This window comes from Ensifer sp. GW821-FHT05G01, assembly GCF_059419585.1.
In genome coordinates, this window is the sequence record NZ_JBWKSC010000019.1 from 57672 (window position 1) to 115342 (window position 57671).

The following is a 57671-nucleotide window of genomic DNA, read 5'->3' on the forward strand; positions in this document are numbered from 1 at the left end:
GCTGGTCGCCAAGCGCACCAACGGCCGCATCAAGATCGACGTCACCAACAACGCAGCGCTTGGCAGCGAGAAGGACACGATCGAGCAGACCCGCTTCGGCGTTATCGACATGAACCGCGTCAACGCGGCACCTTTCAACAACCTGGTACCGCAGACCGTGGTGCTCGGACTTCCCTTCCTGTTCCGCTCGACCGAACACATGCACAAGACCGTCGACGGCCCGATCGGCGACGAAGTGCTGGCCGCCTTCGAACCGCATGGACTGATCGGACTTGCCTTCTACGATTCCGGCGCGCGTTCGTTCTATTCGACCAAGAAGCCCATCGAGAAACTCGCCGATCTCAAGGGCATGAAGGTTCGCGTCCAGCAGTCGGATCTCTGGATCGCCATGATGGAAGCCTTCGGCGCCAATGCCACGCCGATGCCTTTCGGCGAGGTCTATTCCTCGCTTGAGACAGGCGTCGTCGATGCGGCTGAAAACAACTGGCCGTCCTACGAATCCTCCAGGCATTTCGAGGTTGCCAAGAACTACACACTCACCGAACACTCCCTCAATCCGGAAATCCTGGTGATCTCAAAGCTGAGCTGGGACAAGCTTTCGCCCGACGATCAGAAGGTCTTGAAGGAAGCGGCGAAGGAATCGGTCGTCAAGATGCGCGAGCTCTGGACCGCGCGCGAAAAGGCCTCGGAGGAAAAGGTTCGCGCAGCCGGCGCCAATGTCGTCACTGTCGACAAGGCAGAGTTCTCCGCGGCGATGAAGCCCGTCTACGACCGCTTCGTCACCGATCCTCAGATGAAGGATCTGCTCGAGCGGATCCGCGCCATCAACTAGCCCACCCACAACGGAGTGTCCGGTCTCATCGGCCGGGCCCTCCTCTCGTCTGCAGCCTATGGAGGATACGGCAATGTGGCGTTTTTTGCAGGCCGTCAGGCCTGCGCTTACCCGGCTCAGCCGGCTCTCGCTCTACATCTCGGGTGTGGGACTGGTCTCCATGACGGCCATCGTCGGCTGGCAGGTCTTTGCCCGCTACGTGCTCAACGACACGCCCAGTTGGTCCGAACCTCTGTCGCTGCATCTGATGTCCTGGTTCATCCTGCTCGGCGCCGCCGTCGGCGTGCGCGAGAGCGTGCATCTGGGGCTCGACTTCGTCCGCCACTCGGCATCGCCAGCCGTTCAGCGCCTGATGGATCTCGTCAGCCTTTCCCTGATCGTGCTCTTTGGCCTTTCGATGAGCTTCTATTCGACCCTGCTTTCCGTCGGCACCTGGGCCGCGACGATCCCCGTGCTCGGCTGGCCGGGTGGCGTCGACTTCTTTCCGATGATCGCCGGCGGCCTGCTGATCGCGCTGTTTGCGGCAGAGCGGCTCGCCGATGTTGTGCTCGGTGAGGCCCCGGTCGCCGATATCGTTATTCAGGAGGCGGCATAGTGGCCTACAGCATTCTCTTCGGCACCTTCACCATCCTGATGATGATCGGCATGCCGATCGCGTTCTGCCTCGGCATCGCGTCGCTCGCCACCGTCATCTACATGGGCCTGCCGCCGATCGTCGTCTTCCAGCAGATGAATTCCGGCATGAACGTTTTTGCCATGATGGCGATCCCGTTCTTCATCTTTGCCGGCGACCTGATGGTGCGCGGCGGCATCGCCGACCGGCTGATCCGATTTGCCGCCGGCATCGTCGGCCATCTGCGCGGCGGCCTCGGCCAGGTCAATATCGTCGCCTCGACGCTGTTCGGCGGCATTTCAGGCTCCGCCGTCGCCGACGCATCCGCCGTCGGCGGGCTGATGATCCCGCAGATGGCGGCGCGCGGTTACGACCGCAGCTACGCCGTCAATGTCACGGTCAATGCGGCGATCATCGCGCTGATGATCCCGCCCTCGCACAACATGATCCTCTATTCAATCGCCGCCGGCGGCAATGTCTCCGTCGCCGATCTCTTCACCGCCGGCATCCTGCCCGGCCTTCTGCTCGCCGCAGCCCTGATGGTCACGGCCTATGTGGTGGCGCGGAAAAAAGGATACCCATCGGAGCCCTTCCCGGGGCTTCGCCGCCTCGGTTTCTATCTGCTCGCCTCGCTGCCGGGGCTGCTGCTGATCGGCATCATCTTCGGCGGCGTGCGCTCGGGCATCTTCACGGCAACGGAAAGCTCTTGCATCGCGGTGTTCTATGCCCTGCTCGTAGCACTTCTCGTCTACCGCGAACTCGATTGGAAAGGCTTCGTCGAGGCGGTGCTTCAGGCGGTGCGCACCACCGCGATGGTGCTGCTGGTGATCGGCACCGCCGCCTCCTTCGGCTGGCTGATGGCATTCCTGCAGGTCCAACAGGGCATGGTCGCCGCCATCAGCGCGATCTCCGACAATCCCATCATCGTGCTTTTGCTGATCAACATCATCCTGCTCTTGCTCGGCACCTTCATGGACATGGCGCCGCTGGTGATCATCAGCACGCCCGTGCTTTTGCCGGTGGTCAAGGCGTTCGGCATCGACCCGGTGCATTTCGGCGTGGTGATGATCCTGAACGCCGGCATCGGCCTCAACACGCCGCCGGTCGGCACCGTGCTCTTCGTCGGCTGCGCCGTTGGCGGCATTTCGATCCGCGAGGCGATGCGCACCATCTGGCCGTTCTTCGGCGCCAGCATCGCCGTCCTGATGCTCGTCACCTACATCCCCGGCCTGTCCCTCTGGCTGCCGAGCCTCTTCCGATAGCCGTCAGGCCGAGCGTTCAGGTTCGGGCCGATCCACAATTCGACCGCATTGCCCCGGCATCGCACCTGCGACACCGGGATGGAGGCGAATCGCGTGGCGCAGCGATCGGATGACAGACGTTTCACATCACTGGAAGCGCGCATCGATGCGGCCGCGCACCGGCTGCTCGACAGGCTTCCACGCGATGGCATCCCTGGCGGTCTGACGGAATTTCTCGTCTTCGGCATCAAACAGGCTTTCGCATGTCTCTTCGGCGGCGCCCTGCTCGCGCTGATGATTGCAACCAAGCTGTTCTGGCCGGACGAGATCGGCCTTGCCCGCTACGATTTCCTGTTCCTCGCCGCGCTCGGCATCCAGCTTCTCATGCTGGCCTTCAAGCTCGAGACCATTGCCGAAGCCAAGGTCATCCTGATCTTCCATATCGTCGGCACGCTGATGGAGATCTTCAAGACGTCCGTCGGTTCCTGGATCTATCCGGAACCCAGCGTCTTTCGCATCGGCGGCGTGCCGCTGTTTTCAGGGTTCATGTATGCCGCCGTCGGCTCCTACCTTGCTCGCGTGACCCGCATTCTCGATTTGCACTACACCCATTATCCTCCGCGCTGGGCAACAGTGCTCCTGGCTCTCGCCATCTATGCCAACTTCTTCACCCACCACTTCGTCGTGGATCTGCGCTATCTGCTGTTTGCCATCATCGCGATCCTGTTCTTTCGCACGACCGTGCACTACCGCGTCTTCCGGTTCCGGCATCGCATGCCGCTGCTGATCGGCTTTCTGCTCATTGCCCTGTTCATCTGGTTTGCCGAGAATATCGGAACGTGGTCGCGCGCCTGGATCTATCCCTCGCAACACGCCGGCTGGACGCTGGTGTCGCTGCAGAAGCTGGGTGCGTGGTATCTGCTGATGATCCTGTCCTTCGTGCTGGTCACGCTCGTCCACCGACCGCGCCCGCTGCAAGCGATGCATCAACTTCGGCAGGCGGGTGACCTGCCCATCGCGACGGCTGACCGAGGCGCCATCATCGGCGAGGCACCGCAGATCAGCCGGTGATATCAGGGGAAATATCCGTTGGGGGTGGTTCTGGCGTTGTCATCTCAGCACAGCTCTGAGCCGGGGAGCCGCGAAATCGACGAAGGCTCGCAGTTTCATCGGCACGTGACCCTGCGGCAGGTAGACCAGCTGAACCGGCAGCGCCGGATGTTCGAACGTCTCCAGCACCGGCACAAGCAGACGATCGGCAACCGCGCGTGCCGCCTGATAGGACAGAACGCGTGTCAGGCCGAGCCCGAAAATGGCAGCGTCGACTGCGGCCTCGGCCGTGTTGACCGCGAGGCGTGACCGGATCGGGGCAGCGATCTCGTCCTTCCCGTCGACAAAGCTCCAGGTCCGGTTCGACATCAAGCCTTCGAACGTGATGCAATCGTGGTCGGCAAGCTCGCTCGGATGACCCGGCTGTCCATTCCGACCCAAATAGCTTGGGCTCGCGTAGACGACCCGCCTTATCGTGCCGAGTTTCGTGGCGATCAGGTTGCTGTCCGGCAGGTTGCCGATCCTGAGCGCGACATCGATGTGATCGTCGACGAGATTGACGAGCCGGTCGCCCAAAGACAGGCGCATGTTGACGTCAGGGTTGGCTTTGAGGAAATCGACGACGACGGGCAGCACGTGCAGCCGTCCGAAGACGATCGGTGCCGTCATGGTCAGATCGCCCTTGATCGTCGTGTATTCCCCAGCCGCCACCCGTTCCGCCTCGTCGACACGCGCGAGGATTTCTCGCGCCGCGTCGACATAGGTTCGCCCGGCCTCCGTCAGCTGGATCCGGCGATTGGTTCGGGTGAGCAATTGCGCACCGAGATGGGTTTCCAGTTCCGAAACCTTGCGACTGACCGTCGCCAGCGGCATGCGAAGCCGCCGCGATGCGGCAGACAGGCTCCCGCCCTCGACGACGCCGAGAAGCACGGTCATTGCATCCAGTCGATCCATTTGCCTTCCAGTTTACGAGAATCCATCTACCAGAATGACATTCTACAACCAAATTCCGGAAGGGCATAGATTGTTGAGGAAGGCGGTTCATTCCGAAGCGCCCGTAGACGCTGAGCTCGCTCCGAGAAAACCGGTTCTCGCTGCCGAATGATTGCACATGGTGCTTCCGGCGGCTGATCCGTCGGCGGGCTGCGATACAAGAGGACACGCAAGATGAAACTTTACCGCCATCCACTCTCGGGCCACTCGCACCGCGCCCAGCTCTTTTTGGCTCTGCTGGGCGTGCCGCATGAGCTTGTCGACGTCGACCTCCTGGCAAAGGCCCACAAGGCGCCCGATTTCCTAAAGCTCAATTCCTTCGGACAGGTTCCGGTGCTTGACGATGACGGCACTATCGTGAGCGACTCTAACGCCATCCTCGTGTATCTCGCCAAGAAGCTCGGTCGCTCCGACTGGCTGCCGGAAGATCCCGCCGGCGCGGCGAAAGTGCAGAAATGGCTATCGGTCGCCGCCGGCGAAATCGCGTATGGCCCGGCCGCTGCAAGGCTCGTGACTGTCTTCGGCGCGGGTCTTCGGCCGGAGGAAGTGATCGCCAGGGCGCACCGCATCCTGCAACTGATCGAAGACGAACTCACCGACCGCGACTTCCTGCTCGGCAGCCGGCCGACGATCGCCGACGTCGCGCTCTACAGCTATGTCTCCAGTGCGCCCGAAGGCAACGTCGACCTCAGCGGCTACGCCAACGTCAAGGCCTGGCTTGGACGCATCGAGGCCCTGCCCGGTTTCGTGGGCTTCCAGAAAACGGCGGCGGGCCTCGCCGCCTGATTGCGCTGCCGGTGCGGAACGCTCCGCCCCGGCCTTTCCCGTCAGCAAGGAGAAAGCCGATGCCGGACACACTTGCACCGACCACCGCCGCGTCACCCTGGCACGAGGGCGAACTTGCCATTCAACGGAGTCTCGGGGTCGTCGAACGCATGGACGCGCCGGGCCGCAACTTCGTTCGCGCCTTCATGCCCGAGCAGCACCGGCAGTTCTTTCCGATGCTGCCCTTCATCGTCCTTGGCGCCGTCGATCCCGCCGGTGATGCCTGGGCAAGCCTGCGGGCGGGCGAACCGGGTTTTATACAGGCACCGGACGCACACGCCCTCGAACTTCAGCTCCCCCGCGACGGGAACGACCCCGCAGACAATGGCATGGAGGACGGCGACGCTATCGCCTTGCTGGGCATTCAGCTTGAAACCCGGCGCCGCAACCGGCTGAACGGCACCATCCGCCGGCCGGCGGACGATCGCTTTGCCGTCTCCGTCGGCCAGAGCTTCGGCAACTGTCCGCAATATATCCAGCTGCGGGATTTCTCGTTCGTGCGTGAACCAGCCGCTCCACCGCGGACGCGCGCCGTTCACCTCGGCGGTCTCGATGCGCGCACGAAAGAAATCATCGCTAACGCCGACACATTTTTCGTCGCCTCCTATGTCGACCGCGACGACGGTGAGCGGCAGGTCGATGTTTCCCATCGCGGCGGCAAGGCCGGTTTCGTGCGTATCGGCGAGGATGCCGTGCTGACGATCCCCGATTTCGCCGGCAACCTGTTTTTCAACACGCTGGGCAATTTCATGCTCAACCCCAAGGCAGGGCTGCTTTTTGTCGATTTTGCCACCGGAGACATGCTGCAAATGACCGGCGAGGCGGAAGTCGTCCTCGCCTCGCCGGAAATCGACGCATTCCAGGGCGCGGAACGCCTCTGGCGCTTTCGACCGCGGCAAGTGGTCTACCGTCCGGATGGTTTGCCACTTCGCTGGTCTGATCGCGAGGCTGGTCAGTCGCCCAATTCGCTGATGACCGGCGATTGGCAGCAGACGGAGGATCGGCAGCGCGCCGCCGCCCGCGCCGGGGAATGGCGCCCGTTTCGGATCGTGCGGACACAATCGGAGAGCACCACCATCCGCTCGCTCTACCTCGAACCGGCTGATGATGCCGGTCTGGCGCCGTTCCGCGCCGGCCAGCATCTGTCGATCCGGCTGCAGATGGACGGCAAATCCGTGGTTCGAAGCTACACGCTCTCAGCCGCCCCTTCGGACGGGCCCTATCGCCTCAGCATCAAGCGCCAAGGCGCGGCTTCGTCCTTCCTGCACGATCTCGGACCGGGCGACATTGTCGAAGCGCGGGCGCCGGCCGGCAGCTTCGTCATCGACGCTACGGAGCGCCGTCCGGCGGTGCTGCTTGCCGCCGGTGTCGGCATCACTCCTGTCATCGCGATGTTGCACGACGTCCTCTATGAGGGCTTGCGCAAGCGGAGAATCCGTCCGACGTGGCTGTTCCAATCGGCCCGCAGTCTGGACGAACGCGCATTCGGTGAGGAGATTGCCTCCCTCGTCGATGCCGGCCAGGGCAAGATCCACCTGACCCGCGTGCTCAGCCAGGCGGATGGCGCACGCAAGGGCGAGGACTACGACGCCGCCGGACGCATTGATATGCCGTTGCTGCAATCCGTCCTGCCGTTCGACGATTACGACTTCTACCTCTGTGGCCCGCGGGCTTTTATGCAATCGCTCTATGACGGGTTGCGTGGGCTCAACGTCGCCGACGCCCGTATCCACGCGGAGACCTTCGGCCTGTCCTCGCTGACGCGCAGCGCTGATCCCGGAGTGCCGGCATCGGCAATGCCACCGTCGAGTACGCCTGTGCGCATCATCTTTGCCACCTCGGCCAAGGAAGCACGCTGGCAGCCGGGCGAAGGCACGTTGCTCGACCTGGCCGAGGCGCGCGGCCTTTCGCCCGAATACGGCTGTCGCAACGGCAGCTGCGGCAGTTGCAGTACCCGCGTCCTCGAGGGCGAAGTCGCCTATCCCCAGCAGCCCTCGTTCGAGGTCAGGCAGGGGGAGGCTTTGATCTGCTGCGCCGTGCCGGCGGAAAATGACGGGCAAGCCCTCCAATTGGCCGTCTAACTCAGCTGCACCATGGCCTGCGACACGCCGAGCAGCGTCGGCGCTAAGCTTTCGGAGAATCGTGCAAGGATGCCGGAGCGCTGTTCTACCGCTCGATCGAGCGGATAGAGCAAGGTGACTTTCAGAGCCGGGGACGTTCTCGGCCCATCTAGAAAGGAACCAGCCATGTCCAACGTTCAAGGAAAAGTCGTCGCCATCACCGGGGCCAGCAGTGGCATCGGCGAAGCGACTGCGCGCCATCTGGCTGCAGCAGGTGCCCACGTCGTCCTTGGCGCCCGCCGCGCCGACCGGCTGGCGACCCTTGCCGGCGAAATCCGCGCGGCCGGCGGCACCGCCAGCTTCCAGGCGCTCGATGTTACCGACCTTACCGACATGCAGGCCTTCGTCGCCCATGCGGTTTCAGAATTCGGCCGGCTCGACGTCATCGTCAACAATGCCGGCGTCATGCCGCTGTCGCCGCTGTCCGCCCTCAAGGTCGACGAGTGGAACCGGATGATCGATGTCAACATCCGCGGTGTACTGAACGGCATCGCTGCCAGTCTGCCCCTCATGAACGAACAAGGCCGCGGACAGATCGTCAACCTCTCGTCGATCGGCGGTCATGCGGTGTCGCCGACCGCAGCCGTCTATTGCGCGACCAAGTTTGCCGTCCGGGCGATCTCCGATGGCCTTCGACAAGAGACAGATCGCATCCGCGTCAGCGTCGTCTCGCCGGGCGTCACCGAATCGGAACTGGCGGACAGCATCTCCGACGAAAGCGCCCGCAGCGCAATGCGCGACTTCCGGCGCATTGCCATCCCGGCCACCGCCATCGCTCGGGCCATCGCCTATGCCATCGAGCAGCCTGACGATGTCGATGTCAGCGAGATCATCGTTCGCCCGACGGCAAGCCCGCACTGATCCGGTTCAAGCGGAGCGCACGCAGATGAAGCACACTTTTCCAACAGCAATGGCAGCGGGAGCCTGGACGACGTTCGGCCTTGTCCTTTCCGCCATCTCGCCAGATCCGTCATCGGCACGGGAGAAAATCATGCAGCAGGCGCCGCACCCCTATGTCGGCATGTGGGTGACCGAAGACGGGCATGTCCGCCACAACCTGCAGCCCAATGGCCGTTACGACGAAGCGCGCGGCAAGCGACAGAGCGCCTATCGGGGACGTTATTGGGTGACCGGCGATCATATCGACTATGTCGACGATACCGGCTTTACCGCCGACGGCAATTTTGTCGACGGCGTGCTCCACCACGGCGGCATGACCCTGCGCCGGAAAGACGAGTGACAGAGGGAGCGGCGGCCGACGACATCTGCCGCTCCCTCGATATCCCGTTGAACTTGCCCTCGAAAAAGACCAACCTTTTCGGGGCGCCATTCCCCAGCGAAGGAAAACGGCCTTGGGCGATCTCGAAGAATTCCAGCAACTGATGGAGCGCAACAGCGGCATCGACGGCGTGCTGTCGACAAGGATACCGCACCTCATCCTGATCCGGTCGTCGAACCCGACCGAACCGATCCACACGTTGCATCAACCCGCCGTCTGTTTCATTGCGCAGGGATCCAAGCAGGTGATGCTGGGTGATACGGTGCAAACCTACGATCCCAACCGGTATCTCACCGTTTCGGTCGACCTGCCGGTCATCGGTCAAGTCATCGACGCATCGACGGAAAAGCCCTATCTCTGCCTGCGCCTCGATCTGGACCCGGCCATGTTGAGCGCACTGGTGATCGAGATGGGGTCATCGCCGTCCGATGCCGGCGCCCCGGGACCCGGCCTGTTTCTCAGCGATACGACGCCCGAAATGCTTGACGCCATCGTCCGGCTGCTGCGCCTGCTCGACCGGCCGGATGAAATCGCCGTGCTGGCGCCGCTGGCAGAGCGCGAGATCCTTTTCCGGCTCCTGATGGGCGAACAGGGCCATCGCCTGCGCCAGATTGCCCGCGCCGAAAGCAAGCTGACCCAGGTCAACCGCGCGATCGACCTCATCAAACGCGACTTCCGCAAGCCGCTGCGCATCGAGGATCTGGCGGCAAGAGCCAATATGGGCCTGTCGTCCTTTCACCAGCACTTCAAGGCGGTGACGGCGATGAGCCCGCTGCAATACCAAAAGCAGCTTCGGCTACAGGAAGCCCGCCGGCTGATCCTCGGTCAATCCATCGATGCGGCGACGGCGGGCCACCATGTCGGCTATGACAGCCCGTCGCAATTCTCACGCGAATATGCCCGCCTTTTCGGTGCGCCACCGCTGCGCGACATTGCGCGGTTGCGGGCAGCGCCTTCCTACCTGCTCGAGGCCTGAAATGCGGGAACGCATCGGAACCTTGCCGAGGCCCGAAGGGTTGCTTGTTCTCATGCCGGACTGGGCTATTGATAGTGTGCCCGGCTGGCCCCAGCGCAAACCACCGGCACCTCAAGGGCGGGACCCGCAATGAACAACGAACAGATCCGCGACATCGTTCTCTGGCTGTCCGAAGAAGGACTGAAAGGCCTGGAAGAACCCGAAATGCTTGCCGGTTTCTGTGAGAAATGTCGCGCCGCAGGCATCGACCTTGCGCGGGCGCAAGGGCTGATCGACACGCTGCATCCGGAGTTCGAAGGACGCGCGTTCCAATGGAACAGCGAAAGCGATGTGACGCCGGAGGTCGTGCAATACTCCGCGACCACGGGAGGAGAAGCGCAGGCGAACTGGCATCGCTCGATCTTCTACCACATGCTGACGGCACGCGAACCGGAGCGGCGCGTGCGCCTCGCCCACGAGCCTTCGGTCCCCTACCAGGTCCTCGACCGCCTGAAGGAAGAGGGACATACCGATTGCCTCAACATGATCCACCATTTCACCGACCGGGGTCGCGTCGGCGAAATGGACTGTTTCTATTCCTATTGGACCACGCGCCGGCAAACCGGTTTTACCGACGAGGAGATCGCGGCCCTTCGCATTCTGCTGCCGACCCTGGCGCTTGCGGTGAAGACCACGTCCTGCGTCCGCATTATCGGCACGCTTGCCGACGTCTATCTCGGCGCCGACGCGGGCAGGCGCGTGGTCGAAGGCAGCATCGTGCGCGGCGAGGCCGAACGCATCGAAACCGTCATGTGGTTTTCCGACCTTCGCAACTACACCCGGATTTCCGACACGGCCGCGCCGGAGGACATCATCCCGTTCCTCAACGACTATTCGGGCATGGTCATTTCGGCCATCCACGATCACGGCGGCAGTGTCCTGAAATTGATCGGCGATGGCGTGCTTGCCATCTTCAGTGCGGAAGAGCCGACCACCGCCTGCACCAATGCCATCGCCGCCGAGCGGCAATTGCGGCGCATGCTGGTGGCGTTGAACGCCCGCCGGGAAGAGGAGGGAAAGCCGACAACCGATGTCTATCTCGGCCTGCACATCGGCGAGGTATTCTACGGCAATATCGGCAGCCAAAACCGACTCGATTTCACCGTCGTCGGCCCTGCCGTCAACGAAGTCAGCCGCATCGCCTCGATGTGCCGCTCGATCGAGCGGCAGGTGATCATGTCGGCGGATTTCGTCGAGGCCTGCCCGCAGCAGCTGCAGGCGGACGCTGTCTCGCTCGGGCGTTTCGCGCTGCGCGGGATTGCCCGCGCCAAGGAACTGTTCACCTGGGATCCGGAACTGTTGACGGACTGATGCCCCGGATCAAACGCCGCCCTTGGCAAAAACACCGGCCAGCCAGTCGATGAAGACGCGCACGCGCGGCGAAAGCTGGCGGTTGCGCGGATAGAGCAGGAAAACCGGTGTCGGCGTCGGGCGGCAGCTTTCAAGCACCTCGACCAACCTGCCCTCATGCAGGTCGCGCTCGACATGGTATCGCGGCACCTGAATGAGCCCGAGCCCCAGCCGAGCGGCGGCAACGAAGCTTTCGGCGGCATTGACTGCGACCGTCACCGGCAGCGCGACGTGTTCGACCTTGTCACCAACCTTGAACTCGAGCGGTATCGGAGCGCCTGAAGTCGACGAACGGAAACCGACCATGTGGTGCCCTTCCATGGCATCGAACCTTTCGGGCCTGCCGTGGAGAGCAATATAGCCGGGTGCCGCGCAGGTGATCTCGTCCAGCATCGTCATGCGTCGCCCGATCATGTCGCTGTCCTGCGGCTCGCCGACCCGCAGCACGCAGTCGATGCCCTCCCGCACAAGATCGACCAGCCGGTCGCCCTCGCTCATGTAAAGCTCGATCTCCGGGTAGGCCGCAAGAAAGGCGGGCAAGCTCGGCAACACGAAGTGTCGCGCGAGCGTGCCGTGCACGTCGATGCGCAGCAGGCCCTTGGGTTTGGCACCGGCAAAGGCCCCTTCCGCATCCTCGATATCAGCGAGAATGGAGAGACAGCGCTGATGGTAGGCGGCGCCATCCAATGTCGGGCTGACATGTCGTGTCGTTCGCTTCAGCAGGCGAACGCCCAGTCGCGCTTCCAGTTGCTTGACCGCATCCGTCACCGTCGAGCGAGGCAGGCCGAGATCATCAGCGGCCTGCGTGAAACTGCGCCTCTCGACGACACGTGAAAACACGCGCATGGCGTCGAACCTGTCCATTTGTTCGGCATCTCCGGATTATGTTGCCAGATTATGCATGATTATCCGGGGCGAGGAAGACGTCATCTTCTCCTCATCAACGAAGCAAATCCGCTTCGCGACCAAGGAGAAGCATGATGCAGGACCAAACAGACAGGGTTGCCATCGTGACCGGCGCCTCGCGCGGTATCGGCGCGGCGATTGCCGAACGCCTGGCCGCTGACGGCTTCACGGTCGTCATCAACTATGCCGGCGACGCAGCTTCCGCCGAAAACCTGGCCTGCAGGATCGAAGCAAACGGCGGCCGCGCCTTGACCGCCAAGGCCGATGTCGCCGATCCCGAAGCGGTCAAGCGCATGTTCGACGCAACCGAGGCCGCCTTCGGCGGCATCGACGTACTCATCAACAATGCAGGGATCCTGAAGACTGCGGCGCTTGCCGAAACCAGCGATGACGAGTTCGATCGCCACTTCGCCATCAACACCAAGGGCACCTTCAACACGCTTCGCGAAGCGGCAAGGCGCATGCGCAGCGGCGGCCGGATCGTCAACTTCTCCTCGACGACGCTTGCCCTCAACCTGCCGGGCTATGCCGTCTACAACGCCACCAAGGCGGCCGTCGAAGCACTGACGCACGTCTTTGCCAAGGAGCTTCGTGGACGCGATATCACCGTCAACGCCGTGGCGCCGGGCCCTGTTGCGACGGACCTGTTCCTGTCGGGCAAAAGTGAGGATCTTGTCGCACAATTTGCCAAGATGCCGCCGCTGGAGCGGCTTGGCCAGCCGGGGGATATCGCCAGCGTCGTGGCGTTCCTGGTGGGGCCTGCCGCCGGCTGGGTCAACGGCCAGATCCTGCGCGCCAATGGCGGCCTTGCCTGATACGTTCGACCCACCGACCAATGATGTGGGGTGCGGACTGTCGCTTTACTGGCTGACCGCGCCGGTGGAAGCCCGCGACTGGTGGCGCTGCCAGAGTTCGGCCTGCACCTCAGCCTGAAATGCCATGACCTGCTCACGCATGTCTTCTTCGGAGCAACCGAGCGCAAGCAATTCGTCGGCAAGCTTCCGGCATTCGCGCCTCCAATATTTTACGGCGTCGTCACCATGGAGATCTTCGAGGTCGGCAGCGCAGATGCGAATGGTGCTCAGTCTTCTCGCCATCGGAAACGGAACGACCTCGCGTCCGCCAAACACCGCTGCTTCATCTGATCTATCGCCTGCCATTGCTTCAATTTCTCCCCTGGTGATTCCCTCTTCTACGAAGCTTATGGTTAACGTTTTCTTCCTCTCGCCCCGCGTTCCGTCTCATCGGGGGATCACACGCTCGGGTTGGTGTCATTTGTGACGGCGTCTCTTCGCTTTTCCGTCGCATATCTGTTGGCTTCCGGCTAAAAACATGACATTTGAGCTCAGATTTTAAGGCCGTTCCCGAGCGGCTGCCCATGTGAGTGCGGTTGTCATGCTGAAGCGCTTCTTCGCGTTCTACCGGCCCTATCGCGGCCTCTTCATTCTCGATTTCACCTGCGCGGTGCTGTCCGGCCTCTTGGAGCTCGGTTTCCCGGTCGCGGTCAAGCTGTTCGTCGACCAGCTGCTGCCCAGCCAGGAATGGACGCTGATCCTGCTGGCCTCCGTCGGCCTTCTCGTCGTCTATCTCGTCAATACCGGCCTGATGGCGACGGTCACCTATTGGGGACACATGCTCGGCATCAACATCGAGACCGACATGCGCCGCCTGGCGTTCGACCATTTGCAGAAGCTCTCCTTCAGCTTCTTCGACAATCAGAAGACCGGCCATCTCGTCGGCCGGCTGACGAAGGACCTTGAAGAGATCGGCGAAGTTGCCCACCACGGTCCCGAGGACCTGTTCATCGCGATCATGACCTTCATCGGCGCGCTGCTGTTGATGATGACGGTGCACTGGCAACTGGCGCTGATCACGGCGGCCGTCGTGCCGATCACCGCCTGGGTCACCAGCCGCTATGGCGGACGCATGGCCAACAATTTCCGCAACCTCTATGGCCGTGTCGGCGACTTCAACGCCCGCATCGAGGAAAATGTCGGCGGCATCCGCGTGGTCCAGGCCTTTGCCAACGAAGAACACGAACGCAGCCTGTTCGAGACCGACAACCAGAATTACCGCCAGACGAAGCTCGAGGCCTATCGCATCATGGCCGCCAGCACGTCGCTCAGCTACATGAGCATGCGGCTGACGCAATTGATCGTCATGATCACCGGCAGCTATTTCGTGTTGACCGGGCAATTGACCAATGGCGGCTTCATCGGCTTCCTGCTTCTCGTCGGCGTGTTCTTCCGTCCTGTCGAGAAGATCAACTCCGTCATCGAGACCTATCCGAAGGGCATCGCCGGCTTCCGGCGCTTCATCGAACTGATGGAAACCGAGCCCGATATCGAGGATCGCCCTGACGCGGTCGACGTCAAGGGCCTGCGCGGCGACATCACCTATCGCAACGTCTCCTTCGGCTACAGCGCCGACAAGCCGACCATTGCCAACATCGACCTGACGATCAAGGCCGGCGAGACCGTGGCCTTCGTCGGCCCGTCGGGCGCCGGCAAGACGACGATCTGCTCGCTGCTGCCACGCTTTTACGAAGTCGCCGAAGGCAGCATCACCGTCGACGGGATCGACATCCGCGACATCAAGCTCGCCTCGCTTCGCGGACAGATCGGCATCGTGCAGCAGGACGTCTTCCTGTTCGCCGGCACGATCCGCGACAACATTGCCTATGGACGCCTCGGCGCAAACGAAGCGGATATCCTCGATGCCGCCCGCCGGGCAAAGCTCGACGGCATGATCGCCGCACTGCCCGACGGCATGGACACGGTTATCGGAGAGCGCGGCGTCAAGCTTTCCGGCGGTCAGAAGCAGCGTTTGGCGATCGCGCGGATGTTCCTGAAGAACCCCTCGATCCTGATCCTCGACGAAGCCACTTCGGCGCTCGACACGGAAACCGAAACGGCGATCCAGCAATCGCTGGCCGAGCTTTCCAAGGGTCGCACCACCCTGGTCATCGCTCATCGCCTGGCGACGATCCGCGATGCCGACCGCATTATCGTCGTCGATACGAACGGCATCAGCGAGCAGGGCCCGCACGACACTCTGCTCGCCGCCAAGGGCACCTATAGCCGGCTGTATCACGCCCAGGCCGGATTGCGCTGAGGAGACGCGGGAGCGCGGTTGCAACTGCGTTGACGGAGCGGTAGGTACGAAACCGATCCGCCCGTCCGGGCGGCAGATTTCCCTCCCGACCGACTGGCATTGCACACCATGACGACCCTGGATCTTCCCGCCCTCGAACGAGCCGTCCACGCCTTGCCACAGCAGTACCGGGGGCCGGGCGGCGTCGTCGGCGTGGTCAAGGATGGCCAGGTCATCCTGAAGCACGTCTGGGGCTATGCCGATCTCGCCGCGCGTAAGCCGATGTCACCCGACACGCTGCTGCCGATCTGTTCCATCAGCAAACACTTCACCTGCGCGGTGCTGCTCGACACGGTGGGCGATCCCGCCAGGCTCGATGGCGCACTTGACGCCTACCTGCCGCTGATCGAAGGCAAGCGCCCCACCGGTGCGCAACTCTGCCACAACCAGTCGGGCCTGCGTGACTACTGGGCTCTGACCGTACTGCAGGGCGCCGTAGCCGATGGCGTCTTTCGTCGCGAGGACGCCCGGCCGCTGCTGTCGCGCGCCCGTTCGACCCATTTCGAGCCGGGCACGCGCTATTCCTATTCGAACGGCAACTACCGGATCCTCGCCGACCTCATCGAGGACTATACGGGCCGGTCGCTGTCCGAACTCTACGATCGCTCCGCTTTCGGTCCGGCCGGCATGACGACGGCCGCCCTCACCCCCGACACCAGCGTGTCGCCGAACGGCGTGATCGGTTACGAAGGCAACGAGGCCACGGGGTACTTCGAGGCCACAAACCGGATCTATTGGGCGGGCGATGCCGGCATTTCGGCAACGCTCGACGACATGCTGGCCTGGGAGTGCTTCATCGACCGCACGCGCGACGATGACGACGGCCTTTACCGCCGGCTTTCCGCACCACAGACCTATGCGGATGGAGGGGCCGCGACCTATGGCTTCGGCCTTGCCCACGAGACGATCGGTGACGTCGCGATCACCGGCCATGGCGGCGCCTTGCGCGGCTTTCGCTGCCGCCGGCTGCATGCGGCCAGCGAACGCCTATCGATCGTCGTGATGTTCAACCACGAGGCCGACGCCCACGCCGCAGCCACCGCCCTGATGAAGATCGCGCTCGGCCACCGCGATGCCGAGACGGAGGTCGGCGCCTGGGAAAGCCAGCAGTTCGGAACCTTCCTTGAGCCGGAGACCGGTCTTGCGCTGTCGACCCGGCCCCTCGCGACCGGGCGGCTTGAACTGCGTTTTGCGACCGCGGGCGACGTTCTGCAGATCGGAACGGATGGTACCGCCCGCTCCGGCGCGGTCTCGCTTTCGGCAAACGACACCGGCCTGCAGATGGGGCGCGAGCGCGAGAACCTCGTAACGACGGCCCAGAGGGTCGCCGGCAAGGCAAAGCCCGACATCGCCGGGCGCTACCACTCCGCCGAACTCGACGCCGATATCGAAATCGTGTCGACCAACGGCGTCTTCTTTGCCGGCTTCGAGGGCTTGCTCGGCAAGGGCGCGATGCATGCGATGCAGCCGGTTGCGGACGATATGTGGCTTGTCAGCTGCAAGCGTTCGATGGATGCGCCGGCGCCAGGGGACTGGACCGTCAGAATCCATCGCGATGGTGAGGGCGCCGTGTCCGGTCTGACGATCGGATGCTGGCTTGCCCGGCAGATCGGCTATATCAAGGTCGGCTGAACGACAGGTCCTGGGTGTGACGAGACGCGCCGACAACAGAGATGGACGGAGACGACCCGAAGTGAGGCAGAAGCGGCCGATTGCAGGACGAGGTGAAGGCACCGGCCGCATGGCCGGCGATGTCGGCAAACGCGTGACGGTTGCCCGCGCGCTTTCCAAGCTCGGCTACTGCTCGCGGACGCAGGCGGAAAAGCTGGTGCTCGAGGGGCGCGTCAGCATCGGTGGGCGCAAGACGACCGATCTTTCGCAATGGGTCGATATCGACAAGGATCGCATCACCGTCGACAGCAAGCCGGTTCTGGCGGAAGACAAGATCTACCTGATGCTCAACAAGCCGCGCGGGCTGGTGACAACCCGTCACGACCCGGAGGGCCGGCCGACTGTCTTTGATTGCCTTGGGGACAGCGACGCGCAGTTCCTCTCCCCGGTCGGGCGGCTGGACAAAGCGAGCGAGGGGCTGCTCCTCTTCACCAACGACACGGTTCTCGCCCAGCGCCTGCTCGACCCGGAAACCCATCTCGGCAAGGTCTACCACGTGCAGGTTTCAGGCGAGATCGGCGATGCCAAACTCAGGGCGATGGTCGATGGCGTCGAAGAGAGTGGCGAACACTTGCGTGCCGCGCGCGCCGAACACTTGCGAGGCGGCGAAAGGAACAGCTGGATCGAGGTGGAGCTCAAGGAAGGTCGCAACCGTCAGATCCGCCGCATGCTCGATGTCCTCGGCTTCGAGGTCTTGCGGCTCGTGCGCGTCTCGATCGGCGAGATCGTGCTTGGGTCCCTTGCCAAGGGCGCCAGCCGTCCACTGACGTCGGATGAAGTCCAGTATTTACGGCATCGGACGGGACAAAAATAGCGGCCCGAATGCCCGGCCGGACGCGATACCGCAACACCCCGTCGGGCGACTCGACCCATGATGGGTGGAAATCCACCCACTGAACGAGCCTGTTGTTTCAGATTCTACCCAAACTCGGACAACCGGCGGCGGAAATGCGCGAAGGCGCACAGCAAGGCCGTTGTCTACGCTCGGATTGCGTCTGCAAATGGATCAACCAGAATCGGCATGGGAGGAGCCTTGCCGGCTGGTCGATAATTCATCCGGGAGGAAAAGATGAAAACCCTGAATGCGCTTCTTGGCGCCGTTGCCGCCCTGTCGCTTTCTGCCGCTTCCGCCAATGCGCAGACCTATCCCGACCGCTCGATCACCATGGTCGTTCCGTTCTCGGCCGGCGGCCCGACGGATACCGTCGCACGGCTCGTCGCCGAATCCATGTCGAAGGATCTCGGCCAACAGATCATCGTCGAGAACGTCGGCGGCGCCGGCGGCACGCTCGGCGCCGGTCGTGTCGCCCAGGCTGATCCGGATGGCTATACCGTTCTGCTCCACCACATCGGCATGGCGACCAGTGCTACGCTCTACCGCAAGCTCGCCTACGACACGCTCAACGCCTTCGAATATGTCGGTCTCGTCACCGAAGTGCCGATGACGATCGTCGCGCGCAAGGATCTTGAGCCGACGGACCTCAAGGGCCTCGTCGAATACGCCAAGGCCAACAAGGACACAGTCACAGTTGCCAATGCCGGCATCGGCGCCGCGTCGCACCTTTGCGGCATGATGTTCATGAGCGCCATCGAAACACCGCTGACGACCGTTCCCTACAAGGGCACCGGCCCGGCGATGACCGATCTGCTCGGCGGCCAGGTCGACATCATGTGCGACCAGACCACCAACACCACCAAGCAGATCCAGGGCGGTACCATCAAGGCCTATGCCGTGACCTCGCCCGAGCGTCTCAAGGTCTTCCCGGACCTGCCGACGACGACGGAAGGCGGCCTTTCCGGCCTGCAGGTCGGCATCTGGCACGGCGTCTATACGCCGAAGGGCACGCCGGCCGACGTCAACGAGCGCCTCTCGAAGTCTCTGCAGGTGGCACTGAAGGACCCGAACGTTGTCGCCCGCTTCGGCGAGCTCGGCACGATACCGTCGAGCGATGCCGACGCAACCCCGGCAGCGCTGAAGGCGAAGCTTGAAGCTGAAATCACCCGCTGGAAGCCGGTGATCGAAGCCGCCGGCCAGTACGCCGACTAATTCGAAGTCATACCCGCCACGATCTGGCGCCTTTGGGGGACGAGGATCGTGGCGGGTTTGCCGCCTTATGTAGCGCATTCGCGTGAGGTGGATGCGCATTCGTGCCGGAAATTGGCGCCCGCGATACCCAAGAGGTGTTGCCCGACCATAGCCATCGCACCACACCCCGGCAACTGGCAGTCCGAGCTTGCGTTTGGCCCTTTCCTGCCCACGCATAGCCAAAAAAACCAAATGGGGACACGATGAAATCAATCTCCTTCGACACCACCAATGCGCTCTGCGGCGGTATCCTGACAGCCGTCGGGATGTTCTTCGCCTGGCAGGCCTTCAACCTCGAACTCGGCACCGCATTCCGCATGGGGCCTGGTTACTTCCCGCTGGTTCTGGCCGTCATCCTGACGCTTCTCGGTATCGTGATCCTCGTTCAGTCGACCCGGGTCGAGGGCGAGCCGATCGGGCCGATCGCGGTGCGTGGGATGTTGTTCATCCTGCCGGCGCCGGTCTTTTTCGGCCTGACGGTGCGTGGCCTCGGTTTCGTCCCCTCGCTGTTCTTCACGGCTCTGATCGCCTGCTTTGCGTCCGGCCGGATGAAGCCTTTGACCGCCATCGCGCTGTCGCTGGCGCTCACGGCCTTTTCCGTCGCGGTCTTCAGTTACGGCCTCGGCTTGCCCTTCCAGCGCTTCGGCCCCTGGACCCAGTTCTAGGAGACGGATGATGGAACTTTTCAGCAATCTCGCCCTCGGCTTCACCACCGCCGCCTCGCCGGAAAATCTGCTCTTCTGCCTGATCGGCGTCCTGCTCGGCACGCTGATCGGCGTGCTTCCCGGCATCGGCGCCACGGCGACCATCGCCATGCTGCTGCCGATCACCTTTCAGCTGGAGCCGGTGTCCTCGCTGATCATGCTCGCCGGCATCTATTATGGCGCGCAGTATGGCGGCTCGACCACCGCCATCCTCATCAACATGCCGGGCGAATCCTCGTCTGCCGTGACCGCGATCGACGGCTACCAGATGGCCCGCAAGGGCCGCGCCGGTGCAGCACTCGCCATCGCCGCACTCGGCTCGTTCTTCGCCGGCACGGTCTCGACCTTCCTCGTCGCCGTCTTCGCGCCGCCGCTCACCGAGATCGCACTGAAGTTCGGCGCGGCCGAATATTTCTCGCTGATGATCGTCGGCCTCGTATCCTCGATCGCGCTGGCGCACGGATCGATCGTCAAGGCGCTGGCGATGGTGGCGCTCGGCCTCCTGCTCGGCCTCGTCGGCACCGACATCTACACCGGCACGCCGCGCTTTACGCTGGGCATCCGGGAGTATTCGGACGGCCTGAACTTCGTTGCGCTCGCAGTCGGGGTCTTCGGCATTGCCGAAATCCTGCGCAATCTCGAAAACGAGCGCACGCGCGACGTGCTGATGGCCAAGGTCACCGACCTGATGCCGACGCGCGACGACTTCAAGCGCATGGTCGGCCCGGTCCTGCGCGGCACGGCGATCGGCTCGGCGCTCGGCATTCTGCCCGGCGGCGGCGCCATCCTTGCGGCCTTCGCCTCCTATACCGTCGAAAAGCGCGTCTCCGACAAGCCCGAGGAATTCGGCCACGGCGCCATTGCCGGCGTCGCCGGTCCGGAAAGCGCCAACAATGCCGGCGCCCAGACTTCGTTCATCCCGCTGTTGACCCTCGGCATTCCGGCAAACCCGGTGATGGCGCTGATGATTGGCGCGATGATCATCCAGGGCATCGTGCCCGGCCCGAATGTCGCGTCCGAGCAACCGGCCCTCTTCTGGGGCATCATCGCCTCAATGTGGATCGGCAACCTGATGCTGGTGGTCTTGAATCTGCCGCTGATCGGGCTGTGGGTGCGGCTGTTGAAGATCCCGTACTACGTGCTCTTCCCGATCATCATGGCGTTCTGCTCGATCGGCGTCTACAGCGTCAACTCCAACGTCTACGACCTCTATGCCGTCGCCTTCTTCGGCCTCGTCGGTTACCTGCTGTTGAAGCTGCGCTGCGAACCCGCTCCGCTTCTGCTCGGTTTCGTGCTCGGTCCGCTGCTCGAAGAAAACCTGCGGCGGGCGATGATCCTGTCGCGCGGCGACCCGACCACCTTCGTCACGCGGCCCATCAGCGCGATCCTGCTGTTCATCGCCGCCATGGTGCTGGTGGTGGTGTTTCTGCCGAGCGTCAAGGCCAAGCGCGAACAGGTCTTCGTCGAGGAAGATTGATCCAGGAGGGATGGGGGATGGGGGGATGCGGCATTCTGCCCCTGCGCAGTTTGCCACATTGAGCTTTGTCAATAACGTAGCCTATCCCTGAGCCGACAGATCGGCATAGGGATAGGCAGACAGCAATGAAGCCTCGCACGAGGATCAGAATGCAGCAGGCCATGCGCATGTTTTGCGCATTGGCCGTGCTGCTTCTCGGCTTCGCGCACCAGGCGCCCGCAGCCGCCGCGGCTTTGTCGCCCGCGGAGCGGGCACAGTTCGTGCTCCCCGACGGGTCCCTGCCCGACCTCTGCCTGCCCGGATCCGGCGACGACGGCAGCGGCAAGCAAATCTCCCACAGCCACTTCTGCGGCGCCTGTCGCATCTTCTGGGCCCTCCTGCCCGCACCGGCCAACGCCACGGACACGATCGTTCGCAAGACCGGAAAGGTCCTGCCACCGGCACATCCGGTGGCATCCGCCCGATCGCAGCGTCCACCCAATGCGAGCCCGCGCGGGCCGCCAGCGTCAGGATCTCACGCCTGAGCCCCTCGTCACGGCAGATCGTGACGGAACGCTGATGCCTGATCTGCGGCGCGTCGCATAGCGACGATCCCGACGAGATCGCAATACGGATCGCCCACCCATGCCCGATACCATCACTTTTGCGGAAACAACGCTTCCGCCCCCACCTTCCGCCGCCTTCGCGACGGCCAAACCCTCGCCCAACCGGCAGCGCCTTGTCGGCGAGCATGCGACCCTGCTCTTCCAGGGCGGGCGAAACCGTCATCTTTACCGGGTCGTCGACGGCTGTGTCGCGCTGTCGCAACTGCTCGACGACGGACGCCGGCAGATCACCGACGTGCTTGGCCCCGGTCGCCTGTTCGGCTTCACCCATGACGGCCGCAACATCGCCACCGCCGAAACACTGACCTTCGCGCGGATAGAGACGCTCGCCGGCGGTCAGGTCGAAGACGGCGACCACGGGCCCGATGTCGCTGCCGAACTGAAGGCGACGCTGCACCGGATGCAGGCCCACGCAACCCTGCTCGGCCGCAAGACCGCGACGGAAAAGGTTGCAACGGGGCTCATCGATCTTGCCGATCAATTCGCCTGGCGCGGCCGCGCCGCCAGCCGGAACCTGTTCAGCTTCAACCTCTATCTCTCGCGCGCCGATCTCGCCGATTGGCTGGGCCTGACGGTCGAGACCGTCAGCCGCTGTCTCAACCGTTTCAAGCGCGATGGCCTGATCGACTTCAACCACCCGAAGACGGTGCGCATCCTCGACGAACAGCAATTGCGGGCACTGGCTGGCCTTGCGCGCAGGGACTGATCTCTTCGCACCAGGCCAGCTAACCCGACAGATCATGGTGGGCTCAGGACCCCCCCAGAAGAAAGGCTTGAAAACAATGATTGCGAAAATGGTCTATCACGTGCCGGTGTTCGGCTGGATGCTCAAGGAAGCGGTGCGGGGCTCCGGCACCGCCAAGGTGCTGTTTCTCGTCAACTGCGTGCTGATGTGGCTGCTGGCGATCGTGACCTTCGGCTACCCGGCCATCATCCTTCCCGCGCTCGCCATGGTGCTGGTGGTCTTCGTTCTCCTGATCCTGATCACAACGGGCTAGCCGGCACGGGTCGCTCAGAAATCGAGAGCGGCGTTGTCGACGACTTCCTTCATGACGAAAAACGTCCTCGTCTGGCGGACACCCGGCAGCGCGATCAGCTGCGTTCCGTGGATGCGGTTGAAGTCGGCCATGTCGCCGACGCGGATTTTCAGGAAGTAGTCGAAGTCACCGGCGACGAGATGGCAGTCGAGGATGAACTTCAGCTTTTCGACCGCCTTTTCGAAATCGCGAAAACTCTCGGGCGTCGACCGGTCGAGCACCACGCCGACCATGACCAGCGCGCCGCGATCGACCTTCTGCGGCGCCACCAGTGCACGGACGTTTGTGATGTAGCCTTCCTCGAACAGCCTCTGCGTCCGGCGGTGGCAGGTCGCGGCGCTGACATCGACCATCTGCGCCAGTTCGGCATTGGTCAGCCGGCCATTCTTCTGCAAGAGGCGCAGCATCTTGAGATCGATACGATCGAGTTCACCCTGCATGGAAGAATTTTCCTTATTTCATGCCAAAGCCGGAAGTAACGTATTATCAAGCGCAGCCAGTTCGGAGAACTGCGAAATTTGAACGGCACATTAGAGAGCACCTTTCACTTGAGCAGTGGTAGCGTTTCCTAGCTTTCAACACAAAAGGAAGGGAACGCCATGCTGGAAAAATTCGAACGCTACCCGCTAACCTTCGGGCCGACGCATATCGAGAAGCTCGACCGGCTCTCTGGCCATCTGGGCGGCAAGGTCGAGATCTACGCCAAGCGGGACGATTGCAATTCGGGCCTTGCCTATGGCGGCAACAAGCTGCGCAAGCTGGAATACATCATTCCCGACGCGCTTCGCTCCGGCGCCGATACGCTGGTGTCCATCGGCGGCGTGCAATCCAACCACACCCGCATGGTCGCCGCCGTTGCAGCCAAAATCGGCTTCAAGTGCCGGCTGGTGCAGGAGAGCTGGGTACCCCACGAGGACGCCGTCTACGACCGCGTCGGCAACATCATGCTCAGCCGCATCATGGGCGCCGACGTGCAGATGGTCGACGAAGGTTTCGACATCGGCATTCGCCAAAGCTGGGAGGCTGCGATCGAGGACGTCGAGGCGCGTGGCGGCAAGCCCTATGCCATCCCGGCTGGCGCCTCCGTGCACAAGTATGGCGGGCTCGGCTATGTCGGCTTTGCCGAAGAGGTGCGGGCGCAGGAAGAAGAGCTCGGATTCAAGTTCGACTATATCGTCGTGTGCACGGTCACCGGCTCGACCCACGCCGGGATGCTTGTTGGTTTTGCCAGGGACGGGCGCCAGCGGCGGGTCATCGGCATCGACGCCTCCTTCACCCCGGCGCAAACGAAAGCGCAGGTGCTCGACATCGCCCGCAGAACCGCCGACCTCGTCGAACTCGGCACCGATCTGACAGAAGAGGACGTCGTGCTGATCGAGGATTATGCCTATCCCGTCTACGGCGTCCCCTCCGACGAGACCAAGGCGGCCATCCGCCTTTGCGCCCGCCTCGAAGGCATGATCACCGACCCCGTCTACGAGGGCAAGTCGATGCAAGGCATGATCGATCTGGTGCGAAAGGGCTATTTCCCCGAGGGATCAAAGGTACTCTACGCCCATCTCGGCGGCGCCCCGGCACTCAACGGCTATGGCTACACCTTCCGCAATGGCTGACGTTTCCGGCCATTGAACCTGTCGACGAGCCACGGCCGGATGACCGGTCGTGGCGAGCCCACCCTGCCCCCGGGCAACACACAGTGGCCGCCATTTTCGCCGGCCTCAGGCGAGCGCGAGATCAACTGCCGCAAGTGCGTGAAGCTCGGTCGTATCGAAGACCGGAACCGGGCTGTCGCCTTGAGAGATCAGCAGCATGATCTCTGTGCAGCCCATGATGATCGCCTGGGCACCGCGGTCCACAAGCCGCTGAATGACCTGCCTGTAGGCGTCCCGCGACGCATCTTCGACACGGCCAACCACCAACTCCTTGTAGATGATATCGTGCACGGTCTTCCGATCCGCCTCGTCGGGGACGACTACATCCAGCCCATGCCGTTCGATCAGCCGCCCCTTGTAGAAATCCTGCTCCATCGTGAAGGCCGTGCCCAAGAGGCCAACGCGGCTGAGGCCGAGCGCCTTGATCTTCTCCGCCGTCGGATCGGCAATATGCAAGAGCGGAATGCCGACTGCGGCCGACACCGCATCGGCCATCCGGTGCATGGTGTTGGTACAGATCACCAGAAAATCCGCACCGCCGGCCTCGAGGCGCCGGGCCGCCGCGGTCATTTCCCCTGTCAGGGCCGACCAGTCGCCAATATGCTGCAGCCGCTCGATCTCGCCGAAATCCATCGACCACATCAGGCTCTTGGCCGAGTGCACGCCGCCCAGCCGTGCCCGCACTTCCTGATTGACGATCCGGTAGTATTGGGCAGAGCTTTCCCAGCTCATGCCGCCGATCAGTCCCATGACCTTCAACGCGTCATCCCTCCCGCGTGCGCAAATCTCAGCTTGTCGTGCCCAAATCTCTGCCACATCCCCGTGCGCAGACCAAGCGGCTTCGGTGGCAGGCCGCAACCCGCACCGCAAATGCCGACTTAGCGGATCTCATGCCAAACCGGCGCTGCGCAGCGCGGGCATGGCGGCATTGTCTGCCCAGGCGAAAGTTCGAGAACCTCGGCACACTGCACGCAGGCCAGACGGCGCTTTTCCGCAACCGCTGTGCCCGAGCGAAACTCCGCCGGCTTGCTGACATCCCAGGGCGGTTCGATCGCAAGCCCCGGCCTCGCCGCTGGATCGTCGAACGTGAAAACTGACAGAAGCCCGTTGGTTTCGAAATAGGCGGCCCGCACCTGCCCCAGATGCCGCACCTGCTTGAGACGGAGCTGTTCGAACAGCTCATCGTGACCGACATTCAGCTGCTTCAGCGCCTTCCACAGGATGCCGCCATCGCGCACCACCTCGACGCTGATACCCTCGATCACGTCCTCAAGCTTGCGATTGCGAGCGACGATGTAACTCAACGATTTGTCGAGCAGAACGACCACGGTGATGACGGCCATGCAGTGAATCAGCGGAACGTCGGGATAGAACATCGCATCGCCGACGGCCGAACCGAGCGCGATCACCAGCAAGAATTCCACCAAGGACAGCTGGCCGATCGACCGGCTGCCGATCCAACGGATCAGGAACAGCGTGTAGGCGTAGATGATCACCGTCCTCAGCGCGATTTCGAGCAGGAAAAGCGGCGGTTCGTCTCCGATCAGCATCCGGCCGAGATCGAAAGCCACGACGGGCTCGTTCATGATGAGCACTCCTCCAGAGAGCGCCGCCGGGTTCGGGCGGCGGCTCGCTGCTTATCTGTGGCGATCGAGCGGAAAAACGAGAGGAGGGCCGCACGCCGACCAAAACGATCCGCCGTGCATGCGAACTTTTTGCAGTGTTGAATGAACCAAAGCCGATGCGAGGCGTTTGTCTACCAGTGCAACCACAACGTCAGGAGATCCACAGATGGATTGGAATCGTGTTGAAGGCAACTGGAAGCAGTTCAAGGGCAAGGTCAAGGAACAGTGGGGCAAACTCACCGATGACGACCTCGACCAGATTGCCGGCAAGCGGGATCAGCTCGAAGGCAAGATCCAGGAACGCTACGGCATCGAAAAGGACCGCGCTCGCCGCGACATCGACGATTGGTACGGCCGCCAGCACTAACGGTCAAATGGCTCGAAAACCCCGCTCCGGCGGGGTTTTTTTGGCGTGGTGGAACTTTATGCACCGCGGGGCGTTGTTGCCAGGCTCAGAACCAAGGGAGACGTCGATAACGATGGCAAGATCCGTGCAAGACAAGAGACCGGCAGAACAAAGCGATGTCGTCTACGGCTGGAGCAACATCTACGATCTGGCCGAATTCATCCGCGCCCATGATCTGCCGCCGCTTGAAGCGCGACCCCTGTTTCAGCAGTACGGCCCCTCGCGACAGGCCCTCGATGCCGCCGTAAAAGCACGCAATAGTTGTATTTGATACACGACTTCGAAGCTCGGAAAATCCGTGAGGAGAAAAAGATGCGGCTCTTCGAGTGCGGCGTCTGCGACCAGACGATCCACTTTGAAAACCGCAGCTGCGTACGCTGCGGGGCTCAACTGGGGTTCGATCCCGTTGGGGTCGGGATGTGCGCCCTCGTGCCACTCGACAACGGGCTTTTCCAGATCCATGGCAACGCGTCGCGGACTTTTCGTTTCTGCGACAATGCCGCCATCGACGTCTGCCATTGGCTGGTGCCGGCCGATCAGTCCGAGCGCTACTGCGTTGCCTGCCGGCACAATACGATTGTACCGATGAGCGACGACGACGGTCTGGAGCGCTGGCGCAGGATAGGCGTGGCGCAGCGTCATCTGTTTTACTCGCTCCTGCGCTGGGGCCTGCCGCATCCGACGCGAAAGCAAGATCCCGAAGGCGGACTTGCGTTCGAATTCCTCGCCGACACCGTCGATGCGAACGGCAATGTCATTCCGGCGATGACCGGCCACGAAAACGGACTGATCAGCCTGCGAGCCTCCGAGGCTGACGACGTGGTGCGGGAAGGTGTGCGCGTTTCCATGAACGAGCCCTATCGCTCGCTGCTCGGTCATTTTCGCCATGAGATCGGTCACTTCTATTGGCAGCAACTGATCGTCGACGAGCCGACGAGATCCGCGGCCCGCGCGCTGTTCGGCGATGAAAGCGAGGACTATGGGGCGGCACTGGACCGCCATTATGAACAGGGGCCGCCCGAGGACTGGCAGGAGCGGTTTATCAGTCCCTATGCGAGCGCCCATCCAGCGGAGGATTTCGCCGAGTGCTTCGCGCATCTCTTTCATATCGTCGACACGCTGGAGACCGGTCACGCCTTCGGCATCAATCTCGACCCGGAGGGGCACGAAGCGCTTGACGCGGACATCGATTTCGATCCCTATCGCGCGTCAAACGCTGATGCGCTTGTCGACGCGTGGGTGCCGCTCAGCGTCGCGCTGAACGCCCTGCAGAGGTCGATGGGACAACCTGACAGCTATCCCTTCGTCCTGTCCCAGCCGGTGATCGAAAAGCTGGATTTCATCAACCGGCTGATCCGCGATGCAGCAAAGCAGACGCATTGAAGACGTCGGCAGAGGATGCAGCCCGCCATCCGCGCCTCCCGGCATGGCCGGCCGGCGGAACAAAATCGCATCGTGCCGCGTTGCCCTGCGTTAGCAAGCGCTTGCGGAGGGAAATATGAGCGGCGCAGAAGCATTGGCGGCAGCGCTGGCGGGAGCGGTCGGGTCGCAGACGATCGAATCCAGGGCGGTTCTCGACAACCTTCCCATCGCGGTCTACACCACGGACGCCGCCGGGGTCGTCACCTATTTCAATCGCGCAGCGGCGGAATTGGCCGGACGCGAACCTATCCTTCATGCCGACCGCTGGTGCATCTGCTGGCGCCTGCACCGGCCCGACGGTACGACGCTGCCGACGGACCAATGCCCGATGGCCGAGGCATTGCGCAGCAAAAAGGCGGTTCGGGGCGAAGAACTGCTCGTCGCTCGGCCCGACGGCGCAATGGTGCCGGTGCTTCCCTACCCGACACCGATCTTCGATGCCGACGGCGAGATGATCGGCGCGGTCAACGTCCTCATCGATATCGGCAAGCGAAAGACAGCGGAGCTCGAACTGCGGGCGAAAACTGACCGTATCGAGGCCCTCGCTCGCATCGCCCGGCTCCTGGCGGGCGACTTCAATGTCGAGCACATCGTCCAGACCGTGACCGACAGCGCCACAGAACTCACGGGCGCAAAATTCGGCGCCTTCTTCTACAACGTCCTCGACGAAAGCGGCGAACACTTTCAGCTCTTCACCCTCTCCGGTGCTCCGCGCGAAGCGTTCGAAAAATTCGGCCTTCCCCGCAACACCGCAGTGTTCTCGCCGACCTTCAATGGCGAACGGGTCGTGCGCAGCGACGATATCCGCAAGGACCCGCGCTACGGCTTGAGCGAACCGCATTTCGGCATGCCCAGGGGACACCTGCCCGTCGTCAGCTATCTCGCGGTTCCGGTGATTGCCCGCTCCGGCGCAGTGCTCGGCGGGTTGTTCTTCGGCCATGACGCAGCCGGCGTGTTCACCGCCGAATCCGAGGAGACGGTGGTTGCCATCGCTGCGCATGCGGCCATCGCCATAGACAACGCCAATCTCCTGGCCGACAGCCAGAAGCAATCCGAGAGTCGCCGGATCGCCGAGCTGTCGGCGCGCCATCTCGCGTCCATCGTCGAATCCTCCGATGACGCCATCGTCAGCAAGGATCTGAACGGCATCGTCACCAGCTGGAATAGGGGTGCCCAAGCGCTGTTTGGCTATAGCGTACAGGAGATGGTGGGTACATCGATCCTGCGGCTCATTCCAAAGGGCCATGAGGAAGAGGAGGTGGACATTCTCGGCCGGATCCGCAGAGGCGAGCGCGTCGATCACTACGAGACCAAGAGGCAACGCAAGGATGGCACGCTCCTCGACATCTCGCTGACGATATCACCGATCCTCGATAATGATGGCCGCATCGTCGGCGCTTCGAAGATCGCCCGCGATATCACGGAGCGCAAGGCTTCCGAGCAGGCCCTCGCCGAGCGCTTGCGCGAGCAGGCCGCCCTTTATCAGTTCACCGAGCGGGTACATCGGGCCCGCTCGATCGCCATGGTTTATGAGGCGGCGCTCGATGCCATTCAATCGGCGCTGCGCTGTAGCCGGGCCTCCATCCTGCTCATCGACGCAACCGGTACCATGCGTTTTGTCGCCTCGCGCGGGCTCTCGGAGAGTTACCGCCTCGCCGTCGACGGCCACACGCCATGGAGCGCGGAGGCGCAGGACCCCAACCCCATCTTTATCGAAGACGTCGAATTGGCCGAGCTTGAAGACGACCTGCGCAAGGCTGTTCAGACCGAAGGCATCGGGTCGCTCGGCTTCATCCCGCTGGTTTCGGTCGGCCGACTGATCGGCAAGTTCATGACATATTACGACACGGCACATCACTTCGCCGGTTCGGAAATCGATCTCGCCTTGACCATCGCCCGCCAACTGAGCTTCAGCGTGCAGCGCATCCGCTCCGAAGAGGCAAGGCGGCAGGCCGAAGATCTGTTGCGGCACAACGAGGCAAAGGAACGTGCCAGGGCGACGGAGGTGACGGCGTTGATGGAAGCGGTACCCGCGCCGATCTGGATTGCAAGGACGCCAGATTGCCGGGTCATCAGCGGCAACAGAAGTTCGTTCGAACTGCTCAGGCTGCCGCCGGACAGCAACCCTTCGCTCTCGGCACCGTCCAGCGAAAGGCCCGTGCACTTCAAGGTCTATTCGCAGGACAGGCTGCTTTCCGCCGACGAATTGCCGGTCCAGCGCGCGGCGCGCGGCGAGGAAGTGCGCAGCTTCGAGCAGGAGATCCGTTTCGACGACGGCACGTCCCGCCACCTGCTGGGCAACGCCACACCTCTGATCGACGCGCTCGGAATCCCGCAAGGCGCCGTTGCCGCCTTCGTCGACATCACAGAACGCAAGGAATCGGAACAGGCGATGCGCGATGGCGAACGGCGACTGCAGATGGCGCTTGAGGCCGGGCGCATGGGCGCATGGGAATGGAACTTCGACACCGGCAAGGTGATCTGGTCGCCGGGTCTGGAAGTGCTTCACGGCCTGGAACCGGGCAGCTTCGGCGGCACGCTCGACGACTTCAAGGCGGACATCCACCCCGACGATCTTGCCATGGTCGAACTGGAGATCCAGGCCGCAATAGACAAGCGCGAGGACTACCACACATCCTACCGCATCCGCCGCCCCGATGGTTCCATTCGCTGGCTGGAAGCGTTCGGGCGTTTTCTGCAAGGCGCTGGCTCGTCATCGCTCCGCCTCACGGGCGTCTGCATGGACATCACCGAACGCAAGGACGCAGAGGCACAGCGCAACCTGCTGGTCGCCGAACTCAGTCACCGCGTCAAGAACACGCTTGCGACTGTCACCTCGATCGCACGGCAATCCTTCGCCATGACCCCCGATCGCAAGGACGCCGAGCAATCCTTCCACGCCCGCATCCGGGCTCTTGCGCAAACCCATACCCGCCTGGCGGAGACCACCTGGACCGGCGTTTCGCTGGAAACGATCCTTTGCGACGAACTGGCGCCCTACCGGAACGAAAACGCCGGCAACGTTTCCGTCGGCGGCCCGGCGATCAGGCTATCGCCACGGCATGCGCTGGCGCTCGGCATGGCGGCTCACGAGCTTGCAACCAACGCTGCCAAACACGGCGCGCTTTCCGTGGAAGACGGACATGTGGACGTCAGCTGGAGCCTCGACCCCGCCAACAAGGCACTTCACATCGATTGGTGTGAAACCGGCGGCCCCCCGGTCGCACCGCCTTCAAGAAATGGTTTTGGCAGGCTGTTGCTGGAACGCGTCGTCGGCTCCGACCTCGGAGGCGACGTCGACCTGGATTTCGCAAGAACCGGGCTCAGATACACCATCAACATGCCGTATTCTGCGGGTGCCGAGCAATGAATGACGACCAGCGCAGCGTCCTTGTCGTCGAGGATGAGTTTCTGCTGGCAATCCAGATCCAGGACGATCTGCTGGCGGCCGGCTTTTCGGTCATAGGCCCCTTCACAAGCCTGCGCAGCTCGATCGCTGCAGCCAAGCGCGAGACACCGCAGGCAGCCACACTCGATGTCAACCTCAACGGCGAGTTCGTCTATCCCGTGGCCGACGAACTGCTTGCCCGTGGCGTTCCCGTGCTATTGCTGACAGGCTACGCCGCCTCCGACCTTCCCGAGCAATATCGCAGCCTTCCCCGTCTTTCCAAGCCGTTCAACAGCCGCGACCTCATTCGCACCGTCGAGGCATTGCTCATCGGCAAAGGATGACGGCCGGCTCAGGTTGAACGTTTCTTCGCGCGCGCGGCATATCTGAGGAAGCGCAGCAGACGTTCCTCCTCGGCGCGCAGCAGGGCGCTTTGCCGCGGCTGCGCTTCGAGCCGGCGCAGGTTGATTTTGGCCTCCTTGTCAGCCAGGGCGATGATATCAGGATGAACGTAGCTCTTGCGGCAGACGGCAGGCGTGTTGTGCAGCACCTCGGCTGCAGCTTCGCACATCCGCTTGACCGACGGGCGTCGTCCCTCGCCAAGCGCCAGGCGCGCCTCGGCGAAAGCGGCGACACTTCCCGCCCAGGTGCGAAACGTCTTGGCCGAGATCGGTGCGCCGGCGATTTCCGCGAGATAGCGGTTGAGCCGACCGGAATCGATCGGGTGCAAATCACCGTTCGCATCCCTGCTGACGAAAAGCTGGCGTCCGGGCAGGTCCGCAATATCTTCCAGCAGCCGCTGCAGTCGCGGGCTGCGCAGCTTGCGAACAACACGTTTGCCGCCCTTCCCCAGGAAACGCAACTCGATGCCCTCGTCGCCCAGCTTGAGATGCCGCTTCAACAGCGTCGTTGCGCCGTAGGTGCCATTTTCCTGCGCATAGGAGACGTTGCCGACGCGTAGACACGCCTGATCAAGCAGGGCCGCAAGTACGGCCAGTACCGTGCGGGCATCGTCAACCGGCCCCTCCATGTGGCGACGCAGGGCCCGGCGAAGTCTCGGCAGAACCTTGGCGAAGTCGATCAACTGATCGAACTTGGCGTGATGGCGCATTTCCTGCCAGGCATCGTGATAGCGATACTGCTTCCGCCCGCGCGCATCGAAGCCGGTAGCCTGCAGATGGCCATTCTGCTTGGGACAGATCCAGACGCGCTCATAGGCTGGCGGCAGGCCAAGTGATGCTATGCGCGCCCTTGCATCCGGATCCTTGAGAACAGAGCCGTCCGGAAGGCGATAGCTGAAGCGCTTCCCCTTCCGGAAGCGCTTTATGCCCGGATCGGCGTCGGTCACGTAGATCAGGTCGGGTTCTTGCGGCGCGGCGGACACGATTCACCTCAAGGTCAGATCCGCCCCATGAGCAGCAGGATCAGGAGAACGACGACCACGACACCGAGTATCCCGGACGGGCCATAGCCCCAATTCGTCGAGTGCGGCCAACTCGGAAACGCGCCGATCAGCAGCAGAATCAAAACGATAAGCAGCACAGTTCCCAGCATGTCATCCACCTTCCCTATGTGTTGTTGCGTGTGTGTTGTTGCGTGCTCGGAAAATGCGGCGCAGGCGTATTGGTTCCGCCACCCGTCCGGCTGTGAGCACACAATTGCCGACAACGGCGCAGCATGCCCATCCGCGTACCCATCTCCCTGTTTTGCTTTATCAGCGGAATTCCCCTGCGTTTGGAACCGAACCCTTGCCTCGCGAATTGTAACGGGACAGCAACCCCATGAATGAGGAGGAACGGGACCTGAATATGCTGAACCGGACAGGCGAGACGCTGACGGACGCTGGCAACGACAGCTGGTGGTCGGTGCATCGCGGCGACAGTCCCATACTCGCCACGGCGATACACGACGGGCATGGCTTGCGTGCCGATCTGCGGGCTCTGATGGCGCTTGCCGATGACGAGCGCCTGCGGGAAGAGGATCCCTACACGGCCTATAGCATTCAGGATCTGGCAAATCGGGTCATCGTGCACCGCTCGCGCTTCGAGGTGGATCTCAACCGGCCTCGCGACGGCGCGGTCTACATCGATCCTTCGCAAGCCTGGGGGCTTAACGTCTGGCGGGACGCGCTTCCGCGTGATCTGCACGAGCGTTCGCTCGTGCTGCATGACGAATATTACCGCATGCTGCGGTCCATGCTGTTGTCGATCGAGCGGCGGCACGGCAGTTTCGTCGTGCTTGACATACACAGCTACAACCACCGCCGCGACGGCCCCGGTTCAGTCCCCTCCGACCCGGCGGCCGCGCCGGAAATCAACATCGGCACCCATTCGATGGACCGCAGCCACTGGGCCGATGTGCTTGAAACGCTGCTTGATGGCTTTCGTCGTTTCGAATTTCGAGGCAGGCGGTTCGACGTTCGTGAAAACGTCGCATTTCAGGGGCGCGGCGAACAAACCCGTTTCATCCACGAACATTTTCCGCAGACAGGCTGCGCCATCGCCATCGAATTCAAAAAATTCTTCATGGACGAATGGACCGGCGAGCCGGATTTAGAGATGCTGGAAGCATTGCGTGCGCTGATCGTGTCGACCGTTCCCGACCTCGTCAAGGCGCTGGACGCGCGCCGATGAAAAGCGCAGCTAAGCCCAGGGACCGCGACACGCGGCATCCCGAGCCGGCCGACCGCCCGGCACCCGATGACGCCTGGCTCGACGAAGTGATCGCCTGCCTTGCAGCCGGCAAGGCGGTGCGACGCGACTTTGCCGAGGGCGGGCGCCTGCACATCGATCGACCACTACCGTTTCTCTGCGTATTTGTCGCCGGGGCGAAGCAAGCCGTCGTGGCACGCGAGATCACCCAGTCCCACGCATCCTATCTCATCGCGCCGGACGCTGCGGCCGCCGCAACTGTCATCGCCGCGGTGGGGCGCGTGATCCAGGAACGGCTCGGCGCTTTCTTCGTGCTGGAATATGGCGAACTCGACCATGACGATCCCCCCGCCAGAGACGCGCCCTATCTGCCACCGTTCACCATCGAAGTCGTGGCCAGCAAAGAACCGGCGGCGCAGGCTGCCGCGAAAGCCTTCCTCGGCGCCGTCGGCACGATCGAAGGCAAGTTTCGCACCGCTCACATGGACCTGCTGGAGCCGCCTCTGAAAGAACAGGCTGACGGTGCGCCGCTGACGACATTTCCTTGCATCAGCGTGCGGTTTGCCCCGATCTATCGCGAAACGGGTACGCAGCGGATCTACCCTGAACTGCGCGAACGCCTGATCGCCAACATCTTCGATGCCGGTCTGAAAGCGCTCGCGGCGGCCACGGCGAGCACGACGGACATACGCGTTTCGACGCATAGAGCCTTCGGCCGAAAGACCTTCGTTGAAACCGTGACCCGCACGGATCGCGCCATCGACGAAATCGCCGCGAGTTTCGATTTTCTCCTGGCCGTCACGCCGATCAACTCCGATGCCGCCTGGGCAGAATTTGTTTCAAGCCGGCACCAGGTCGCGCCGCGACTGCTTTATCGGCCGCTGACGCTTGAAGTCGAGGCGGCGAAGAAGAAACTCTTTTCCATCGGCTTCGAGCACCTCGAGGACCCGCTGCTCTACGCGCTCTATCGCGAGAAACAGCAGGAACTCGACCTGCAGCTTTCGATGATTTCCGCCCGCGAGGGCCGCACCTTCGTCGAGTTCGGCCGCGCGCTTTATGGCCCGGTGGAGGCGAAGCTGCTGGATGTCGCAACCGATATCCTGGCGCAGACGCAAAACCGGGTGAGCAAGCCTGGACAAAAGCCTGCCATTGACGCCGTCGATAGCGCCTACATTCGCAACCGGGCGCAAGTGATGGTTTCGACCTACAAGCGCCAATACGCCGACTTCAACGCGTCGGTGGAACTGCGTGACGACATTCCCGCAGGGTTGCTGGTGTCGAGAAGCCAACTCTTGATCGCGCGCAGCACAGCGATGAGCCGGAACCGTGTCGAGGCTTTGCTCAATCACGAGATCGGCGTGCACCTGCTCACCTACTTCAACGGCTCGGCGCAGGGGCTCAGGCTCTTTCGCTCCGGTCTTGCCGGCTATGAGGGCATGCAGGAAGGGCTTGCCGTCTTTGCCGAATATTTGAGCGGCGGCATGACGCTGGCCCGCCTGCGTCTCATCGCCGCCCGCGTGGTCGCCTGCGCAGCCATGCTCAGCGGCGCGGTATTCCCGGAGACCTATCGGTTGCTCGTCGATCAGCACCGGTTTCAGCCTGACGATGCCTTCAACATCGTGCTGCGGATCTATCGCGGCGGCGGGCTGGCGAAGGACGCGATCTATCTGCGCGGCCTTGTTCAGCTGCTTGCTCATCTCGCCGCTGGCGGCAGCCTCGACCCCTTCTGGATGGGCAAGATCGCCGCCTCGCATTTTACCGCCATGCAGGAATTAAGCTTGCGCGGCTTGCTGTCTGCACCGGCGGTACGCCCCATTTTTCTGGATGACGCCCACGCACGCTCCCGGCTCGACCGGGCACGTGCGGGCATAACCCCGCTCGACATGATCGCAGAATAGGAGACCTGATGCGCATAGCCTTCTTCGTCAATTCGATTGAGCTGGAAACGGCGTCCTACACGACGACGTCTCTGGCGCTCGCCGCGCTCTCCCGAGGGCACGAAATCTCTTACGTCACACCCGCGGATTTCATCCTGCGGCCCGACGACAGGCTGATGATTCGGGCGCGCAGCCTCAACGGCACCAAGCCGAAAAAGCCGGAAACGTTCATTTCGGCGCTGAAGGCCGAAGATGCGGTGATGAGCGTGGTCGACGTCAGCGAGGTCGACGTCTTGTTCCTGCGCAACGACCCCTCGGAAGATGCCGAGGGCCGCCCCTGGGCCGCGAATGTCGGCGCCAATTTCGGCCGGCTCGCCTCGGAACGCGGCGCGATCGTCGTCAATGATCCCTCCGGTCTTTCGCTGGCGCAGAACAAGCTCTATTTCCAGGACTTTCCCCAGGCCGTGCGCCCGACGACGCTGATCTCGAAGAACATCGAGGAAATCCGCGCCTTCATCGACGACCATCGCGACGGCGTCATCCTGAAGCCGCTGCAGGGATCGGGCGGCAAGAACGTCTTCAAGATCAAGTCCAGCGATGAGGCCAATCTCAACCAGATCTTCGAAGCCGTCAGCGAGGTCGGCTATCTCATCGCCCAGAGCTATCTGCCCGAAGCCACCGCCGGAGACATCCGCCTGTTCCTGATGAACGGCCGTCCGCTGGTGCGCGGCGACGTCTATGCCGCCTTCCGCCGTGTGCCTGCCAAGGGCGAAGTGCGATCCAACATTCATGCGAGCGGCACTGCTGAGGCGGCAACCATTACCCCGGCGATACTGGCGATTGCCGAAAAGCTTCGCCCCAAGCTGATCGACGACGGCATGTTCCTGGTGGGGCTGGATATCGTCGGTGACAAGGTGCTGGAGATCAACGTCTTCACGCCCGGCGGGCTGCCCAACATTCAGGCATTGCACAAGATCGACTTCGCCGAGGAGATCGTGATCGCGCTTGAAAACAAGCTTGCCATTCGCGAGGCCTATGGTGGCGCCCTGTCCAACCGGGCGCTGGCGACCCTTTGAGTGGTCCCTTCGCCTGGCCGGCCGGACCAGGCGAACTCTAAGGCCCTGGCGTCACTCCTGGCGTGACGCCAAAAGCTTGTCGATGCGCATGCCGTCCATATCAATGATCTCGAAGCGCCAATCCTGAAAATCGAAGGTTTCTCCCACATGCGGAAGATGGCCAAGGATCTGCAGCGCGAAACCGGCAATGGTGTGGAAATCGCCTTCGGGACGATCGCGAATACCGAGCCGCTCGAAGGCGTCGTGCGCCGACATTAGCCCTTCGATCAGCAGCGAGCCGTCCGAGCGGGTGACGATGTCGGGATCGTTCGCCTCCGTATCCGGCAGGTCGCCGGCAATCGCTTCGAGCAGATCGGTCTGTGTGATGATGCCTTCAAGGCTGCCATATTCGTCGACGATGATCGCCAGCCGGACGGGTGCCGTCTTGAACGTTTCGAGGACGCGGAAGACGCGTGCCGATTCGTGCAGCACCAGCGGTTCGCGCATCGCCTTCATGGGGTCGAGCGTCTGGCCGTCGAGCAGCTGATCGAGCAGATCCTTCTTCAGCACCATGCCCAGCGGATAGTCGATGCCGCCACGGCCGATCAGCAACTGCTCGTGATGGCAATCCCTGATGGTGCGAAGGATCTCCTCCCGCGTGTCGTCGGCATCGATCCAGTCGACCTCCATGCGCGGCGTCATGAAATCGGAAATCCGGCGGTCGCCGATGTTGAAGATCCGCTCGACCAGTTCCTGCTGGGCAACGTCGAGAAGACCGGCCTCCTGGCTTTCGGCGACAAGCAGCTTCAGTTCGGTCGGCGAATGCATCGAGGCCTCGCCTGTGCCCGGCCGCAGCCCGACCAGGCGAAGCACGAGATTGCCGAGGCCGTTGAGCGTGAGAATAGCCGGACGCAACAGAAACAGGAAAAGCCCGAGCGGGCGCACGACCGCAAGGGCCGTGCCCTCGCTGCGCTGGAGCGCCAGGCTCTTCGGTGCCAGCTCCCCGAGCACGATGTGAAGCGCTGTTATGATGATGAAGGAGATCGCCACCGCGATCGCATGCGAGCCGAACGATGCCCAGGCCATCGGCAGCGCTTTCAACAGCGGCTCGATCAGGTGCGCCAGAGCCGGCTCGCCCACCCAGCCGAGTGCCAGGGACGATATGGTGATGCCGAGCTGGGTGGCGGCCAGGTTGGCGTCGAGATTGTCGACGGCATGCTGGAGTGCGCCCGAATTCATGCGCCTTTGCGCCACAAGCTCCGTCACCCGGCTACGCCGGACGGACACCAGGGAAAACTCAGCCGCAACGAAAAAGCCGTTGGCGGCAACGAGCAGAAACACGGCCAGTATTCCGAGATAATCGAAAATACTGCCATCCGAGCCGGACATAGTCTCCCTTCGGGCGCGGGGCGCCTCGTACTGTTGATACCGCGGTCAGCCTAACATGCTCTTGCCGCACACGTCAGACGGGATACAGGCATTCTTCATGATGCTGCTTGCATCCCGTCATGCGCTTGGCTCTGGAGCATTCCGCTTTCAAGCGGAACCACCGAATGCGGAAAGATGCTTTAGAATCAACAAACTAAAGAATCCTTGGCGCATTGCTCCGAACACACGGTGCTTTAGTTACCGCCTTCAAGGCTCTTGAGTGCTTCCCGATCCGCATGCGATACGAACTCGCATGCAAGCAATGTCTTGCCCGGGATGGCATCACTTTCACGCGCAACGACCGAAACGATTCCCATGTCCGCCGTCGGCTGCTCGGCATCGGGCAGAACCCGCGCATAGCCCTTGGTCGACGTGCCGAGAATGCTGCTTTTTTCAGGTTCCAGCTGGTAGCGAGCCGCCAGCTCATCTGCACGCGCCCCTTCGATCAGGACGCCGACGGAGCTCCCGGCAAAGACAACCTCATGGGTCTTGAAACCGTCCTGCCCGATGTCGGACGGCAGCTTGTAAACGTATGCCGTCAGCAACGATGTGTCGGGTTTCGCCAGCTTCTCGGCGGCGTCATAGAGTTCGGTTGCCGATTGCATCGTGTAGGGCGGCTTGCAAAGGGCACCATCGTAGAAGGCTGGGGCGTTTCCGGAGGCAAAGGCTGCAGCCGGGCTCGACAGGGTGGCAATGGCGGCTGCCGGCAGGAAAATTCTTGAAAACAAACTGATAACTCCAATTGGCCGGTGATGGGAGGGCTTCCGCGTACGGGCGCTCTTCGATCGGGAGTTGCAGGCATGGTCCAACGCCGACAAGGATTCAACCGGCCATCCACCAAGATCACAACATTCCTGAGCCTTGCTGCCCTCGTTTCCACGGGTCAAACCGTCGCAGCCCGGGAGGACGCTGCCGTTGACGGCTTCGTTCGCGCGCCGTCCGAATTTGCCCTCACGAACAGGCGCGAGCGCTTTCTTTGCCACCGTTTCGAGCTCGCCGGCCAACGCCGTGTCGTTGCCCGCTGGCGCTGCTTGCCAGCAGTCGAAATGCGACATGACGTGCGACAAAACGGGACACGCCATATTTTAACTTGATTCTTTCACTCATGTTTCAGTACAAGGCCTCGCATTGATTTTATTCAATTCTCGAGGGGTCGGGCATGGGGACTGCAACAACATTCGAACTTCACAACCTGGCGAGCAAGCATCGCCGGGCACTGTTGACCGGCGTCGCCGCCTTGACATTGGCGCTGCCGGCGCACGCCCAGGCGCAGGACAAGACCGCCCGGCGCGTGCAGGAAGAAACGCCGCTTGAGCGCATCGTCGTCACCTCGACGCGCGGCGCAAAAAAGGTCCTCGACGTGCCGCAGTCGATCTCGGTCATCACCCGCGAAGAGATCACCGATCACAATGTGCGCGACATCCAGGACCTGGTTCGCCATGAGCCCGGTGTCAGCGTCAACCGCACCACCTCGATTACCAACCCGTGGGGCCAGCTCAACAGCTTCACCATCCGCGGCATGGGCGGAAACCGCGTACTTTTGACGGTCGACGGCTCGCGTGTGCAGGAGGGCATCACCGACGGTAGCCGCGACTTCTTCGACATGAGCAATTTCAAATCCGTCGAGATCGTCCGCGGACCGAACTCGGTGCTATGGGGTGCCGATGCGCTCGGCGGTTCCGTCATGTTCCAGACGCTCGATCCCTCGGATCTTTTGACCGACCCGACCAAGCCCTGGGCCGTCGAGGTCAGGACCGGCTATGACAGCCTCGACAACAGCTGGCGCAAGCAGGTAACGGCTGCCTACGACTTCGGCGACATCGAAGTTCTCGGCAGCTACGGCCAGGTCTCGTCAAGCGAAGCGGAACTCCGCAAGGCGCGCGCTGACGGCGGCATCTGGGGTTGCTCGCGCCTCTACATCGGTTGCGACCGCCTGTTCCCTGCCGACACCGACGTGGACAACGCGCTTGCGAAGGTCGTCTGGACACCGGACGCGCAGCATACGTTCAAGCTGACCGGGGAGCTTTTCGGCCGCGACACGCGAGTGCTGCAACTCTATGACATGTCGGCCTCCGCCACCGGGATCCCATCGACGACGGCCTATGTGAACGACCCTTACGTTCGCGACCTGGAGATGAGCCGCAAGCGCATTTCGCTCGAACATGATTGGCAGGTCGGCGCAGCGTGGCTCGACAGCGTCAACTGGAACCTCTCGTGGTCACCGCAGAAGCGCGAGACCGATAGCCGGCAGCGCCGCGTCTACTCCAACCGCATCCAGCTGCATGACCAGTACCGCAACTACAGCGAAGACTTTCTTGAAGCCGATATCCAGATGAAGTCGTCCTTCGACCTGGGATCCACGCACCACACGTTGACCTACGGCTTCGACGGCGACCGCACCAAGGGTGACTACGCCGGTATCAACAGGACCTACAATTCGCTGACGGGCACAACGACCACGGCGATCAACCAGGGCTTCAGCTTCCCACGTGTCGACACCGAGCGTGCCGACTTCTACCTTGAGGACAGCATCGAGTTTCTAGACGGCCAACTGACCGTCAATCCCGGTGTTCGTCTTGCGCACTACTCGATCGATCCGACGGGTGACGCCAGCTATCCGGGCCTGCCGGGTTTCCGCCCGCAAAAGCAGGAGAATACCGAACTTCTCAAGCGGGTTGGTGCCATCTACAAATTCGACGATACCTATTCGGCCTATGCCTCTTATGGCGAGGGCTTCAAGATGCCGACGTCGGCGCAGCTCTTCCAATCCAGCGTCGACCCATTCACCGGCAGTTCGCTCGTGCCGAACCCCAACCTGAAGCCGGAATCGGTCGACAGCTACGAAATCGGCTTCCGTGGCGAACTGGATCGCGGCTATTTCACCGTGGCAACTTTCTATGCTGACTACACGAACTTCATTCGCGGCTTTCAACCCATCACCGTCACGGGTCCTGGCGGAGTCCCGGTCGTTGGTTACACCTCCAACAACGTCGAAGACGTGGCGTTGTGGGGGATCGAGTTCGGCGGCGAATACGAAGTTCTCGACTACACGACAGCATCGGCGAACATCACCTGGAGCAAGGGGCGTCAGCGCACATCTGCCGGGGCGGCGACCACCGCCTTCGATGGGGCCACGCCGCTCACCGCCGTCCTCGGCCTCAAGCATGAACTGCCCGATTACGGCCTTCAGTTCGAAGTCTTCGGTACGTTCGCAGCGGGACGCACGCAGAACAGTGATCCTGCCGACTATCTGGTTCCGGGCTACGCCGTCTTCGATGCCTACGCGAAGTGGACGCCAAGGGAAAACGTCGAGTTGACGGCCGGCATCGAGAACATCTTCGATCGCCGCTACTTCCCCAACACCCTCACTGGCTATGATCGCGTCCCCGCATCCGTCGCCACAGCCAACGTCAACCCACTCGAGCTGCAGACCGCTCCGGGCCGGGTGTTCAAGCTCGGCGCAACTGTGCGCTTCTGATCGACGAGCAAGGCATGCGCGGCAGCGGCCGCGCATGCCCCTCTTTCCCAAGGCAGGAGCGCAGCATGTTCAAGATCGCCGGCCAATTCCGGCGCCTCATCGGCCTCTGCGTCCGCTCGCCCGGCGGCAAGGTCAATCTGGCGCTGTTCCTGCTCATCACCGCGCTGACGCTCGGCAGCGTCTATGCCAGCGTGCGCCTGGTCGAATGGACCGGCGCCTTTTATTCGGCGGTCGAAAAGGTCGATGCACCTGGGGTCTTGAGGCAGATCGGCATCTTTGCCACCATCATCGCCTTGAATTCCGCCCGACATCTGCTGGCAGAATATCTGCGCAAGATTCTCGAAATCCGCTGGCGCCGGACATTGACGGATATCGCCATCGACCGTTGGACGGCCAACAAGGCCTTCTGGCATCTGGCGCAGGCCAAGACCGACAGGATAGACAACCCGGATCAGCGTATCGCCGAGGATTGCCGGCTGTTCGTCAGCGGCATGCTCAGCGAGACCCTCGACCTCATCTCCCGCGTCGTCGGACTGGTTTCGTTCATCGCCATTCTCTGGGGCCTTTCCGACTTTCCCCTGTCGCTTGCGTTCATGGGCATCGACCTCGAAATACCGCACTACATGGTCTGGGCGGCGTTTCTCTATGTCGCGGTCAGCAGCGGGCTGACGCACCTGCTCGGCCGGCCGCTCAAGCGCCTTTTCTCCGAGCAGCAACACCGCGAGGCCGACTTCCGCTATGCGATGGCCCGATGGCGTACAAGCTTTGACGAGGTTGCGCTTTCGAACGGAGAAGACGCCGAAAAGCGGATATTCCGCGCCCGCTTCGACGCGCTTGCGGCGAACTGGAAGAAGCTGATCACCCGCGAACTGATCCTCGGCGGCTTCACCTATCCGTTCAATCATTCCGTTCTGCGGATACCGCTCTTCGTCGCGCTGCCGGGCTATCTCGCGGGCCATGTCGCCTTTGGCGGATTGATGCAGTTGAGCACCGCCTTTTCGCAGGTCGTAACAACGCTCTCCTGGTTCATCTTTTCCTATCGCGACCTTGCCGACCTCGTCGCCACCGCCTCGCGCCTGGATAATTTCATGCAGTCGGCAGCCGCAAGCACCGGCCCTGACGCCCGCATTCACCGCTTGGGACGAAGCGATGTCTTCCGTCTGAACGCCCTTTTGCTCGATACGCCCGATGGCCGCAGCCTTCTGACCATCGAGGATCTGACGATCAGCACCGGCGAGTGCGTCTGGCTGCGCGGTCCATCCGGCATCGGAAAGACCACCTTGCTGAAAGCCGTTGCCGGTCTCTGGCCACATGGCACCGGCGAGATCAGGCGGCCGCAGGAAGGCTGGATGTTCCTGCCGCAGAAGCCTTACCTGCCACTTGGCACGCTGCTCGAAGCGACCGCCTATCCATCTGCGGTCGAAAGTTTCGGCGAGGAGCAGATCCGCGCTGCACTTTGCGACGTCGGACTGGAGCATCGCATGGCCGATAACGGGGCTACCAGTCTCGAAGCGCCCGAAGGGCTGTCCGGCGGAGAGCTGCAGCGGCTGGCCATCGCCCGCCTGCTGCTACACGCGCCGCGCTGGGCGATCCTTGACGAGGCGACGGGCGCGCTCGACGCCGCGGCCGAGGCGAAACTCCTGTCACTGGTCCGGCATCGCCTGCCCCAGACCGCGTTGATCCTGATCGCCCATCGCGCGCCACAAATGTCTTTCGACGTCCGAGCCATCGACCTGATGCCGACACCAGCCTTGGCCGCCGCTTAGCAGCACAACCTATCCCGTTCCCTTCCGCAACCGTGAGACAACACATGACAGATTCTGCCTCCGCAACCCGCCGCTACGTTCTCGAAACACCTGATACGGTCGTGCGCAGACTGCCCGATATTGGCAAGCTGATGATCATCGGCAAACGCAATGGCGTCACCCACGAACGCATCGGCCCCGTCGAACATGTCGAAGATGACGGCGCCTTCCTTGTCTGTCGGGGACAGGATCATGACAGCCGCCTCGATCCGCGGCTTGTTGCGACTGTCGTCATCGACACGTCGAGCGTCATGCAGGAACAGGTCTATCCGCGGCTCGATTTCAACGGCGCCGATGGGGAACCCGTCTTCAGCATCGTCGGCTTCGGCGGCCTCGAACCGTTCGAGACAGCCCTTGCCGGTCTTGCGACCGAGGTCGACCCGGTTGAACGGCCAAAGGCCGAGAGAACCGAACGAGCCGACGTCGCCACGGATGATCCAGGCCTCGCGCCGCTCAATGCGGCACTCGCTTCAGCCGAGACCATCGTCATCGCCTTCGATCAGCCCGGCTTTTCCCAGCGCTGGAGTGGCGTCGTCCCGAAAGTGAGCCCCGCCATGGGCTTCATCAATGTGATGACATCAGACTTCCATCTTCATCTGCTCGGCGGCACCGTCTCGCGCTGGCAGGAAGAGGCGACCGAAGACGAGGTCGTGCTTGTCGCATACGGCAAGGACGAACACCCCACCGGGCTCACCCTTCGCGCCAAGACCGCTGCGGCGTTTCGCCTGGCCAACTGATCGAGGATACGGCGTTGACTACAATCGAACACAAGCCGGGCACATGGATCGTGCCCTCGACCGGCGAAGAAATCCGCCACAACGACCTGATGAACGGCCTGTCCCGCAAACAGGCGGTGCTTCTCGGCGAGACGCACGACCGCTACGACATCCATCGCTGGCAGCTTCACGTCACGGCCGGCCTTTACGCCCACAATGCCAACCTTGTCGTCGGCTTCGAGATGTTTCCGCGCAGTACCCAGCCGGTCCTCGACGCGTGGGTGGCGGGAAACCTTTCCAATGCGGAGTTTCTCGACAAGGTCGGCTGGCAAACCGTCTGGGGATTTCCGGCTGATCTCTACATGCCGATCTTCGATTTCTGCCGGCAGTTCAGGATCCCGATGAAGGCGTTGAATTGCCGGCGGGCGCTGGTGACGGAAGTCGGCAAACTCGGCTGGGAGGCGATAGCACCCGAAGACCGCGACGGCGTCACCCCGGCAAAGCCGGCGACGCCGGCCTATCGGCAGTATCTGTTCGATATCACCGGCGGCGGATCGCCGGCGCGGAAAGCCACTTCGGCTGAGGACCCTGCCTTCGACCGCTTCGTGCGGGCGCAGCAGACCTGGGATCGCGCCTTTGCCTGCAACATCGCCGAGGCGCATGCTGATGGCGGCGCGCTCGTCGTCGGCATCATCGGGCGCGGCCATCTGGAATATGGTCACGGTACGCCCTACCAGCTGGCCGATCTCGGCTTCACGGACGTCGCCGTGCTTCTGCCCAGTGATCACGAGCAGATCGCAGCCGAGCAGCACGACATGGCGGCAGCCATGTACCGGCTGCCGCCGGTCGAGCACGCGGTGGCCAAGCGCAATCGCGACGAGGTGTAAACGCTTCCGCCGTGCCGTCGGTTTCCCTGTCGTTCAACTGTTACACCCGGGTGCTACTCGCCGCCTGCAAACTCATCCGCGGTTTTCGGATGAGGCCCAAATTCAGGAGCGTGCCACCATGGTGCAAGACAAGCCGGCGACAACGAGACATTCCTTCAACCTCAAACGGCGCACAGTCCTGAGCGGCGCATTGGCCTCGCTCGTCTGTGCGCCGTTCGTCGCGCGTAGCGCGGCTGCTCAATCGAGCTCGGGTGAACTTCGCATCAGCGCATGGGCCGGTTACATTTCTCCGGAAATGCTCGCAGCCTTCGAAAAGGCGACTGGCATCAAGGCGAGCTACACGCCCTACGGCACCAACGATGAAATCCTCAGCCTGATGAAGGTCAATCAGGGCGAGGGTTTCGATGTCATCTGGCCGGCGCTCGACCGTGTTCCGAACTATGTCGAAGCCTCGCTCGTTCAGCCGATCGACGAAAAGCGCGTCGAATGGGACCGTTGCATCGAAAGTGCTGTGAAGAGCTCCGAGACGCTCGGCGCCGTGGTCGAGGGAAAACGCTATCAGGTGCCGACCGACTGGGGCACGGAAGCCATCGCCTTCGATACGCAAAAGGCACCGCTGACATACGGCACCGCCTCCTACAGCGATCTGTGGAAGCCGGAAATGGCTGGCAAGGTCACCGTCCGCGGCCATTCCGCTCTCGTCGGCCTGGCGCTGTGGCTCGAGCAGCAAGGCAAGTTGCCGAAGCCATTCCTAGAAAGCTTCAAGAATCCGGAGGCCATGCGCGCCAACTACGATGTCGTCCTTGAGGAGGCTCTCGCCCGCAAGGCCAACGTCGCACAGTTCTGGTCGAGCCAGAACGAGGCGCAGGGCGCGTTCCGCACCAACGGCTGTATCCTCGGCCAGACATGGGATTCGACAGCTGCCGGCCTGAAGCAGGAAGGCATGCCGATCGGCTACATCGCGCCGAAGGAAGGCGCGCTCGCCTGGATGGAAGGCATTTCCCTTCCGATCGGCGCCAAGAATATCGACCAGGCTTATGCGTTCATCAACTGGATGCTGACGCCCGAGGCGGGCGCCATGTACGCCAGCCATGCCAAGGTCAACACCACTGCCAAGGGCGCAGAAGCGCTGCTTCCGGCCGATGCCAAGGCTTTCTTCGAAACAGCCTACCCGGCCGACGCACTCGACAAGTTGTGGTGGTGGCCGGTGCAGGAGAGCTGGTTCGTCGAACTGCGCACCGAGTACCAGGATCGCTTCCTCAGCGCCTGACGGTTTTCCGCCGAACAACACGTAAACCGAAGCGCGCGAGCGTGACACGCATGCGGTTGGCGGCGCTGGCCTTGAAGGCAAGCGTCGCCCGTCTCCTCATCCCCGGGAATATCTGCTGCCATGACCAATACCGTCAGCCTGCTTGACGTCGAAATGCGCTTTGCCGCCAGCCTGGCGATCCGGCGCATGTCCCTCGAAGTCCGGTCGGGAGAGTTCTTTTCGATCCTCGGCCCGTCGGGCTGCGGCAAGACCACGCTGTTGCGCATGATTGCAGGCTTCCTGCAGCCAACCGCGGGCAGGATCGTCATCGACGGTCAGGACATGCGCGACATCCCGGCCAACCGCCGCTCGACCGCGATGATCTTCCAGTCTCTCGCGCTCTTTCCACTCATGCCGGTCTGGGAGAATATCGCCTTCGGTCTTGAAGTGCGCGGCATGAGCAAGGCCCGCCGACGGCAGGAAGCCGAGCGCTTGCTGGAACTCATCGCGCTGCCCGGCTATGGCGAGCGCATGCCGCACGAATTGTCGGGCGGGCAAAGACAGCGCGTCGCGATCGCCCGCGCGCTGGCGATCGAGCCCAAGGTGCTGCTTCTCGATGAGCCGCTATCGGCGCTCGACCTCAAACTCAGGCAGCGGATGCGCGCCGAGCTTCGCGATCTCCAGAAACGCACTGGCGTCACCTTCATCTACATCACCCACGATCAATCGGAAGCACTGGCGATGTCCGACCGCGTCGCGGTGATGAGCGCCGGCGAGTTGCAGCAAGTGGGCGAGCCGCTTGAACTCTATACCAACCCGGCCACCGCCTTCGTCGCCGAATTCGTCGGCGAGAACAACATCATGTCCGGCACCGTGGTCGACACCTTCGGCGATTACGCGGTTCTTGAAGGTGCGCACGGTCGCTTTGTCGGACGCCGCAGTGCGAACCTTCAACCCCAGATGAAAGCGCGCCTCTATGTTCGGCCGGAATCGCTTTCTCTCAACCGCCAGGAACCCGAGAACCGTCTGACGGCGGTATCCAAGCGTTTCGATTTCGAAGGTGCTTTTGCCACCGCGCACGCGGTCGTTCCGCATGACAGCGACCCGCTCAGCGTCCAGCTGGCAATTCCCCATCAGCATCTCGGCGAGGCGCCCGACATCGGCACGCCGTTCGTCGCCGGCTTCTCCCGGCAAGACGCGGTCGTTCTCGCCCATGAATGAGATTACCCAACGTTTCGGCAAGCGTCTGGGTGGCTGCTTCGTTTTGCTGGTGCTTTTCTGGCTGGCCGGTCTCGTGCTCGTTCCCAACCTGACGATGCTCGACTTCGCCCTTCGACCAAACCTGCCTGCCGCCCAGCTCGGCGGCCCGAAGGACGGCTATTCGCTCGACAATTTCCTCTACCTCTGGAACCATCCATCGCATGGCTGGATCTTCCTGAAGACCGTCTGGTCGAGCGCGCTCGTGACAGTGCTGACATTCGTCATCTGCTATCCCATCGCCTATTGGCTGGGGCAGGTTTCGACACCAAGGCAGACATCGGCCCTGCTCGTGCTTTTGACCGTGCCCTATCTGATGAACGAGGTCCTGCGCGGGCTCTCGTGGTACATCATCCTGGCCTTCGACGGTCCGCTGAATGCCGCGCTTGTCCACCTCGGACTGCTTAGCGAACCCGTCCGGTGGTATGGCGACGGCGGCGTATTGGCGGGCATGGCCTATGCCTATCTGCTGTTCATGCTCCTGCCGATCTACAACGCCGTCAGCACGCTTGATCACGCACAGATCGATGCGGCCCGCGACCTTGGCGCCGGAACGGTGCGCATCCATCGCCGGGTCGTCCTTCCCCATGCCAAGGTAGGCATCGCGACCGGCTGCGTCTTCACCTTCATGCTGGCCGCCGGAAGCTACATGGCGCCGGCGCTGCTCGGTGCACCGGGCAGCCGCTGGTTCACGCAGCTGATCTACGACTGGTTCTTCGAAAGCGGCAACTGGAACCGCGGCGCGGCCTATGGCGTCACGTTGCTGGTGCTATGCCTCATCGCCGTCCTTGGGATGCTGCGCCTTTTCCAGGTCAACCTGACGAGTGCCGTCAAATGACAAATGTGAGCACACCAGCTTCAAACCCTGTCCGGCCGATCTCTGCAGGTCGCCTGAAAACCCGGGCGTCTCGCGTTCTCGACGGACTGCCGCGCCTCGCCTTCCGCCTCTATTTTGCGTTCTTTCTTACCTATCTGCTGCTGCCGCTGCTGATCCTGGCGGCAGCGACGTTCAACAGGAGCAGCTTTCCGACAATCGTTCCCTGGCTTGGGACGACCGACATGTGGATCGCAGCCCTGTTTCGCGACGCAGAAATGCTGAAGGCGCTCGGCAGTTCCGCCGTGATCGCGGCCGGCGTCATCGCCATCTCGCTGCCTGTCGGAACCGCCGCCGCCCTGGTGCTGACCAGCCTGCATGGCCGGGCCCGCAACATCCTCTATGCGCTGATGGTGTCCCCGTTGCTCACACCTGGCGTCGTCATCGGTATCGCCACTCTGTTGTTCTGGCGCAAGGTCGGCATCGGCGGCGGCGTTGCGCTCAGCATTCTTGCCCAGTCGAGCTTCATCATCTCGTTCGTCATGTTGATGGTGGCAGCCCGGCTGCAGCGCTTCGACAGAACGATGGAAGACGCGGCCCTCGGCTTGGGCGCCTCCCGCATCTATGTGTTTCGCCGAATCCTGCTGCCGTTCCTGCGCCCGGCGCTGGTGGGCGCATGCTTCATCGCCTTCCTTCAGTCCTTCGAGAACTACAACACCACGCTCTTCGTTCGCGGCACCGAAACGCCGCTGACGATCTTCATCGCGTCGAAAGTGAGAGCGGGCCTGACGCCGGTCGTGAATGCACTCGGCCTCGTGATGATGATCACCACGCTTGCTGGCGCGATTGCATGGGAGGTCATTCGGCGTCGCAAGCGCATTGCGGCAGGACCGGCAACGTAAACGCATCGCCTCCCTTCCCGGGCGGCGGCGCGGCACGCCGTGACAGCTCGAAGGCGGAAGGGCGGCCAAGACACTCAATCAGACACAATGGAGAATAGCCCTTGAAACACGGTGCTTTCGGTGTTGGCATCTCGGCGAAAAACCGGGCCGGCGACCTCACGACCCTCGGTGAAGAGTTGGATATGATCGAGGCGCTGGGCGTCGATCTCATCGAACTGCCGACCTTCGACTACGACCTCGTAATCGGTGGGAGGGTCAGGGCGCCCCAGCTTTCCGCCTTGAAGACGGCCTGCGCGGGCCGCGCCGTTGCCTATTCGGTACATGGTCCTTTGGCGATCAACCTCATGGACGGACCGACAAATACGCCGCGCCATATCGAGGTGCTGGAAGCGTCGCTCGATGTCGCCGCCGCCGTCGGCGCTGTTCACTATGTCCTGCATTCCGGCCTGACCCATGAGACCCAGGCGGCGAAAATCGAAGATGCCTATGCCCGCCAGCGCGAACTGCTCGCCGAGGCAGGCGAGCTTGCCCGGGCGCGCAACCTGATCATCTGCGTCGAGACCCTGTTCGAGTATGATGGCTGGAAGCATGCCTCGAGCCCCAAGCGGCTGGCGCAGGAGATCGCGATCGTCGACCATCCTCACATCATGGCGACAATCGATTTCAGCCACAGCTACATCAAACTGGATGCCGACGGACGCAGGGAAAGCTTCGTGGAGGAGATTGCAGCGCTGGCGCCTGTCGCACGCCATCTGCACGTTCATGACAGTTTCGGCCGCCAGGACGATCTCTGGGCCTATACCCAAAGCGAACGCCTGGCGTACGGAAACGGTGACCTGCATCTGCCGGTCGGATGGGGTGACATTCCCTGGACGCAGCTCCTTGAGGCGTGCGAGTTCCCTGAAGGCGTTGTCTTCAACATCGAACTCGACCCCCGTTACTGGTATGCCGCCCGGGAATGCGTCGACATCACACGAGGACTTGCCGGAAAAGCCCGGATCGCAGGGCAACAGGACCGAAGCAAGGTCGCGTAACGAGGGGTAAACGTGGAGGAGGTGCAGCACAACGCATGGCTGATGTGTTGCGTTGCACCGAACCGGTCCACTGCCGCCGCTTGGCCGCGGGATGTGCGACAGTTCGAACGTGGCAAAAGACTGAGCGGACAACCCGCTCGAAGGCCGTCACGGCTTGCCCGGATTGCTCAAATGCCGCTGCGCCATCAGCGCCGCTTCAACGCGGTTCTTCGTTCCGAGCTTCACCAGCAGCCGGCTGACATGGAACTTGACGGTCTTGATCTGGACACCCATTTCCTCGGCAATCGCGCGATTGGTGTAGCCGCGACCGAGCAGGCGGAAGACGATCTCTTCCTTGGGCGAAAGCGCATCGATCAGCTTGCCGGCCTTGTGCTCCTCCGTCCTGTTGCGGATAACGCCGAAAAGCCGCATGCCGAGATTGGGCGACATATAGGACCGCCCCTCGGCAACCGCGACGATGGCCGCAACCAGCTCCGGTGCGGGCGTGCCCTTCAAGACGTAGCCGGCGGCTCCGGCGTCAAGCGCCTCGAGCACATCGTCGTCTTCCTCCGAGACGGTCAGCATCACGACCTTGGTGTCGGGCCACCGGCTGGTGATATCGCGCGCGGCCTCGATGCCGTTGCCCGGCATGGAGATGTCGAGCAAGGCGACATTGGGCGACAAGCGCTCGACAAGACCGAGCGCTTCCGCCTTCGTGCCGCCCTCGCCGATCACCGAGAGACCTTCCTCCAACCGGAGCGCCTGCAGCACACCCATACGAAACAGGGAATGGTCGTCGACGACGATGACCGAGGTCGTTTCACTCATCAAGCATTCCCCCTCCAAGATCGAGCGTCATGGTCAACACCGCGCCTGCCGGCCCCGGTTCGAACTCCAGCGTGCCGCCGAGGCTTTCGACCCGTTGGCGCAGGCCATGAATGCCAAGCCCACCATCGGCAGTCCCTTGTGGAGCAGGTTCGCCCGGGCGCCTTCCGCCGTCTCGCACGCTCAGCTTCAAGATCGCACCATCGATGTGGCAGGTCACCCGTTGATCGTTGCCGGAGGCATGGCGGTGGGCGTTGTTGAGCCCCTCCTGGACGAAGCGATAGGCGCAGGTCTTGATGACGGTCGGAAGGGCGATGCGGGCGCCAGACGTCTCGACGAGAACGGTGGTAGCCGTGCGCGCTTCGTGCAGCTTGACGGCGCGCGCGACGACCTGCTCCAGATTGAGCCTGTCGATGTCGGGCAAAAGCAGCGAGCGGGCGATCATGCGGATTTCGTGCAGTGCCTCTTCCAGGGTCCGGCCGATCGCCTCCAGAGAATGCTCCCGCTCTCCCTTGGTCTTGGCGCGGCGCGCCGGTTCGATCTGCAGGACGGCAAAGCCGATGAGCTGTGCCGGCCCGTCGTGAAGATCGGCGCCGATGCCGCGGGTCAGCTTCTCGTTGAAATCCGTCAATCGCAAGGAGGCCAGGCGGGCGCGGTCGCGCAGCATACGGATTTCTTCCGACACCCGCTCGGCCTCGTCGGCGCGCTGTTGAAGTTTCCGGCGTTGTCGCTCGATCGTTGCACTGCCGCGATGCACGATGCCGAACAGGCCAAGCATGATCAGGGCGGAGGCACCTGCGACGATGATCCAGCTGCTGAGCCGCACCTCGAAGATTTCCCGGTGCAGAAGCTCGGTGTCCTCGTGCACCTCGGCAACCGCGACGATCGCCGCGCTGTCGGCACGACGCACCGGGCTGTAGATTTCCAAATAGCGCATGCTGAAATTGCGAAGCGTGTGCTCGTCGGCGCCCAGGTCGGCATACTCGGAGGCAACCTCGCCGCCTAAGGCCCGCACGAGCCCCGCCGGCGGATTGAAGCGGCGACCGATCAGCTGCCGGGTTGTGGAATAGGCCACCGTCCCGTCCGGGCGCCAGAGCTCGAAATAGGGAAAGCTGCTGCGGAATTGCTCGTCGGCGAAGAGGTGGTCGAGTTTCACGATCGTCGCCGGTGACAGTTCCTTTGCCTGGTCCAACTCCTGGGCCATCGGCTCCAGGATGCTCTGCATGAAAAGTGCTGTCGATGCCGCCCGATCGTGGGCGGCGTTCTTGGAAACCTCTTCGGAAATCAGATAGCCGGCGACCGCGGCGGCAACAAGGATGAGCACGCTGCTCGCCAGCAGAAACTGGACAGACAAGGTCTGTCGGCGGAACCAGGCGCCTGGCAACGACCACCGCCCGCCCGCCACCGGATCAAGGTGCCGCTGCTGTGCCGGAGTATTGCCCGCCATGCCACCCAGAAGATCAGTCAAACTGCGCCGCTCCCTCCTTCGGGTCGTGCGCGAAGTCGAAATTGTCCGCGCACGAAAATCAAGACGCTGCCTTGCTGGATGATGATCGCAGTATTTTCATAAATTGAAAGAGCGTCAGCGAACAACATCTTAGGGTTGGAATATATCTGGACCTAAGTCCAGTATCCCCTGCGGTCCTATTCTACCTGCCGCGCCGACACTGGTCGGACTGCCGGTGCGACATTCGTCGGCAATTTCGCCCGACTTTGCGACGTTTCTTTCTTCGCCGTTTCCTCCGAACATCTGAGCATCAACACGAAGGTCCTGATCAAGAGATCGGACAAGAAGACGATTTGCAGCCGACGGGCGCAGGCGACGCCTGCCCGCCGGGCGGTGAAACTTTGGCAAAAACCGGCGGGCGCGGCTGCGTTACGGCCGACGGAGGGGAAAATGGTACAGCTTAACCGAAACGACCTCGACTTCATCCTGAAGCAGATCAAGATCGCTGAGGCGCACACGGCCGCCATCGAAGGCGGCGCCGACCCCCGGACAGCGCTCGAGCAGCTGGTATCAAGCCCGCTGCTTCCCTACGGCCTGCGCACCGTTGACGGCTCGTATAACAACTTCCAGCCGAACATGACGCATTTTGGTTCTTCGGACCAGGTGATGGCCCGGCTGCTGACACCAAATTATGCGGCCGCAGAAACCAACATCCGCAACGGCCTGCCAACCAGCTACGCAGATCTCAGCGGTTCGGTCTACGACAGCCAGCCGCGCATGATATCCAACATCGTGGCCGATCAGTCCCTGAACAATCCGGCCGCCATTTCCGGCGCACTTGCCTCCGTCGGCATCACCGGCTCGCAGGCACTGCAGATCATTGGCGAGGTGATGCAGTTGCAGGCGGTGGCCCGGGCCGCGCATGCAGCCGTCGCCGACGCTGCGGCAGACGCTGATGCCGCCGTGGCTGCTGCCAACGTTATCGTCGCGAATGCGCAAACCGCGCAGGCCATAGCACAGTCCGCCTTCGATACGGCAGCGGCCGGGCAGGCAGTCGCCGCACAGGGCCTCGGCGCCGCCAACGCGACGCTGGCGTCAGCCGTCGCAGCACGCGATGGACATGCCTCCGTCGTCACCGCGGCCCAATCCGCCGTCGCCGCCGCGCTCGTCGCCAGCCAGTCCGCTGCAGCTGCGGCCGCCGCCGCGGAAGCGTCCAAGAACATTGCGTTTGCCAATCTGGGCCTCGCCCAGCAGGCCGAAGCCAATGCGCTCGCCGCCTTCCAGAATGACCCGAGTCCTGCCAATGCCGCAGCCTATGCGGCGGCTGTCGATGCCCGTGAAGAAGCACAGATCGTTCATGCCCAGGCCGTCGAGGATCATGAGGATGCGGTTGCTGTCCTTGGCTCGGCTCAGTCGGCACATGCCGCGACGATCTCCGTCCTCCAGGACGCCATCGCCGAGCAGCAAGTGCTGTCCAACGCAGTCAACGTGGCCCAGGCGGAGGCTGCAGATGCGGCAACCGCTCTTGCCAATGCCGATGCGGCCTTGAGCGATGCGAACAACGACCTCGCCCAGGCAAACGACGCCCTTGCCGACGCGATCGAGGCGCGCGATGCCATTCCGACTGACGGCGCCGCAACGGCAGCTGCCGTCGCTGCCGCAGCGGCCGCCGATGCTGCCGTGATTGCCGAAGTCACGTCACACGGCGTGACGATGGACGGCGACAACGTCTTCATCAAGAACATTGCCGCCGACCTTGGCGACACCGCCTCCTTCAACGGGTTCATGACGATTTTCGGCCAGTTCTTCGACCACGGCCTCGACCTCACCGCCAAGGGTGGCAGCGGCAACGTCATCATTCCGCTGCAGCCCGATGACCCGCTCTACGTGCCGGGCAGCCTGACCAACTTCATGGTTCTCACCCGCGCGACCAACGACGCCGTACATGCCGGGCCTGACGGCCAGGTCGGGACGTCCGACGACATCCGTGATCATCGCAACGAAACCACGCCCTGGATCGACCTCAACCAGGTCTACACCTCGAACCCCTCGCACCAGGTTTTCCTGCGCGAATATGTAATGATCGGCGGCAAGCCGATGGCAACCGGCCAGATGCTCGAAGGCGCTACCGGCGGACCTCCGACATGGGCCGACATCAAGGCTCAGGCAAGAGAGCTGCTCGGCATCGAGCTCAGCGACCTCAACGTCCACAGTGTGCCGCTTCTCGTCACCGACCTTTATGGCGAGTTCGTACGCGGGGCGAACGGCCTGCCGCTGATGGTAACGACGGCAGGGCCGGTCGAAGGCAATCTCGCCGATCCGCTCGATGCCCTGACCAGCCTGAGTGCCGGCCGTGCCTTCCTCAACGACATTGCCCACAATGCCGTGCCGAGCGCCCCGATCGACCACGACCGCAACCCGACGACCGCGCCGGTGGCCGTGCTGCCGGATGCCGACAATGTCACCGGCAACCCGATCATCCCGAACCAGTTCGGCTTCAACCTCACCTACGATGACGAGCTGCTGAACGCGCATTTCATCGTCGGCGACGGCCGCGGCAACGAGAACATCGCGCTGACCGCGACTCATTCGATCTTCCACAGCGAGCACAACCGCCAGGTCGACGCCATCAAGGCGACGGTGTTGGCCGAAGGCGATCTGGCGCTGCTCAACGAATGGCTCCTGGTCGATGTTACAAGCCTGCCCACCGACCTTTCTGGCTTGATCTGGGACGGCGAGCGCCTCTTCCAGGCGGCCCGCTTCTCCACCGAAATGGTCTACCAGCACCTGGTCTTCGAAGAGTTCGTCCGCGCCGTTGCCCCGCAGATCGATCCGTTCGTGTTCTCGCATTCGGTCGAGATCGACGCGGTGATCTACGAGGAATTTGCTCAGGTCGTCTATCGCTTCGGTCACTCGATGCTCGCCGAGAACGTCGAAATGCTGAAGCTCAGCAACAACGCGGCAACCCCTGAAGAAGTCGGCCTGATCGATGCGTTCCTGAACCCGGTGATCTTCAACAGCGCGGGTGTGGATGCTCATGCGGCGTCCGGCGCCATCCTGCGCGGCATGACCCGCCAGGTCGGCAACGAAATCGACGAATTCATGACCAGCGCGCTGCGCAACAACCTCGTGGGCCTGCCGCTGGATTTGGCGGCACTCAACATGGCCCGCGCCCGAGAAACCGGCGTGCCCTCACTCAACGAGGCCCGGCGGCAGATCTACGAGCAGACGAACGACACCTACCTCAAGCCCTATACGAGCTGGGCCGACTTCGCCCAGCATATCAAGAACCCGCTCTCGGTCGTCAACTTCATTGCCGCCTATGGCACGCATGATGCGATCATCGGCGCCACGACCGCGGAAGCCAAGCGCGACGCCGCCTGGGATCTGGTGTTCGGCGTTGCCGGGGAGACAGCCGCCGAGCGTCAGGCGCGCCTTGATTATCTCAATTCGACTGGCAGCTGGGCGAACACGGAGACAGGCCTCAACAAGGTCGATTTCTGGATCGGGGGTCTTGCCGAAGCGCTGATGCCGTTCGGCGGCATGCTCGGCTCCACCTTCACCTACGTCTTCGAGCTGCAAATCCAGAACCTGCAGAACGGCGACCGTTTCTACTACCTGAGCCGCACACAGGGTCAGAACCTGCTGAACGAACTGGAAAGCGACAGCTTCGCCGACCTGATCCGCCGCAACACCGACACCGAAGAAACCGGCCTGCATATCAACGGGGCCGCGTTCCAGACAGCCGACTACATCATCGCGATGGACCAGTCCAAGCAGTACAACCAGGGGATCGGCAGTGCCGACCCGACCGGCGAAGCCGACGTCATCTCTGCTATCACGGGCACAACCTCGCTCGTCGTGCGTGCGGCCAACTATCTCCGGTTTACCGGTGACCAGCACGTGGTCCTCGGCGGGACCAATGCCGGCGAAACACTGATCGGCGGCTCCGGCGACGACACCATCTGGGGCGAAGGCGGCGACGACCGTATCGAGGGCGGCTTCGGCGTCGATCACCTGCATGGCGGCGATGGCGATGACATCATCACCGACAGCGGGACCGATATCGGCGCGGCCGACGTGATCAAGGGCGAGGGCGGCGACGACATCATCAATGGCGGCATGGGCCTAGACCTCGTCTTCGGCGGCGACGGCAACGACGTTCTGGCCGGTGGCGAAGACCAGAAGACGCTGTCGGGCGGTGAAGGCAACGATTTCATCCGGGCGCCCACTGGCGGTGGGGTCATCCTCGGCAACGAGGGCGACGACTGGATGGAAGCCCAGGGCAACATGACGACGCTCACCGGCGACAACTCCGAACTGTTCTTCAATTCGCGCATCATCGGCCACGACGTGATGATCGCCGGCGAAAACGACACCGACTTCGACGGTGAATCCGGCGACGACATCATGGTGCAGGGCATCGGCATCAACCGCTCGAACGGCATGGCCGGCTTCGACTGGACGTCGTTCCAGAACAACGACTATGGCGCCGATGCCAACATGAACATCAGCATCTTCGTCAATCAGCAAAACAACATCGTCCGGGACCGCTACGACCTGGTCGAAGGCCTGTCGGGCTGGGATCACAACGACCGGCTCACCGGCCGCGACGTGGTGATCGGTGGTTATGATCCGAACGGCAATGCGGCACAGGTCGAGCCCGATGCGCCGATCGAAAGCTTCTCCAACGCGCTTCTCGAGAAGAACGTCGACCGGATTGCCGGCCTGCGCGACCTCGTCGCTCACCTGCAACGCTTCGAGATCTACAATCCGCACAACCTCGATGCCAACGGCAACCCGATCAATCCGGCAGG

Annotated in this window: 51 protein-coding genes (2 of these 51 cut by a window edge); 39 read left to right on the top strand and 12 right to left on the bottom strand. The window is 62.6% G+C overall.

Annotated features, from left to right (window positions below; translation table 11 throughout):
- The 4 genes from AC07UR_RS32360 to AC07UR_RS32375 form a co-directional block, all read left to right on the top strand.
- Window positions 1–832: the 3' portion of a TRAP transporter substrate-binding protein gene (locus AC07UR_RS32360; protein ID WP_209793040.1), read on the top strand. The gene continues 143 nt to the left of window position 1, outside the view; 832 of the gene's 975 nt are visible here — the last part of the coding sequence; its start codon lies beyond the left edge, outside the window; the stop codon is at window positions 830–832.
- 73 nt (window positions 833–905) lie between these two features.
- Window positions 906–1427, top strand: a complete 522-nt coding sequence (locus AC07UR_RS32365; protein WP_209793042.1) for a TRAP transporter small permease — start codon at window positions 906–908, stop codon at window positions 1425–1427.
- Window positions 1427–2707 (top strand): TRAP transporter large permease, encoded by a 1281-nt coding sequence (locus tag AC07UR_RS32370; RefSeq protein ID WP_173421124.1) that lies wholly within the window; start codon window positions 1427–1429, stop codon window positions 2705–2707. Before AC07UR_RS32365 ends, AC07UR_RS32370 begins: the two co-directional genes overlap by 1 nt.
- Window positions 2708–2800: 93 nt before the next feature.
- Window positions 2801–3757 (top strand): DUF817 domain-containing protein, encoded by a 957-nt coding sequence (locus AC07UR_RS32375; protein ID WP_327795901.1) that lies wholly within the window; start codon window positions 2801–2803, stop codon window positions 3755–3757.
- 39 nt (window positions 3758–3796) lie between these two features.
- Here AC07UR_RS32375 and AC07UR_RS32380 read toward each other — a convergent pair whose 3' ends face one another.
- Window positions 3797–4690, bottom strand: coding sequence for a LysR family transcriptional regulator (locus AC07UR_RS32380; RefSeq protein WP_209793046.1), 894 nt, complete (start codon window positions 4688–4690; stop codon window positions 3797–3799).
- A gap of 213 nt (window positions 4691–4903) precedes the next feature.
- On the opposite strand from AC07UR_RS32380, the gene AC07UR_RS32385 reads away from it, so the two are divergent.
- The 6 genes from AC07UR_RS32385 to AC07UR_RS32410 all read left to right on the top strand — a co-directional run bounded on the left by AC07UR_RS32385 (window position 4904) and on the right by AC07UR_RS32410 (window position 11279).
- Window positions 4904–5515, top strand: coding sequence for a glutathione S-transferase family protein (locus tag AC07UR_RS32385; protein WP_209793048.1), 612 nt, complete (start codon window positions 4904–4906; stop codon window positions 5513–5515).
- Between the two features lie 59 nt (window positions 5516–5574).
- Window positions 5575–7635: a 2Fe-2S iron-sulfur cluster-binding protein gene (locus AC07UR_RS32390; protein WP_209793049.1), complete on the top strand. Its 2061-nt coding sequence runs from the start codon at window positions 5575–5577 to the stop codon at window positions 7633–7635.
- Window positions 7636–7800: 165 nt separating this feature from the next.
- Entirely contained in the window at window positions 7801–8535 is a 735-nt protein-coding gene (locus AC07UR_RS32395) for an SDR family oxidoreductase (RefSeq protein ID WP_209793051.1), read from the top strand.
- Window positions 8536–8665: 130 nt separating this feature from the next.
- On the top strand, window positions 8666–8914 hold the full coding sequence (locus tag AC07UR_RS32400) for an Atu4866 domain-containing protein (protein ID WP_234942073.1): 249 nt from the start codon (window positions 8666–8668) through the stop codon (window positions 8912–8914).
- Window positions 8915–9026: 112 nt separating this feature from the next.
- The gene (locus AC07UR_RS32405; RefSeq protein WP_234942074.1) at window positions 9027–9929 is read left to right on the top strand and encodes an AraC family transcriptional regulator; all 903 of its coding nucleotides are present in this window, start codon (window positions 9027–9029) and stop codon (window positions 9927–9929) included.
- Between the two features lie 129 nt (window positions 9930–10058).
- Complete coding sequence (locus AC07UR_RS32410) at window positions 10059–11279, top strand: adenylate/guanylate cyclase domain-containing protein (RefSeq protein ID WP_173421130.1); 1221 nt, start codon at window positions 10059–10061, stop codon at window positions 11277–11279.
- A 9-nt stretch (window positions 11280–11288) separates the two neighbouring features.
- On the opposite strand, the gene AC07UR_RS32415 is transcribed toward AC07UR_RS32410, so the two are convergent.
- A complete protein-coding gene (locus AC07UR_RS32415) occupies window positions 11289–12182 on the bottom strand; it encodes a LysR family transcriptional regulator (protein WP_209793055.1) in 894 nt (297 codons plus the stop codon).
- Window positions 12183–12298: 116 nt separating this feature from the next.
- Here AC07UR_RS32415 and AC07UR_RS32420 point away from each other — a divergent pair, with 116 nt between their 5' ends.
- Window positions 12299–13039: an SDR family oxidoreductase gene (locus AC07UR_RS32420; protein WP_412728431.1), complete on the top strand. Its 741-nt coding sequence runs from the start codon at window positions 12299–12301 to the stop codon at window positions 13037–13039.
- A gap of 45 nt (window positions 13040–13084) precedes the next feature.
- Here AC07UR_RS32420 and AC07UR_RS32425 read toward each other — a convergent pair whose 3' ends face one another.
- Window positions 13085–13384: a DUF6074 family protein gene (locus AC07UR_RS32425; protein ID WP_173421133.1), complete on the bottom strand. Its 300-nt coding sequence runs from the start codon at window positions 13382–13384 to the stop codon at window positions 13085–13087.
- Window positions 13385–13619: 235 nt separating this feature from the next.
- On the opposite strand from AC07UR_RS32425, the gene AC07UR_RS32430 reads away from it, so the two are divergent.
- The 9 genes from AC07UR_RS32430 to AC07UR_RS32470 all read left to right on the top strand — a co-directional run bounded on the left by AC07UR_RS32430 (window position 13620) and on the right by AC07UR_RS32470 (window position 22918).
- On the top strand, window positions 13620–15338 hold the full coding sequence (locus AC07UR_RS32430) for an ABC transporter ATP-binding protein (protein WP_209793091.1): 1719 nt from the start codon (window positions 13620–13622) through the stop codon (window positions 15336–15338).
- 108 nt (window positions 15339–15446) lie between these two features.
- Window positions 15447–17009, top strand: a complete 1563-nt coding sequence (locus AC07UR_RS32435; protein WP_209793057.1) for a D-aminopeptidase — start codon at window positions 15447–15449, stop codon at window positions 17007–17009.
- A 61-nt stretch (window positions 17010–17070) separates the two neighbouring features.
- Window positions 17071–17862, top strand: coding sequence for a pseudouridine synthase (locus AC07UR_RS32440; protein ID WP_412728432.1), 792 nt, complete (start codon window positions 17071–17073; stop codon window positions 17860–17862).
- Window positions 17863–18117: 255 nt separating this feature from the next.
- On the top strand, window positions 18118–19095 hold the full coding sequence (locus AC07UR_RS32445) for a tripartite tricarboxylate transporter substrate-binding protein (RefSeq protein ID WP_209793059.1): 978 nt from the start codon (window positions 18118–18120) through the stop codon (window positions 19093–19095).
- Between the two features lie 242 nt (window positions 19096–19337).
- Entirely contained in the window at window positions 19338–19799 is a 462-nt protein-coding gene (locus AC07UR_RS32450) for a tripartite tricarboxylate transporter TctB family protein (RefSeq protein ID WP_173421137.1), read from the top strand.
- Window positions 19800–19809: 10 nt separating this feature from the next.
- Window positions 19810–21315, top strand: coding sequence for a tripartite tricarboxylate transporter permease (locus AC07UR_RS32455; RefSeq protein WP_173421138.1), 1506 nt, complete (start codon window positions 19810–19812; stop codon window positions 21313–21315).
- Between the two features lie 149 nt (window positions 21316–21464).
- Window positions 21465–21839: a hypothetical protein gene (locus AC07UR_RS32460; protein ID WP_173421139.1), complete on the top strand. Its 375-nt coding sequence runs from the start codon at window positions 21465–21467 to the stop codon at window positions 21837–21839.
- A 100-nt stretch (window positions 21840–21939) separates the two neighbouring features.
- Window positions 21940–22626 (top strand): Crp/Fnr family transcriptional regulator, encoded by a 687-nt coding sequence (locus tag AC07UR_RS32465; RefSeq protein ID WP_173421140.1) that lies wholly within the window; start codon window positions 21940–21942, stop codon window positions 22624–22626.
- 76 nt (window positions 22627–22702) lie between these two features.
- Window positions 22703–22918 (top strand): hypothetical protein, encoded by a 216-nt coding sequence (locus AC07UR_RS32470; protein ID WP_209793094.1) that lies wholly within the window; start codon window positions 22703–22705, stop codon window positions 22916–22918.
- A gap of 14 nt (window positions 22919–22932) precedes the next feature.
- Here AC07UR_RS32470 and AC07UR_RS32475 read toward each other — a convergent pair whose 3' ends face one another.
- A complete protein-coding gene (locus AC07UR_RS32475) occupies window positions 22933–23397 on the bottom strand; it encodes an Lrp/AsnC family transcriptional regulator (RefSeq protein ID WP_173421141.1) in 465 nt (154 codons plus the stop codon).
- Between the two features lie 159 nt (window positions 23398–23556).
- Between AC07UR_RS32475 and AC07UR_RS32480 the strand changes: the two genes are divergently transcribed.
- The gene (locus AC07UR_RS32480) at window positions 23557–24570 is read left to right on the top strand and encodes a 1-aminocyclopropane-1-carboxylate deaminase (protein WP_209793061.1); all 1014 of its coding nucleotides are present in this window, start codon (window positions 23557–23559) and stop codon (window positions 24568–24570) included.
- Between the two features lie 105 nt (window positions 24571–24675).
- Here the strand turns inward: AC07UR_RS32480 and AC07UR_RS32485 are convergent, their stop codons facing one another.
- Window positions 24676–25368, bottom strand: a complete 693-nt coding sequence (locus AC07UR_RS32485) for an aspartate/glutamate racemase family protein (protein ID WP_209793063.1) — start codon at window positions 25366–25368, stop codon at window positions 24676–24678.
- A 119-nt stretch (window positions 25369–25487) separates the two neighbouring features.
- The gene (locus tag AC07UR_RS32490) at window positions 25488–26195 is read right to left on the bottom strand and encodes a DUF421 domain-containing protein (RefSeq protein WP_209793065.1); all 708 of its coding nucleotides are present in this window, start codon (window positions 26193–26195) and stop codon (window positions 25488–25490) included.
- 205 nt (window positions 26196–26400) lie between these two features.
- Between AC07UR_RS32490 and AC07UR_RS32495 the strand changes: the two genes are divergently transcribed.
- The 5 genes from AC07UR_RS32495 (at window position 26401) to AC07UR_RS32515 (ending at window position 31794) form a co-directional block, all read left to right on the top strand.
- On the top strand, window positions 26401–26601 hold the full coding sequence (locus AC07UR_RS32495; protein ID WP_077498137.1) for a CsbD family protein: 201 nt from the start codon (window positions 26401–26403) through the stop codon (window positions 26599–26601).
- A 112-nt stretch (window positions 26602–26713) separates the two neighbouring features.
- Window positions 26714–26911 (top strand): hypothetical protein, encoded by a 198-nt coding sequence (locus tag AC07UR_RS32500; protein ID WP_209793067.1) that lies wholly within the window; start codon window positions 26714–26716, stop codon window positions 26909–26911.
- 41 nt (window positions 26912–26952) lie between these two features.
- On the top strand, window positions 26953–28023 hold the full coding sequence (locus tag AC07UR_RS32505) for a zinc-binding metallopeptidase family protein (RefSeq protein ID WP_173421145.1): 1071 nt from the start codon (window positions 26953–26955) through the stop codon (window positions 28021–28023).
- Between the two features lie 115 nt (window positions 28024–28138).
- Entirely contained in the window at window positions 28139–31432 is a 3294-nt protein-coding gene (locus tag AC07UR_RS32510) for a PAS domain S-box protein (RefSeq protein ID WP_234942075.1), read from the top strand.
- Entirely contained in the window at window positions 31429–31794 is a 366-nt protein-coding gene (locus AC07UR_RS32515) for a response regulator (RefSeq protein ID WP_209793068.1), read from the top strand. Before AC07UR_RS32510 ends, AC07UR_RS32515 begins: the two co-directional genes overlap by 4 nt.
- An 8-nt stretch (window positions 31795–31802) precedes the next feature.
- Here AC07UR_RS32515 and AC07UR_RS32520 read toward each other — a convergent pair whose 3' ends face one another.
- Entirely contained in the window at window positions 31803–32837 is a 1035-nt protein-coding gene (locus AC07UR_RS32520) for a DNA topoisomerase IB (protein WP_209793098.1), read from the bottom strand.
- 11 nt (window positions 32838–32848) lie between these two features.
- Window positions 32849–33004, bottom strand: coding sequence for a DUF3309 family protein (locus AC07UR_RS32525; RefSeq protein ID WP_173422203.1), 156 nt, complete (start codon window positions 33002–33004; stop codon window positions 32849–32851).
- A gap of 227 nt (window positions 33005–33231) precedes the next feature.
- On the opposite strand from AC07UR_RS32525, the gene AC07UR_RS32530 reads away from it, so the two are divergent.
- Genes AC07UR_RS32530 through AC07UR_RS32540 form a run of 3 tightly spaced genes read left to right on the top strand, consistent with a single transcriptional unit; the run spans window position 33232 to window position 37054 of the window.
- On the top strand, window positions 33232–34083 hold the full coding sequence (locus AC07UR_RS32530; RefSeq protein ID WP_209793069.1) for an N-formylglutamate amidohydrolase: 852 nt from the start codon (window positions 33232–33234) through the stop codon (window positions 34081–34083).
- Entirely contained in the window at window positions 34080–35999 is a 1920-nt protein-coding gene (locus AC07UR_RS32535; RefSeq protein ID WP_209793070.1) for a flavohemoglobin expression-modulating QEGLA motif protein, read from the top strand. Before AC07UR_RS32530 ends, AC07UR_RS32535 begins: the two co-directional genes overlap by 4 nt.
- Before the next feature lie 8 nt (window positions 36000–36007).
- Window positions 36008–37054 (top strand): glutathione synthase, encoded by a 1047-nt coding sequence (locus AC07UR_RS32540; protein ID WP_209793071.1) that lies wholly within the window; start codon window positions 36008–36010, stop codon window positions 37052–37054.
- A gap of 51 nt (window positions 37055–37105) precedes the next feature.
- Here AC07UR_RS32540 and AC07UR_RS32545 read toward each other — a convergent pair whose 3' ends face one another.
- Both AC07UR_RS32545 and AC07UR_RS32550 read right to left on the bottom strand, forming a co-directional pair.
- A complete protein-coding gene (locus AC07UR_RS32545; RefSeq protein WP_173421150.1) occupies window positions 37106–38422 on the bottom strand; it encodes a hemolysin family protein in 1317 nt (438 codons plus the stop codon).
- A gap of 233 nt (window positions 38423–38655) precedes the next feature.
- Window positions 38656–39189 (bottom strand): hypothetical protein, encoded by a 534-nt coding sequence (locus AC07UR_RS32550; RefSeq protein WP_210264513.1) that lies wholly within the window; start codon window positions 39187–39189, stop codon window positions 38656–38658.
- 431 nt (window positions 39190–39620) lie between these two features.
- Here AC07UR_RS32550 and AC07UR_RS32555 point away from each other — a divergent pair, with 431 nt between their 5' ends.
- From AC07UR_RS32555 to AC07UR_RS32595, 9 genes are all read left to right on the top strand, one after another.
- Window positions 39621–41939, top strand: a complete 2319-nt coding sequence (locus AC07UR_RS32555) for a TonB-dependent hemoglobin/transferrin/lactoferrin family receptor (RefSeq protein WP_209793074.1) — start codon at window positions 39621–39623, stop codon at window positions 41937–41939.
- A 65-nt stretch (window positions 41940–42004) separates the two neighbouring features.
- On the top strand, window positions 42005–43705 hold the full coding sequence (locus tag AC07UR_RS32560) for an ABC transporter ATP-binding protein/permease (protein WP_209793076.1): 1701 nt from the start codon (window positions 42005–42007) through the stop codon (window positions 43703–43705).
- Between the two features lie 44 nt (window positions 43706–43749).
- Window positions 43750–44481 (top strand): hypothetical protein, encoded by a 732-nt coding sequence (locus AC07UR_RS32565; protein WP_209793078.1) that lies wholly within the window; start codon window positions 43750–43752, stop codon window positions 44479–44481.
- 14 nt (window positions 44482–44495) lie between these two features.
- Window positions 44496–45347 carry a ChaN family lipoprotein gene (locus tag AC07UR_RS32570; protein WP_234942076.1) on the top strand — a complete coding sequence of 284 codons (852 nt, stop codon included), beginning with the start codon at window positions 44496–44498 and terminating at the stop codon, window positions 45345–45347.
- Window positions 45348–45465: 118 nt separating this feature from the next.
- Entirely contained in the window at window positions 45466–46617 is a 1152-nt protein-coding gene (locus AC07UR_RS32575) for an extracellular solute-binding protein (protein ID WP_173421154.1), read from the top strand.
- Between the two features lie 120 nt (window positions 46618–46737).
- On the top strand, window positions 46738–47817 hold the full coding sequence (locus AC07UR_RS32580) for an ABC transporter ATP-binding protein (protein WP_209793080.1): 1080 nt from the start codon (window positions 46738–46740) through the stop codon (window positions 47815–47817).
- Window positions 47810–48691 carry an ABC transporter permease gene (locus tag AC07UR_RS32585; protein ID WP_209793082.1) on the top strand — a complete coding sequence of 294 codons (882 nt, stop codon included), beginning with the start codon at window positions 47810–47812 and terminating at the stop codon, window positions 48689–48691. The genes AC07UR_RS32580 and AC07UR_RS32585 overlap by 8 nt, the downstream gene beginning before the upstream one ends.
- Window positions 48688–49569 (top strand): ABC transporter permease, encoded by an 882-nt coding sequence (locus AC07UR_RS32590; protein WP_209793084.1) that lies wholly within the window; start codon window positions 48688–48690, stop codon window positions 49567–49569. The genes AC07UR_RS32585 and AC07UR_RS32590 overlap by 4 nt, the downstream gene beginning before the upstream one ends.
- Window positions 49570–49670: 101 nt before the next feature.
- The gene (locus AC07UR_RS32595; protein WP_209793085.1) at window positions 49671–50603 is read left to right on the top strand and encodes a sugar phosphate isomerase/epimerase family protein; all 933 of its coding nucleotides are present in this window, start codon (window positions 49671–49673) and stop codon (window positions 50601–50603) included.
- A gap of 147 nt (window positions 50604–50750) precedes the next feature.
- On the opposite strand, the gene AC07UR_RS32600 is transcribed toward AC07UR_RS32595, so the two are convergent.
- Together AC07UR_RS32600 and AC07UR_RS32605 are read right to left on the bottom strand one after the other, a co-directional pair.
- The gene (locus AC07UR_RS32600; RefSeq protein ID WP_173421159.1) at window positions 50751–51410 is read right to left on the bottom strand and encodes a response regulator; all 660 of its coding nucleotides are present in this window, start codon (window positions 51408–51410) and stop codon (window positions 50751–50753) included.
- A complete protein-coding gene (locus AC07UR_RS32605) occupies window positions 51403–52875 on the bottom strand; it encodes a sensor histidine kinase (protein ID WP_209793086.1) in 1473 nt (490 codons plus the stop codon). The genes AC07UR_RS32600 and AC07UR_RS32605 overlap by 8 nt, the downstream gene beginning before the upstream one ends.
- Window positions 52876–53304: 429 nt before the next feature.
- On the opposite strand from AC07UR_RS32605, the gene AC07UR_RS32610 reads away from it, so the two are divergent.
- Window positions 53305–57671: part of a peroxidase family protein coding region (locus AC07UR_RS32610; RefSeq protein ID WP_494700480.1), annotated on the top strand (this coding region is incomplete at its 3' end). The annotated region continues 2688 nt past the right edge of the window; the window shows 4367 of its 7055 annotated nt.

Coding starts and splice junctions, on each gene's coding strand:
- AC07UR_RS32365 (WP_209793042.1), top strand. CDS start 906: ATGTGGCGTTTTTTGCAGGCCGTCAGGCCTGCGCTTACCCGGCTCAGC.
- AC07UR_RS32380 (WP_209793046.1), bottom strand. CDS start 4,690: ATGGATCGACTGGATGCAATGACCGTGCTTCTCGGCGTCGTCGAGGGC.
- AC07UR_RS32385 (WP_209793048.1), top strand. CDS start 4,904: ATGAAACTTTACCGCCATCCACTCTCGGGCCACTCGCACCGCGCCCAG.
- AC07UR_RS32390 (WP_209793049.1), top strand. CDS start 5,575: ATGCCGGACACACTTGCACCGACCACCGCCGCGTCACCCTGGCACGAG.
- AC07UR_RS32395 (WP_209793051.1), top strand. CDS start 7,801: ATGTCCAACGTTCAAGGAAAAGTCGTCGCCATCACCGGGGCCAGCAGT.
- AC07UR_RS32400 (WP_234942073.1), top strand. CDS start 8,666: ATGCAGCAGGCGCCGCACCCCTATGTCGGCATGTGGGTGACCGAAGAC.
- AC07UR_RS32410 (WP_173421130.1), top strand. CDS start 10,059: ATGAACAACGAACAGATCCGCGACATCGTTCTCTGGCTGTCCGAAGAA.
- AC07UR_RS32415 (WP_209793055.1), bottom strand. CDS start 12,182: ATGGACAGGTTCGACGCCATGCGCGTGTTTTCACGTGTCGTCGAGAGG.
- AC07UR_RS32420 (WP_412728431.1), top strand. CDS start 12,299: ATGCAGGACCAAACAGACAGGGTTGCCATCGTGACCGGCGCCTCGCGC.
- AC07UR_RS32425 (WP_173421133.1), bottom strand. CDS start 13,384: ATGGCAGGCGATAGATCAGATGAAGCAGCGGTGTTTGGCGGACGCGAG.
- AC07UR_RS32430 (WP_209793091.1), top strand. CDS start 13,620: ATGCTGAAGCGCTTCTTCGCGTTCTACCGGCCCTATCGCGGCCTCTTC.
- AC07UR_RS32435 (WP_209793057.1), top strand. CDS start 15,447: ATGACGACCCTGGATCTTCCCGCCCTCGAACGAGCCGTCCACGCCTTG.
- AC07UR_RS32445 (WP_209793059.1), top strand. CDS start 18,118: ATGAAAACCCTGAATGCGCTTCTTGGCGCCGTTGCCGCCCTGTCGCTT.
- AC07UR_RS32450 (WP_173421137.1), top strand. CDS start 19,338: ATGAAATCAATCTCCTTCGACACCACCAATGCGCTCTGCGGCGGTATC.
- AC07UR_RS32455 (WP_173421138.1), top strand. CDS start 19,810: ATGGAACTTTTCAGCAATCTCGCCCTCGGCTTCACCACCGCCGCCTCG.
- AC07UR_RS32460 (WP_173421139.1), top strand. CDS start 21,465: ATGCAGCAGGCCATGCGCATGTTTTGCGCATTGGCCGTGCTGCTTCTC.
- AC07UR_RS32465 (WP_173421140.1), top strand. CDS start 21,940: ATGCCCGATACCATCACTTTTGCGGAAACAACGCTTCCGCCCCCACCT.
- AC07UR_RS32470 (WP_209793094.1), top strand. CDS start 22,703: ATGATTGCGAAAATGGTCTATCACGTGCCGGTGTTCGGCTGGATGCTC.
- AC07UR_RS32475 (WP_173421141.1), bottom strand. CDS start 23,397: ATGCAGGGTGAACTCGATCGTATCGATCTCAAGATGCTGCGCCTCTTG.
- AC07UR_RS32480 (WP_209793061.1), top strand. CDS start 23,557: ATGCTGGAAAAATTCGAACGCTACCCGCTAACCTTCGGGCCGACGCAT.
- AC07UR_RS32490 (WP_209793065.1), bottom strand. CDS start 26,195: ATGAACGAGCCCGTCGTGGCTTTCGATCTCGGCCGGATGCTGATCGGA.
- AC07UR_RS32495 (WP_077498137.1), top strand. CDS start 26,401: ATGGATTGGAATCGTGTTGAAGGCAACTGGAAGCAGTTCAAGGGCAAG.
- AC07UR_RS32500 (WP_209793067.1), top strand. CDS start 26,714: ATGGCAAGATCCGTGCAAGACAAGAGACCGGCAGAACAAAGCGATGTC.
- AC07UR_RS32505 (WP_173421145.1), top strand. CDS start 26,953: ATGCGGCTCTTCGAGTGCGGCGTCTGCGACCAGACGATCCACTTTGAA.
- AC07UR_RS32510 (WP_234942075.1), top strand. CDS start 28,139: ATGAGCGGCGCAGAAGCATTGGCGGCAGCGCTGGCGGGAGCGGTCGGG.
- AC07UR_RS32515 (WP_209793068.1), top strand. CDS start 31,429: ATGAATGACGACCAGCGCAGCGTCCTTGTCGTCGAGGATGAGTTTCTG.
- AC07UR_RS32525 (WP_173422203.1), bottom strand. CDS start 33,004: ATGCTGGGAACTGTGCTGCTTATCGTTTTGATTCTGCTGCTGATCGGC.
- AC07UR_RS32530 (WP_209793069.1), top strand. CDS start 33,232: ATGAATGAGGAGGAACGGGACCTGAATATGCTGAACCGGACAGGCGAG.
- AC07UR_RS32535 (WP_209793070.1), top strand. CDS start 34,080: ATGAAAAGCGCAGCTAAGCCCAGGGACCGCGACACGCGGCATCCCGAG.
- AC07UR_RS32540 (WP_209793071.1), top strand. CDS start 36,008: ATGCGCATAGCCTTCTTCGTCAATTCGATTGAGCTGGAAACGGCGTCC.
- AC07UR_RS32545 (WP_173421150.1), bottom strand. CDS start 38,422: ATGTCCGGCTCGGATGGCAGTATTTTCGATTATCTCGGAATACTGGCC.
- AC07UR_RS32555 (WP_209793074.1), top strand. CDS start 39,621: ATGGGGACTGCAACAACATTCGAACTTCACAACCTGGCGAGCAAGCAT.
- AC07UR_RS32560 (WP_209793076.1), top strand. CDS start 42,005: ATGTTCAAGATCGCCGGCCAATTCCGGCGCCTCATCGGCCTCTGCGTC.
- AC07UR_RS32565 (WP_209793078.1), top strand. CDS start 43,750: ATGACAGATTCTGCCTCCGCAACCCGCCGCTACGTTCTCGAAACACCT.
- AC07UR_RS32575 (WP_173421154.1), top strand. CDS start 45,466: ATGGTGCAAGACAAGCCGGCGACAACGAGACATTCCTTCAACCTCAAA.
- AC07UR_RS32580 (WP_209793080.1), top strand. CDS start 46,738: ATGACCAATACCGTCAGCCTGCTTGACGTCGAAATGCGCTTTGCCGCC.
- AC07UR_RS32585 (WP_209793082.1), top strand. CDS start 47,810: ATGAATGAGATTACCCAACGTTTCGGCAAGCGTCTGGGTGGCTGCTTC.
- AC07UR_RS32590 (WP_209793084.1), top strand. CDS start 48,688: ATGACAAATGTGAGCACACCAGCTTCAAACCCTGTCCGGCCGATCTCT.
- AC07UR_RS32600 (WP_173421159.1), bottom strand. CDS start 51,410: ATGAGTGAAACGACCTCGGTCATCGTCGTCGACGACCATTCCCTGTTT.